50 protein-coding genes (1 of these 50 cut by a window edge) are annotated in these 56068 nt (G+C 73.7%); 31 read left to right on the top strand and 19 right to left on the bottom strand.

Features of this window, described 5'->3' with window-relative positions; genetic code table 11:
- Window positions 1–1570, bottom strand: partial view of a tetratricopeptide repeat protein gene (locus ACWDVG_RS14425; RefSeq protein ID WP_451699461.1) — the 5' portion only. The gene continues 746 nt to the left of window position 1, outside the view; only the first 1570 of its 2316 coding nucleotides appear in the window; the start codon lies at window positions 1568–1570; its stop codon lies beyond the left edge, outside the window.
- Between the two features lie 331 nt (window positions 1571–1901).
- On the opposite strand from ACWDVG_RS14425, the gene ACWDVG_RS14420 reads away from it, so the two are divergent.
- The 4 genes from ACWDVG_RS14420 (at window position 1902) to ACWDVG_RS14405 (ending at window position 3982) form a co-directional block, all read left to right on the top strand.
- Window positions 1902–2450 (top strand): GNAT family N-acetyltransferase, encoded by a 549-nt coding sequence (locus ACWDVG_RS14420; protein ID WP_451699460.1) that lies wholly within the window; start codon window positions 1902–1904, stop codon window positions 2448–2450.
- 130 nt (window positions 2451–2580) lie between these two features.
- A complete protein-coding gene (locus ACWDVG_RS14415; RefSeq protein WP_451699459.1) occupies window positions 2581–2805 on the top strand; it encodes a DUF6458 family protein in 225 nt (74 codons plus the stop codon).
- An 81-nt stretch (window positions 2806–2886) separates the two neighbouring features.
- The gene (locus ACWDVG_RS14410) at window positions 2887–3267 is read left to right on the top strand and encodes a PRC-barrel domain containing protein (RefSeq protein WP_451699458.1); all 381 of its coding nucleotides are present in this window, start codon (window positions 2887–2889) and stop codon (window positions 3265–3267) included.
- Between the two features lie 160 nt (window positions 3268–3427).
- Window positions 3428–3982, top strand: coding sequence for a DUF6328 family protein (locus tag ACWDVG_RS14405; RefSeq protein ID WP_451699457.1), 555 nt, complete (start codon window positions 3428–3430; stop codon window positions 3980–3982).
- A 195-nt stretch (window positions 3983–4177) separates the two neighbouring features.
- On the opposite strand, the gene ACWDVG_RS14400 is transcribed toward ACWDVG_RS14405, so the two are convergent.
- The gene (locus ACWDVG_RS14400; protein ID WP_451699539.1) at window positions 4178–4747 is read right to left on the bottom strand and encodes a DUF4230 domain-containing protein; all 570 of its coding nucleotides are present in this window, start codon (window positions 4745–4747) and stop codon (window positions 4178–4180) included.
- A 299-nt stretch (window positions 4748–5046) separates the two neighbouring features.
- Here ACWDVG_RS14400 and ACWDVG_RS14395 point away from each other — a divergent pair, with 299 nt between their 5' ends.
- Both ACWDVG_RS14395 and ACWDVG_RS14390 read left to right on the top strand, forming a co-directional pair.
- Window positions 5047–5718 (top strand): VanZ family protein, encoded by a 672-nt coding sequence (locus tag ACWDVG_RS14395; RefSeq protein WP_451699456.1) that lies wholly within the window; start codon window positions 5047–5049, stop codon window positions 5716–5718.
- A 74-nt stretch (window positions 5719–5792) separates the two neighbouring features.
- Window positions 5793–6617: a restriction endonuclease gene (locus ACWDVG_RS14390; RefSeq protein ID WP_451699455.1), complete on the top strand. Its 825-nt coding sequence runs from the start codon at window positions 5793–5795 to the stop codon at window positions 6615–6617.
- Window positions 6618–6839: 222 nt separating this feature from the next.
- Here ACWDVG_RS14390 and ACWDVG_RS14385 read toward each other — a convergent pair whose 3' ends face one another.
- The gene (locus ACWDVG_RS14385) at window positions 6840–9350 is read right to left on the bottom strand and encodes an ATP-dependent Clp protease ATP-binding subunit (RefSeq protein WP_451699454.1); all 2511 of its coding nucleotides are present in this window, start codon (window positions 9348–9350) and stop codon (window positions 6840–6842) included.
- Between the two features lie 176 nt (window positions 9351–9526).
- Between ACWDVG_RS14385 and ACWDVG_RS14380 the strand changes: the two genes are divergently transcribed.
- From ACWDVG_RS14380 to ACWDVG_RS14370, 3 genes are all read left to right on the top strand, one after another.
- The gene (locus ACWDVG_RS14380) at window positions 9527–10900 is read left to right on the top strand and encodes a YhgE/Pip domain-containing protein (protein ID WP_451699452.1); all 1374 of its coding nucleotides are present in this window, start codon (window positions 9527–9529) and stop codon (window positions 10898–10900) included.
- A 134-nt stretch (window positions 10901–11034) separates the two neighbouring features.
- Window positions 11035–12264 (top strand): hypothetical protein, encoded by a 1230-nt coding sequence (locus tag ACWDVG_RS14375; RefSeq protein ID WP_451699451.1) that lies wholly within the window; start codon window positions 11035–11037, stop codon window positions 12262–12264.
- Window positions 12248–13033 carry a hypothetical protein gene (locus ACWDVG_RS14370; protein WP_451699450.1) on the top strand — a complete coding sequence of 262 codons (786 nt, stop codon included), beginning with the start codon at window positions 12248–12250 and terminating at the stop codon, window positions 13031–13033. Before ACWDVG_RS14375 ends, ACWDVG_RS14370 begins: the two co-directional genes overlap by 17 nt.
- A gap of 82 nt (window positions 13034–13115) precedes the next feature.
- Here ACWDVG_RS14370 and ACWDVG_RS14365 read toward each other — a convergent pair whose 3' ends face one another.
- Window positions 13116–13319, bottom strand: a complete 204-nt coding sequence (locus ACWDVG_RS14365; RefSeq protein WP_451699449.1) for a hypothetical protein — start codon at window positions 13317–13319, stop codon at window positions 13116–13118.
- A 199-nt stretch (window positions 13320–13518) separates the two neighbouring features.
- Here ACWDVG_RS14365 and ACWDVG_RS14360 point away from each other — a divergent pair, with 199 nt between their 5' ends.
- A complete protein-coding gene (locus tag ACWDVG_RS14360; protein WP_451699448.1) occupies window positions 13519–15606 on the top strand; it encodes a SpoIIE family protein phosphatase in 2088 nt (695 codons plus the stop codon).
- Window positions 15607–15616: 10 nt separating this feature from the next.
- Window positions 15617–16648, top strand: a complete 1032-nt coding sequence (locus ACWDVG_RS14355; protein ID WP_451699447.1) for a PHP domain-containing protein — start codon at window positions 15617–15619, stop codon at window positions 16646–16648.
- 45 nt (window positions 16649–16693) lie between these two features.
- On the opposite strand, the gene ACWDVG_RS14350 is transcribed toward ACWDVG_RS14355, so the two are convergent.
- From ACWDVG_RS14350 to ACWDVG_RS14340, 3 genes are all read right to left on the bottom strand, one after another.
- On the bottom strand, window positions 16694–18091 hold the full coding sequence (locus tag ACWDVG_RS14350; RefSeq protein ID WP_451699446.1) for an NADP-dependent succinic semialdehyde dehydrogenase: 1398 nt from the start codon (window positions 18089–18091) through the stop codon (window positions 16694–16696).
- 141 nt (window positions 18092–18232) lie between these two features.
- Complete coding sequence (locus ACWDVG_RS14345; protein WP_451699445.1) at window positions 18233–18919, bottom strand: ThuA domain-containing protein; 687 nt, start codon at window positions 18917–18919, stop codon at window positions 18233–18235.
- A gap of 163 nt (window positions 18920–19082) precedes the next feature.
- Complete coding sequence (locus tag ACWDVG_RS14340; RefSeq protein WP_451699444.1) at window positions 19083–19739, bottom strand: TetR/AcrR family transcriptional regulator; 657 nt, start codon at window positions 19737–19739, stop codon at window positions 19083–19085.
- A 136-nt stretch (window positions 19740–19875) separates the two neighbouring features.
- Between ACWDVG_RS14340 and ACWDVG_RS14335 the strand changes: the two genes are divergently transcribed.
- The 4 genes from ACWDVG_RS14335 to ACWDVG_RS14320 are packed head-to-tail and all read left to right on the top strand — an operon-like array spanning window position 19876 to window position 25101.
- On the top strand, window positions 19876–22488 hold the full coding sequence (locus tag ACWDVG_RS14335; protein ID WP_451699443.1) for an FHA domain-containing protein: 2613 nt from the start codon (window positions 19876–19878) through the stop codon (window positions 22486–22488).
- A 25-nt stretch (window positions 22489–22513) separates the two neighbouring features.
- The gene (locus ACWDVG_RS14330; RefSeq protein WP_451699442.1) at window positions 22514–23293 is read left to right on the top strand and encodes a hypothetical protein; all 780 of its coding nucleotides are present in this window, start codon (window positions 22514–22516) and stop codon (window positions 23291–23293) included.
- Window positions 23293–24276, top strand: a complete 984-nt coding sequence (locus tag ACWDVG_RS14325; protein ID WP_451699441.1) for a serine/threonine-protein kinase — start codon at window positions 23293–23295, stop codon at window positions 24274–24276. The genes ACWDVG_RS14330 and ACWDVG_RS14325 overlap by 1 nt, the downstream gene beginning before the upstream one ends.
- A 60-nt stretch (window positions 24277–24336) precedes the next feature.
- Window positions 24337–25101, top strand: a complete 765-nt coding sequence (locus ACWDVG_RS14320; protein ID WP_451699440.1) for a class I SAM-dependent methyltransferase — start codon at window positions 24337–24339, stop codon at window positions 25099–25101.
- A gap of 97 nt (window positions 25102–25198) precedes the next feature.
- Here the strand turns inward: ACWDVG_RS14320 and ACWDVG_RS14315 are convergent, their stop codons facing one another.
- The gene (locus ACWDVG_RS14315) at window positions 25199–26560 is read right to left on the bottom strand and encodes a streptophobe family protein (protein ID WP_451699439.1); all 1362 of its coding nucleotides are present in this window, start codon (window positions 26558–26560) and stop codon (window positions 25199–25201) included.
- A 162-nt stretch (window positions 26561–26722) separates the two neighbouring features.
- Between ACWDVG_RS14315 and ACWDVG_RS14310 the strand changes: the two genes are divergently transcribed.
- Complete coding sequence (locus ACWDVG_RS14310; RefSeq protein ID WP_451699438.1) at window positions 26723–28123, top strand: DUF6777 domain-containing protein; 1401 nt, start codon at window positions 26723–26725, stop codon at window positions 28121–28123.
- A gap of 171 nt (window positions 28124–28294) precedes the next feature.
- On the opposite strand, the gene ACWDVG_RS14305 is transcribed toward ACWDVG_RS14310, so the two are convergent.
- Window positions 28295–28438 (bottom strand): hypothetical protein, encoded by a 144-nt coding sequence (locus ACWDVG_RS14305; RefSeq protein WP_451699437.1) that lies wholly within the window; start codon window positions 28436–28438, stop codon window positions 28295–28297.
- Between the two features lie 136 nt (window positions 28439–28574).
- Here ACWDVG_RS14305 and yczR point away from each other — a divergent pair, with 136 nt between their 5' ends.
- Together yczR and ACWDVG_RS14295 are read left to right on the top strand one after the other, a co-directional pair.
- Window positions 28575–30044 (top strand): MocR-like transcription factor YczR, encoded by a 1470-nt coding sequence (yczR, locus tag ACWDVG_RS14300; RefSeq protein WP_451699436.1) that lies wholly within the window; start codon window positions 28575–28577, stop codon window positions 30042–30044.
- 59 nt (window positions 30045–30103) lie between these two features.
- Complete coding sequence (locus ACWDVG_RS14295; RefSeq protein ID WP_451699435.1) at window positions 30104–30607, top strand: FBP domain-containing protein; 504 nt, start codon at window positions 30104–30106, stop codon at window positions 30605–30607.
- Between the two features lie 65 nt (window positions 30608–30672).
- On the opposite strand, the gene ACWDVG_RS14290 is transcribed toward ACWDVG_RS14295, so the two are convergent.
- On the bottom strand, window positions 30673–31818 hold the full coding sequence (locus tag ACWDVG_RS14290; protein WP_451699538.1) for an acyl-CoA dehydrogenase family protein: 1146 nt from the start codon (window positions 31816–31818) through the stop codon (window positions 30673–30675).
- Window positions 31819–31997: 179 nt separating this feature from the next.
- Between ACWDVG_RS14290 and ACWDVG_RS14285 the strand changes: the two genes are divergently transcribed.
- The 5 genes from ACWDVG_RS14285 to ACWDVG_RS14265 all read left to right on the top strand — a co-directional run bounded on the left by ACWDVG_RS14285 (window position 31998) and on the right by ACWDVG_RS14265 (window position 37355).
- A complete protein-coding gene (locus ACWDVG_RS14285; RefSeq protein WP_451699434.1) occupies window positions 31998–33212 on the top strand; it encodes a CaiB/BaiF CoA transferase family protein in 1215 nt (404 codons plus the stop codon).
- 46 nt (window positions 33213–33258) lie between these two features.
- The gene (locus ACWDVG_RS14280; protein WP_451699433.1) at window positions 33259–33930 is read left to right on the top strand and encodes a GntR family transcriptional regulator; all 672 of its coding nucleotides are present in this window, start codon (window positions 33259–33261) and stop codon (window positions 33928–33930) included.
- 54 nt (window positions 33931–33984) lie between these two features.
- Window positions 33985–34551, top strand: coding sequence for an exonuclease domain-containing protein (locus tag ACWDVG_RS14275; protein ID WP_451699432.1), 567 nt, complete (start codon window positions 33985–33987; stop codon window positions 34549–34551).
- A 33-nt stretch (window positions 34552–34584) separates the two neighbouring features.
- Window positions 34585–35178, top strand: coding sequence for a TetR/AcrR family transcriptional regulator (locus ACWDVG_RS14270; RefSeq protein WP_451699431.1), 594 nt, complete (start codon window positions 34585–34587; stop codon window positions 35176–35178).
- A gap of 113 nt (window positions 35179–35291) precedes the next feature.
- Window positions 35292–37355: a galactose-binding domain-containing protein gene (locus tag ACWDVG_RS14265; RefSeq protein ID WP_451699430.1), complete on the top strand. Its 2064-nt coding sequence runs from the start codon at window positions 35292–35294 to the stop codon at window positions 37353–37355.
- Between the two features lie 74 nt (window positions 37356–37429).
- On the opposite strand, the gene ACWDVG_RS14260 is transcribed toward ACWDVG_RS14265, so the two are convergent.
- Window positions 37430–38785: a YncE family protein gene (locus tag ACWDVG_RS14260; protein ID WP_451699429.1), complete on the bottom strand. Its 1356-nt coding sequence runs from the start codon at window positions 38783–38785 to the stop codon at window positions 37430–37432.
- Between the two features lie 163 nt (window positions 38786–38948).
- Between ACWDVG_RS14260 and ACWDVG_RS14255 the strand changes: the two genes are divergently transcribed.
- Entirely contained in the window at window positions 38949–39551 is a 603-nt protein-coding gene (locus ACWDVG_RS14255; RefSeq protein ID WP_451699428.1) for a CBS domain-containing protein, read from the top strand.
- 196 nt (window positions 39552–39747) lie between these two features.
- Here ACWDVG_RS14255 and ACWDVG_RS14250 read toward each other — a convergent pair whose 3' ends face one another.
- The gene (locus ACWDVG_RS14250; protein WP_451699427.1) at window positions 39748–40047 is read right to left on the bottom strand and encodes a DUF1876 domain-containing protein; all 300 of its coding nucleotides are present in this window, start codon (window positions 40045–40047) and stop codon (window positions 39748–39750) included.
- A gap of 292 nt (window positions 40048–40339) precedes the next feature.
- On the opposite strand from ACWDVG_RS14250, the gene rpmF reads away from it, so the two are divergent.
- Both rpmF and ACWDVG_RS14240 read left to right on the top strand, forming a co-directional pair.
- Complete coding sequence (gene rpmF / locus ACWDVG_RS14245; RefSeq protein WP_451699426.1) at window positions 40340–40510, top strand: 50S ribosomal protein L32; 171 nt, start codon at window positions 40340–40342, stop codon at window positions 40508–40510.
- A gap of 4 nt (window positions 40511–40514) precedes the next feature.
- Complete coding sequence (locus ACWDVG_RS14240; protein ID WP_451699425.1) at window positions 40515–41696, top strand: GTP-binding protein; 1182 nt, start codon at window positions 40515–40517, stop codon at window positions 41694–41696.
- Between the two features lie 118 nt (window positions 41697–41814).
- Here ACWDVG_RS14240 and ACWDVG_RS14235 read toward each other — a convergent pair whose 3' ends face one another.
- Together ACWDVG_RS14235 and ACWDVG_RS14230 are read right to left on the bottom strand one after the other, a co-directional pair.
- Window positions 41815–42471, bottom strand: coding sequence for an alpha/beta hydrolase (locus ACWDVG_RS14235; RefSeq protein WP_451699424.1), 657 nt, complete (start codon window positions 42469–42471; stop codon window positions 41815–41817).
- 172 nt (window positions 42472–42643) lie between these two features.
- On the bottom strand, window positions 42644–43390 hold the full coding sequence (locus ACWDVG_RS14230) for an SDR family oxidoreductase (RefSeq protein ID WP_451699422.1): 747 nt from the start codon (window positions 43388–43390) through the stop codon (window positions 42644–42646).
- A 98-nt stretch (window positions 43391–43488) separates the two neighbouring features.
- On the opposite strand from ACWDVG_RS14230, the gene ACWDVG_RS14225 reads away from it, so the two are divergent.
- Entirely contained in the window at window positions 43489–44007 is a 519-nt protein-coding gene (locus ACWDVG_RS14225; RefSeq protein ID WP_451699537.1) for an RrF2 family transcriptional regulator, read from the top strand.
- Here ACWDVG_RS14225 and ACWDVG_RS14220 read toward each other — a convergent pair.
- On the bottom strand, window positions 44004–47702 hold the full coding sequence (locus tag ACWDVG_RS14220; RefSeq protein WP_451699421.1) for a protein kinase domain-containing protein: 3699 nt from the start codon (window positions 47700–47702) through the stop codon (window positions 44004–44006). The genes ACWDVG_RS14225 and ACWDVG_RS14220 overlap by 4 nt on opposite strands.
- A gap of 236 nt (window positions 47703–47938) precedes the next feature.
- Complete coding sequence (locus ACWDVG_RS14215) at window positions 47939–48694, bottom strand: class I SAM-dependent methyltransferase (RefSeq protein WP_451699420.1); 756 nt, start codon at window positions 48692–48694, stop codon at window positions 47939–47941.
- Window positions 48695–48797: 103 nt separating this feature from the next.
- Between ACWDVG_RS14215 and ACWDVG_RS14210 the strand changes: the two genes are divergently transcribed.
- The gene (locus ACWDVG_RS14210; RefSeq protein WP_451699419.1) at window positions 48798–49196 is read left to right on the top strand and encodes an NTP pyrophosphohydrolase; all 399 of its coding nucleotides are present in this window, start codon (window positions 48798–48800) and stop codon (window positions 49194–49196) included.
- Between the two features lie 71 nt (window positions 49197–49267).
- Here the strand turns inward: ACWDVG_RS14210 and ACWDVG_RS14205 are convergent, their stop codons facing one another.
- Window positions 49268–49645, bottom strand: a complete 378-nt coding sequence (locus tag ACWDVG_RS14205) for an STAS domain-containing protein (protein ID WP_451699418.1) — start codon at window positions 49643–49645, stop codon at window positions 49268–49270.
- Between the two features lie 160 nt (window positions 49646–49805).
- Between ACWDVG_RS14205 and ACWDVG_RS14200 the strand changes: the two genes are divergently transcribed.
- The 3 genes from ACWDVG_RS14200 to ACWDVG_RS14190 all read left to right on the top strand — a co-directional run bounded on the left by ACWDVG_RS14200 (window position 49806) and on the right by ACWDVG_RS14190 (window position 51957).
- The gene (locus ACWDVG_RS14200; RefSeq protein ID WP_451699417.1) at window positions 49806–50267 is read left to right on the top strand and encodes an ATP-binding protein; all 462 of its coding nucleotides are present in this window, start codon (window positions 49806–49808) and stop codon (window positions 50265–50267) included.
- A gap of 62 nt (window positions 50268–50329) precedes the next feature.
- Window positions 50330–50737, top strand: coding sequence for an STAS domain-containing protein (locus ACWDVG_RS14195; RefSeq protein ID WP_451699416.1), 408 nt, complete (start codon window positions 50330–50332; stop codon window positions 50735–50737).
- The gene (locus tag ACWDVG_RS14190) at window positions 50737–51957 is read left to right on the top strand and encodes a phospholipase D-like domain-containing protein (protein ID WP_451699415.1); all 1221 of its coding nucleotides are present in this window, start codon (window positions 50737–50739) and stop codon (window positions 51955–51957) included. The genes ACWDVG_RS14195 and ACWDVG_RS14190 overlap by 1 nt, the downstream gene beginning before the upstream one ends.
- A gap of 30 nt (window positions 51958–51987) precedes the next feature.
- On the opposite strand, the gene ACWDVG_RS14185 is transcribed toward ACWDVG_RS14190, so the two are convergent.
- A complete protein-coding gene (locus ACWDVG_RS14185; RefSeq protein ID WP_451699414.1) occupies window positions 51988–54483 on the bottom strand; it encodes a SpoIIE family protein phosphatase in 2496 nt (831 codons plus the stop codon).
- On the bottom strand, window positions 54480–56068 hold a 1589-nt coding region (locus tag ACWDVG_RS14180; protein ID WP_451699413.1), incomplete at its 5' end, for an ATP-binding protein. The genes ACWDVG_RS14180 and ACWDVG_RS14185, both read right to left, overlap by 4 nt.

The following is a 56068-nucleotide window of genomic DNA, read 5'->3' as shown; positions in this document are numbered from 1 at the left end:
GGTCGGCGCCGACGGTCCGCTCGCGGGCGGCGAGTACGGCCACGTACCGCTCGTACGCCTCGGAGTGCCGGCCGAGGCGCCCGAGCGCGTACGCCCGCTCCTGGTGGGCGGCGAGGGTGTCGGGGTGGTCGGGGCCGAGGGCGCGGTCCCGGGCCTCGGCGACCCGGTCGAAGGCGCGGAGCGCGTCTGCGGGCCGGTCGAGCCGGGCGAGGGCGAAGCCCACTTCGTAGAGGCTGGCGAGGGTGTCGGGGTGCTCGTCGCCGAGGACCCGGGCGCGGTGGTCGGCGACCGAGCGGTGGACCTCCTCGGCCTCCTCCCAGCGGCCGAGGCGGCCGAGCCCGATCCCGGCCCGGTGGCGGCCGGCGAGCACGGCGAGCAGCTCCTGGTGGGACGGGGCCGGCGGCGCGACGGCCGGGGCGCCGGGCGCGCGGGCGGCGGTGGTCCACTCGGTGGTGAGGACGGCCGCGGCCGGGTCGTGGGCGACGGCGCGCCGCCCGGCGGCGTCCGCCGGCCGGTGACCGCCGCTCAGGTCCCGCGCCCACCCGGGGAGGGGTACGTGGAGGGGTACGGGAACGGGCCCGGGAGCGGGTTCCGGTACGGGCACGGGTTCCGGTACGGGCACGGGCGCGGGGCCCGGTACCGGCATCGGGGCGGTGGGCGCCACGACGGCCGCGGTGGCGGCCGGGGCCGAGGCCGCCGGAGCCGTCGGCCGGGCCGGGACCGCGCGGCCCGAGACGATGCGGCGCCGCAGGTCGCCCGCGTCCGACGGCCGCTGCTCCGGGGCCTTGGCGAGCAGGTCGACGACGATCCGGTCGAAGTAGTCGGGCAGTTCGGCGCGGTGGGTGCGCGGCGGGCGCGGCACCGTGTCGCGGTGGCCGATGAGGATCGCCCAGGAGTCGCCGAGATCGAACGGCGGTGCTCCGGTGGCCAGTTCGTACAGGACGCAGCCCAGCGAGTACAGGTCGCTCCGGTGGTCGATCTCGCCGCCGCCGATCTGCTCGGGCGACATGTAGTGGGGCGTGCCCATGGCGATGCCGGTTCCGGTGAGACGGGAGGTGAAGCCCATGTCGGCGCCGAGGCGCGCTATCCCGAAGTCGCAGATCTTCACCGTGCCGTCCCGCAGTCGCATGATGTTGGCGGGCTTGAGGTCGCGGTGCACGATGCCGTGCCGGTGCGTGTACGCGAGGGCGTCGGCGACCTGGTCGGCGATGTCGACGACGTCCTGGACGGGCAGCGGGTGCTGGGCGTTGGCGGCGAGCAACTGGCTGAGGTTGCGCCCCTCCAGGAGCTCCATGACGAGGAAGAGCACCCCGTCGTCCTCGCCGAAGTCGTGCACGACCGTGATGCCCCGGTGCTGGAGGGCCGCCGCGACCCGGGCCTCGCGCCGGAAGCGCTCGCGGATCACCGTGTGGACCTGGGGGTCCTGGTGGGGCGCGAGCGGTTTGAGGCACTTGACGGCGACCCCCCGTCCCAGCGCCTCGTCGGTGGCGCGCCACACCTCGCCCATGCCGCCGCGCCCGATGACCTCGTGCAGGCGGTACCTGCCACGGATCAGTCCGTTCTCCCCCATCGCGTGCCGTCGCCCCCGTCGATTCCGTGCACCTCCCCGGCCCGTCCAGTATGGACGCCGGTTCGGACAGTGTGTACGGGCCGGGTGTCGGCCGTACGGGTCGGGTCCCCGCCGGGTCCTCGTCGGGTCGGCCGTACAGGGTGAGGTGCCCGTCCCGGGCCGGGCGTACGCGCCGGGGCGGGTCTCGGGTCCGCCACGATTCGCGGCCCGCGGGCCGCGGCGGGGCGCGGCCGCCGGAGCGGACGGCCGGTCGTGGGACGACAGTGCCTTCTCGGACCAACCCACCGATGAGCGGCGGGAGTTCCGGCAGGAGTGCGCTACGTTGCCCGTCATGACCGAACTGGGACCTGACACCTGGCCACCTGCTCCCCTCACGACCGAGCGCCTCGTCCTGCGCGCCTCCGAGGGCCGCGACCGCGCGGCCTTCGTCGAGCTGTTCGCGTCGCCCGAGGTGGGGACGTACGTCGGTGGCTCCCGACCGCGTGACGAGCTGGAGCGCGCGGTGCCCGAGGTGCCCGGGCAGCGTCCCGGCCTCTTCGTGGCCGAGCTCGACGGGGCGATGATCGGCATGATCACGCTCGACCGGCGCGCCGCGGAGCGTCCGGGCCACGTCCGTCCGGAGGCGGGAGAGGCCGAACTCGGCTACCTGTTCCTGCCGGGGGCGTGGGGACACGGGTACGCCGCCGAGGCGTGCGCGGCGGCGCTCGACTGGTTCGCGGGCGCGCTGCCCGGCGAGCCGGTGGTGCTCTCCACCCGGACCGCCAACGAGCGCGCGATGCGCCTCGCGGCGAAGCTGGGGTTCACCGAGGTGGAGCGGTTCGAGGAGTACGGCGCCGAGCAGTGGTTCGGCGTGTGGTCCCCCACCGCGCCCGCCGGCTGAGGCGCGCCCCGGCGGGGCCCGCCCGACGGCCGGAGCGCCGGTCGGCCCGGGCCCGTGTCCAGGGGAGCGGAATGATGCGGTCGGTCGCGGGTACGCGGACGCTGTCCAACCCTTTTGGGAGGGAGCAACCATGGGTCTGGGACTGTGCATCATCATGATCGCCGTCGGCGCCATCCTCACCTTCGCGTCCGACTGGGAGGTCGAGGCGGTCAACCTCGATCTGGTCGGCCTGATCCTGATGGCGGTCGGCTTCCTCGGCACCGCCGTCTACACGAGCGTTCTTCGCCGCCGCCGGATGGTGGTCCCGCCCGTGGCGCCCACGGTCACCGAGGAGGAGCGGCGTGACCTGCTCTGAGCGAGCAGCACGCGCGCCCGGTGCCGACCGGCGTACCCGCAACACAGCGACAAAGGACACAGCGACAGAGGAGTGACAGCCATGACGACCGACGACCGTTTCTGGTCCTACCGCACGGAGACCGGCCACCTGCCGGGCACCGACCTCACCGGCTGGCGGGTCGAGGCGTGCGACGGGCACATCGGCAAGGTGGACAAGCACTCCGACGAGGTGGACGACTCCTACCTGGTGGTGGACACCGGGGTGTGGATCTTCGGCAAGGAGGTGCTGATCCCGGCGAGCACGGTGACCCGTGTCGACCTGGAGGAGCAGGCCATCCACCTCTCCTTGTCCAAGGAGCAGGTGAAGGAGGCGCCCGAGTTCGTCTCCGACAAGCACCTCGCCGACATGCAGTACCGCGAGGAGATCACCCAGTACTACCGCACCGGAGGGCCGTTCTCGGGCGGCATGGGCGCGATCTGACGCGCGGGCGCGCACACGACGACGGCGTGGGCCGGACGGGGAACCGTCCGGCCCACGCCGTCGTCCGTGGCAGGCCCTCGGGGGGCATGGGCTCGCGTCCCAGGGGCACACGGGTGCTGAACGTGGGGACCTACTCACTGCACTCCTGAGGAGGATGTTGATGGACAGACGAGACGGCGGTGCCATACCGGCGGACGAGCAGGCCGGGGCACGGCCCGGGGGGAACGCCGGGGAGCCGGGCACCGGCGGGTACGGGGGCGGTGAGACCGAGAAGGAGCGCGCGGACCGGCGCTGGCAGGAGCTCCTCCAGGAGATCCGGGTCGCCCAGACGGGCGTTCAGATCCTTCTCGGCTTCCTCCTCACCGTGGTGTTCACTCCGCTGTTCCACGAGCTGGAGCAGACCGACAAGACGATCTACCTGGTCACTGTCGTCCTCGGCTCGCTGGCGACGGGCGCGCTGATCGGCCCCGTGTCCCTCCACCGGATCGTGTCCGGCCGGAGGATCAAGCCCCAGACCGTCGTCTGGGCGTCCCGGCTCACGTTCACCGGCATCGTGCTCCTTCTCGCGACGCTGACGTCCGCGCTGTTCCTCATCCTGAGGGTGGCGACGCACGACCCGTACGTGCCGTGGCTGGTCTCCGGCGTCCTGGCCTGGTACCTGGTCTGCTGGTTCGCGCTGCCCCTGTGGGTCCGCGCGCGTCACACGAGCGGCTGACGGCGGGCCTGCGCGCCCCGTCGGCTGTACGACCGTACGCCCCGGGCCGGGCCCGCACCACCGCACACGTCAAGGCCGGCCTCCCGCACGCGACAGGGGAGGCCGGCTTCACGCGTGCGTCAAGGCGGGCCTCCCCTGGCCGGCTTCACGCGCGCGTGCCCACACCGGGGGCGGCGATGCCCGCGCGGATCCCGCTCATGCGTAGGTGACCGTCACCCGTTCGAAACCGAGGCCGCGCAGCAGCCTCTCCAGCATCTCGGTCGTGTTCCGCTCCGCGCGGTCCGTCAGGCCGGACTCCTTGGCGGCCTCGCCGATCCGCCGCGTGGCGAGGACGTTGACCGCCTGCTCGCTCGCGGGGTTGTCCGAGAAGAGGTCGCCCAGCCGGTCGAGGAGCCCGCGCTGCTTGGAGACGGCGTACGAGCGCTCGGGGTCGAGGGCGGGAGCGGCCAGCCTGGCGTGCGGCAGGCGCAGCGTGGCCTCGGTCCGGTCCTCGTCGACGGTCACCGCGTCGCCGCCGAGGCGGCCCAGGTCGACGTAGGCGACGACGCTGCCGCTCGCCACGTACAGGGTGCGGGTGCCGCGGATCGCGTCCGGCAGGAAGCGCGCGTCGTGCTCCAGGTCGACCACCACCTGGTAGGTCCCGGCCGCGCCCTCGTACCGGCTCAGGTCCTGGACGGACTTCAGGACGGCGGGACCGGAGCGGTCCTTCACCCGCGTCCCGAAGAGGTCGAGCCCGGGGACCCTGAGGAACTGGCCGATCAGCATGAGGGCGACGGCGAGCGCGAGCAGGGCGCCGATGACGAGGCGCCACCTCCCTCCGGAGCGCCTGGATGTCCGGTTCCGGTGGGACGGCGAAGGGCTGTTCTCGGTGTCTTCTCCCATGGTCGCCTGGTGCCCGCGTCCACGCCCCCCATGCCCAACTCCCCCGAGACTGTGGCTGGTTGGGTCTCCTGGGGAGGGTGGGCCGGGCGGGCGCCCTCCGAGGGGCCGCACTGCATGCGATCACCTGGTCGCGGGTACGCGGGGTCCGTCCGCACGCGGTCGTCCGGAGGAGGAAGAGGCGCATGATCGGTTGGCGAGCGTCGAGGAGACGGGCCGCGGGGGCGGCAGACAAGACGGCGGCGCCCGTCGGGACGGAGCCGGACCGGGCCGCACCGGAGGCAGGCGCGGGGGCGGCGGACCCGCGGCCGGCGACACGAGCCCCGGAGGCGGAGACGGAGGCGACGGCGGAGGCGAACGCCCGCCGGGGCCCGGGGCGGTTCGTACGGGCGCTGGTCACCCTCGTGGCCTTCGTCTGCATGGTGGGGTTCGCCGTCGTCCTGGCCAGGCTCACCCTGAACGAGTCCCCCGCCTCCGTACCCCTCACCCACAGCAACCTGACACCGGGCCGGTCGATCGAGAACTACCTCAGCCAGCCCGGGTTCGTGGACACCGTCAAGCAGCTCGGGGGGAACATCGCGCTCGGCGTCCCCTTCGGGATCCTGCTCCCGCTGCTGTCCCGCAAGGCCCGCGGCTTCGTCAAGGTCGCACTCGTCACCGCCGCGACGATGCTGCTCGTGGAACTGGTGCAGGGCGCGCTCGTCACGGGACGCGCCTTCGACATCGACGACGTCCTCCTCAACACGGCGGGGGCGCTGATCGGTTACCTGCTCATCGGCCGGCGGCTGGGGCGTGCCGTCCGCCCCCGCACCCGCCCCCACTGGTGGCAGCGGCGTCCGGACCGCTCGTCCGTCTGACACCGCGGTGGGAGGTGTTTCGGCAGCGCGTTCGGGGTGAGGTGGGGCGGATGGGGACGAGGGAGGGGGTCCGTATGACGACGGTCGCCGACAGGGGCCGAGGCAGGCGCGGGGGCAGGAGTGCGGTGCGGCGGGAGGGGCCGACGAGGTTCCTGCGGGACCTGGTGCTCGTGGTGGGGCTCGCCGGCGTGGTGATCGGCGGCGTGCTCCTGATGTTCCGGACGACCCGCTCGACCGGCTCGCACCTGCCGGTGGTCCTCGCCGTGCTCGTCGTGCTGCTGGGCGCCGGGACGGCGCTGGTCCGGTGGACGAGGGGCCCCGCGCGCCGACGGCCCGGGGCCCTCGACACCGTCGCCGCCCCGCCGTCCCCCGATCCGGCCGTCGCGGAGCCGCCGGGCACCGCCCCGCTCGTCACCGAACCCGCTGCGCCGCCCGCCGTCGACTCCGGGGCACTGGACCACCTTGCCGTCGATCCGGAGGGGTTCGAGCACACGGTGGCCGCGCTGTGCGTCCGGGACGGCTGCTCGTCCGTGGAGGTGGTCGGCGGCGCGGGCGACCTCGGCGCGGACGTGATCGCGACGACCGCCGACGGGAGGCGTGTGGTCCTCCAGTGCAAGCAGTACGCGGAGGACCACCGGGTCGGCTCTCCCGACCTCCAACGGTTCGGCGGCACCTGCTACACCGTCCACGAGGCCGACGTCGCCGTCCTCGTCACCACCAGCTCCTTCACGGAGCCCGCCCTGGAGTACGCCGCCTCCTGCGGAATCCTCTGCGTCGACGGCACGGACCTGGCGTCCTGGACCGCCTCGACGGCCCCGGCCCCCTGGACCACCGGATCGGGCGCCTCGGTCCCCGGCCCCCGGGACGGCACGACGCGGGCCCTGACGGACGGCGTCTGAGCGGTTGCTGCCCCGGGCTCCGCACGGAGCCCGGGGCGGAGCGCGCCGGCCCGCGGGCACGCGGAAGGCGGCCCGCACCCACCACCGGTGCGGGCCGCCTTCGACCCCTTCGGGCCGAACGGACGGGGGAAGACCCGTCGGCCCTTGGTTGAGCGGTCCCATGCGCTCTCCACCCGTGTGCCCCCGAACCCGTCCCCCATGCCTCCTTTTTTCAGACGAGATCTACGCCACCGGTTCCGGGGCGGCCCTGCGGATCGTGCAGTGGAGGGAGTCCTCGCTGACGTCGGCGACGATCGTGTCGCCGGGGTCCGCCTCACCGCCGAGGAGGAGGGTGGCGATCCGGTTGTCGAGCTCCGTCTGGATCGTGCGCCGCAGCGGGCGGGCGCCGAACTCCGGCTGGTGGCCGTGGGCGACGAGGAGCTTCTTCGCCGCCTCCGTGACCTCGAGGGTGAGGCCCTGGGCGTGGACCCGGTGCTTGCTGCGGTCCAGGAGGTGGTCGACGATCTCCGACAGGTCCTTCTCCGTGAGGCTGTGGAAGACGATGATGTCGTCGATCCGGTTGAGGAACTCGGGCAGGAACCGGCCCCGCAGGTCCTCCATCAGCTCGTCCTTCAGCTCGGCCGCGTCGCCCTCGTGGGAGAGGATGCGGTGGGCGCCGATGTTGGACGTCATGATGACGACGCAGTGGCGGAAGTCGACGGTGCGGCCCTGCCCGTCCGTGAGGCGGCCGTCGTCGAGGATCTGCAGCAGCGTGTTGAAGACGTCGGGGTGCGCCTTCTCGACCTCGTCGAACAGGACCACGCTGTACGGGTTGCGGCGGACCTTCTCGGTGAGCTGACCGGCCTCCTCGTACCCGACGTATCCAGGAGGCGCCCCGACGAGCCGGGCCACGGTGTGCTTCTCCTGGAACTCGCTCATGTCGAAGCGGATCATGCGGCTCTCCTCTCCGAAGAGCAGCTCGGCGAGGGTCTTGGCGAGTTCGGTCTTGCCGACGCCCGTGGGGCCGAGGAAGAGGAAGGAACCGACGGGCCGGTTCGGGTCGCCCATGCCCGCGCGGTTGCGCCGCACCGCCTGGGAGACGGCGGTGACCGCCTCGTCCTGGCCGACGATCCGGGCGTGCATCTCCTCCTCCAGCCTGAGGAGCTTCTCCTTCTCGCCGGCGGTGAGCTGGGCGACCGGGATGCCGGTGCGACGGGAGACGACGTCGGCGATGTCGGAGGCCGTGACGGAGACGACGCCCTCGCGGCGCTCCTCGATCCCGGCGAGTTCGCCCTCGAGCTCGGCGATCTGCCGCTTGAGGTCGGAGGCCTGCTCGAAGTCCTCGGCGGCCACGGCCTGGTCCTTCTCGCGCCGCAGCTTCGCGAGCCGGTCCTCGCGGCTGACGACCTCGGTGGAGCGGCCGGCGCTGCGCAACCGGACCCGGGCGCCGGCCTGGTCCATCAGGTCGATGGCCTTGTCGGGCAGGAAGCGGTCGCCGATGTAGCGGTCGGAGAGTTCGGCGGCCGCCGCGAGGGCGCCGTCGGCGAAGCGGACCTGGTGGTGGGCCTCGTACGCGTCGCGGAGTCCTTCGAGGATCTGGACGGTCTCCTCGACGGTGGGCTCGGGGACGAGGACGGGCTGGAAGCGGCGTTCGAGGGCGGCGTCCTTCTCGACGTGCTTGCGGTACTCGTCGATCGTCGTGGCGCCGACGACGTGGAGTTCCCCGCGCGCGAGGGCGGGCTTGAGCATGTTGCCCGCGTCCATGGAGCTCTCGCCGCTCGCACCGGCCCCGACGACCGTGTGCAGCTCGTCGATGAAGAGGATGACCCGGCCCTCGGACTCCTGCACGTCCTCGATGACCTTCTTCAGCCGTTCCTCGAACTGGCCTCGGTACTGCGCGCCGGCGACCATGCCCGACAGGTCGAGGGAGACCACCCGCTTGTCCTTGAGCGTGTCCGGCACCTCGCCCGCGACGATCCGCTGGGCCAGGCCCTCGACGATCGCGGTCTTGCCGACGCCGGGCTCGCCGATGAGGACGGGGTTGTTCTTGGAGCGCCGGGAGAGGATCTCGACGGTCTGCTCGATCTCGTCGGCGCGGCCGACGACCGGGTCGAGCCTGCCCGCCCTCGCCTCCTCGGTGAGATCGCGGCCGTACTCGTCGAGGGTCGTCGCCTGCTCCTTCGGGACGGCGCCGCCGGGCGCGGTGCCGCCGTCGCCGCGCCCGGCCCGGTCGGTGGCGCCACGCAGCTTCCGCGCGTCGACGTCCTGCGCGTCCAGGAGCCGGCCGGCCCCGGAGTCGGCGTCGCCGAGGAGCGCGCCGAGGATGTGCTCGGGACCGATGTACGACACGCCGGCCGCCTGCGACGTGGCGTGGGCCAGGGCGAGGGTGCGCTTGGCCGCGGGGGTCAGGCCCGGCTCGGCGGAGGGCTCGGCCGCCTCGCGGGGCAGCACCTTGGCGATCTGCGCGGCGAGCGTGTCCGGGTCGACGCCCGCCCGGGCGAGCGTCCCGCGGGTGGGTTCCACCTGGGTGGCCGCCCACAGGAGGTGCTCGGTGTCCAGGTCGGTGGTGCCGTCGTCGACGGCCTTGCGCGCGGCCGCGTTCAGGAGCTCCCGCGCGGACTCGGTCAGGAGGCGTCCGATGGGCACCCGCTGTACGGCGGGGGGCGACGAGGCGGGTGACATACCGAAGAACCGGTTCAGCATGTCGCTGAACGGGTCGGAGGAACCGAACGGGGAACCGAACGCCATCGACATGAGACAGCTCCTGGAACGCGAGGGGGGTCCTGCACACTCAAACCCGGGGCCCTGCGCTCCGCAAACGGAGCCGGGGGCGCTCCGTGCGGGGGCCGCCCGCGTTGTCGGCGCCGCCCGATCGTGCGGAAATCGGAGGACGAGCCTCACCGGCGTCCTTCCGAGAACCCCGGAGCACGATGAACTCCCCGAACCCGCCGGACCCCCCGACGCCTCCTCACCCGTCGGACCCCCCGGACACCCCGCACCCGCCGGACTCCCCGCACGCCCCGGGCTCCTCCGGCACCCCCGGCTCCCCGCACGCCCCGAGCGTCCCCGCCCTCGCCCTGGCGCGCCACGCCAAGCTGTGGGTGTTTCCCGCCGTCCTCTGCTCCCTGATCGCGCTGCTCCTCTCCCTCCTCTACATGGGGGGCATCCTCAACCCGAGCGACAGCCTGCACCGCATGCCGATCGCGCTCGTCGACGAGGACCGCGGCGCACCGCCGCCGGGGCAGCGCGAGAACCTGGGCAAGCAGCTCACCGACACCATCGCCTCCGGCCGGGCCACCGGGGACAGCGTCGACTGGCGCCGGCTCGACCGCGCCGCCGCCCAGGACGCCCTGGCCTCGGGGAAGGTCTACGGGGCGCTCGTCGTTCCCGCCGGCTTCACCGCCTCCGTGACCGCCCTCGCCACCGGCCGGGCGACCGTCCGGCCGACGCTCACCGTGCTCACCAACCCCGGCGTCGGCAGCCTCGGCTCGTCCATGGCGGCCCAGATCAACCAGGCGGCCGCCCACCAGGCCTCGCTGCGCATCGGAAAGGAGCTGACGGCGTCCGCCGCCGCCACCCCGACGACGCGGCTGTTCCTGACCGACCCGGTCGCCGTCTCGACCGAGGTCGGCCACCCGATCGGCCGCCACAGCGGCCTCGGACTCAGCGCCTTCTACTACACGCTGCTCCTGGTCCTCGGCGGCTTCATCGGCGGGAACCTCATCCACAGCGGCGTCGACACCGCCCTCGGCTACGCGGACAGCGAGCTGGGCCCCTGGCACACCCGGCGGCCCACCGTGCCCGTCAGCCGTACCCAGACCCTCGTCCTGAAGATGCTCATGACGGCGGGCATCTCGGTTCTGACCACCAGCCTCGTCATGGTGGCGACGGTGGCGATCCTGGGCATGGACGCCACGCACCTGCCGATGCTCTGGCTCTTCTCGTACTGCGCCACGGTCGCCGTCGGCCTCGGCGTGCAGGCCATCAACGCGGCCTTCGGCGGCATCGGGCAGCTCGTGTCCATGTTCGTCTTCATCGCCCTGGCGCTCCCGTCCTCGGGCGCGACGATCCCGCTGGAGGCCACGCCGGGCTTCTACCGCTTCCTCGCCGTCTTCGAGCCGATGCACCAACTCAGCGAGGGCGTCCGCTCGCTGCTGTACTTCGACGCCCGCGCGGACGCGGGGCTCGCCCGCGCCTGGGTCATGATCGCGATCGGCGTGGCCGCGGCCCTGGTCTTCGGCTTCGCCATGACCCTCTACTACGATCGCAGGGGACTGCGCCGCCTCACGCCCCAGCCCGAGTGACCGCCGGGCCCGGGGGGCCGGGCCCGGGACCCGTGCCCGGCCCCCTCCCCGAAGCACGTTGCCCGCCGTCCCGGCCCCGTGCCAGAGTGCGGGGCCTGATGGACACAACAGAGCTGACGGACACAACAGAGCCGATGGACACGACACAGCACGCGGAAGCCCGTGTCGAGGACGCGAACTCCCTTCTGGTGGTCGCTTCGACGGTGCACGACGCCGCCCTGACGAGGGACTTCTTCGGCTCCGTCGTCACCCCGCGGGACCTCGCCTCCGGTGCGTACGACCTCGCCCGGAAGACCGTCTACGTGTACGGCGACCCGTCCGCGATCAGCGACGCCCACCTGCGTACGGCCGCGCGGGTGTTCGTCGTCCGGGAGGAGGCGGACGCCGGCCGCGCGGACGGCGACGCGCCGTGGCCGGTCGTCGGTGCCGGCCGCGTGCCCCTCCGCGTCCACGGCGCCGGCGTGTACTACCGGCGCTTCTTCGACCCCGGCGACGATCACTTCGGGCGGATCCGCGCGGAGCACGCGTTCCAGTCCCTGACGGAGTCCACCAAGCCCGGGACGGCCCGTCGCAGCGGCATCTATCTGACGCCCGTCACGCGCAGCGGCGACGACCTGCGTTTCCGCCTGCTCCGGTGCTCCACGAACCTGTCGGGGCCGACCGAGAACTTCGGCCCGACCGACACGCGGATCGTCGACGCCCTGAACCGCGAGGCCGCCGCCGTCTTCCGTGACCAGGCCCCGCTCAACCACGTCCTCGCGCAGATCTACCACAACACGCGCGCCACGGCCGAGCGCAGGCAGTCCAAGGCGAGGATCTCGGCCCACGCCGACAAGACCAAGGACATGCCGGTCAACGGCATCATGGCCTTCTGCACCTTCTACGACGGGCTCGACGGGCTCCCTCCCCTGGCCGAGGACGCCTTCGACCACGGCCTGAAGGGCGTCAGCGGGCTGACCCGGCTCCACTTCCGCCTCAAGGAGCCGGCCGCGGACCTCGACGGGGCCGCGTTCCCCCCGCACTTCACCCTGACGCTCCATCCCGGCTCGGTGTTCTTCGTGCCGCTGTCCACCAACCGCCTCTACACGCACGAGATCCGGCCCTCTGCCCTGGACGCCGAGTCGCTCCCGACCCGACTGGGATACGTGGTGCGCTGCTCGAACGCCGAGGCCCTGCACCGGGACGGCCGTACGTTCCTCCTGGGAGCCGGAGAACCGGTGGAGCTGGCCCCGCCGACGCCGGAGGGGATGGACGAGCTGCGCAGGCTGTACGCCGAGGAGAACAGATCCGCGTCCTTCGTCGACTACGGCGACGCCTTCACCTTCAGCATGAACGCGGGAGACTACCGTGCCCCCCGCGTCTGAGCTCTCCGCGGGGATCCTCCGCCACGCCCTGCCGACGGACGAGGACCTCTTCGCGGAGCTGTCCGCGGCGACGCGCTGGGAAGACGTGGGCAAGGGCCGGCGGGGCGCCGTGCTCACCAGGGTCGACGAGACGGGCGGAGTGCCCCTCGTCCGCACCACCAGCCGGTACGGCGGCCCTGCGCAGCGGTTCCGGCCGGTGCACGAGCGCCTGGCGCGCCGCGTCCAGCAAGCCGCGGGACTCCCGGTCGGCTTCAACAACGCGCTCGTCGAGACGTACACGTACGCCTACCGCACCATGGGCGCCCACTCCGACCAGGCGCTCGACCTGGCCGACGGGTCGTTCGTCGCCGTCTTCTCCTGCTACCGGGATCCCGAGACGGACCCGCCGAGGAAACTGGTCTTCGAGACGAAGGAGCCCGACGGCGGCGGCAGCGGCGGCGAGAGGGTCGAGATCCCCCTCGTCCACCACGGGGTCGTCGCGTTCTCCCTCGACACGAACCGGCGGCTGAGGCACCGGATCGTGTGGGACGCGCCCGGCCGGGCGGCGGACAACCCGTGGCTTGGCGTGACGCTGCGCACCTCGAAGACCCTCCTCCGGTTCCGCGACGGAGAGCCGTACCTCCCGCAGGGTGCCCCGCTCACGGCGGCCGACGAGGACCAGCGGCGTGCGTTCTACCGGCTGCGGCGCCGCGAGAACGACGAGACGGACTTCGTCTACCCCCCGCTCACGTACACCGTCAGCGAGAGCGACCTGATGCCTCCGGTCTGACCTTCCCCGGCCGAGCCGGGAGCGACCGGCGCCCCGGTCCGGAGGATCTCCGGGCCGGGGCGGGCGGGGCGTACGGGTACGGCTAGGGCAGCAGCTCGTCCATGGAGGCGCGGCGCCCCTTCTGCTCCATGCGGCGTTCGGCCCAGGCGAGGCTCTTCGGATTCACGTCACGGCCTGAGGCGAGGACCAGATCCTCCGCCGTGAAGTCGCCCTCCGACCCGGCGTGCAGCAGCCGGTCGGGCGTGGGGCCCTCCCCCGGAACGGTCTTGTCGGGCTCAGCGTTCATGCCGCCTCCTACGTGTGCGTCCGGCACTCGCCATTCTCGTGTCCGTGCCGTCTGCCCGCATCCGGGAGCCGTATGCGGCTCACCGCCGGGCGTCCCGTACGAGGGCGACGGCGGGAGACGGGCACGGAACGGAGTCGAACCGCGCCACGCCGTGTCGTCGCCATGGCGTCGGCGGGGTCCGGGTTCGACAATGGGGGGGATGACCGACGACGACCGGCAGACGCGCAGTGGCGAACTCGGACCCGCCGAGTGGCTCGCCATGAACCGGACCGGCAGCTTCGACTGGGACCTCGACACGAACACCATCGATGTCGACGAGTCGGGCCTGCTGATCTTCGGGCTGCCCGCGGACACCTTCGACGGGCGGCCGACCGCGCTGATGGCGCGCCTCTCCCCGGAGGAGCGGGACCGGCTGGAGACGGTCGTCCGTACGGCCCTGAAGGGCGGCCTCGCCTCGTACACCGCGCACTTCCCCATCCCGCAGGACGACGGGACACCCCACTGGACGCACGTCCAGGCGCGGATCCTGCGGCGGCCCGACGGGCGGGCGCAGCGGATCGTCGGGGTCGTGCGGGACACGACGGCGGAGGTCACGCACTCGGCGTTCGTGGAGGAGCTGGAGAAGCGGCGGGAGCTGCAGACCAGCATCGTCGAGCGGACGACGCACGCCCTGTCGCGGGCCGTGACGGTGGACGACGTGACGGCCGCGCTGACGGGCCCCGGGGGCCTCGCGCGGCTGGGGGCGGACGGCCTCGCGCTCGGGCTCGTCGAGAACGGTTCGCTCAACATCATCGCGCTCAGCGGGGAGTCCCTGGACGCCCTCAACGACTTCCGCACCCGGCGCCTCGACCGGGGCCTGCCGCTCGCCGAGACCGTGCTGAGCGGGCGGCCGCGCTTCGTCGCCTCCTTCGCCTCCCTCGGACGGGACTTCCCCGAACTCGCCCCGTACCTGGACCGCCTGCGGTTCCGGGCGGCCTGCTACCTGCCCCTGGTGGCACAGGCCCGGTCGCTGGGCGGGATGGCGCTGTTCTACCGGGGCCGGACGTCCTTCAACGCCGACGAGCGGAACCTCGCGCTCGGTCTGGCGGCGATCGTCGCCCAGTCGCTCCAGCGGGCCATCCTCTTCGACGAGGAGCGCGAGCTGGCCACCGGACTCCAGGCGACGATGCTGCCGCGCCGCATCCCCGAGATCACCGGCGGCGAGATCGCCGTGCGCTACCACGCAGCCTGGAGCGGACGGCAGGTCGGCGGCGACTGGTACGACGTGATCGCACTCCCCCGGGGCCGCGTCGGGATCGTCGTCGGCGACGTCCAGGGGCACGACACGCACGCCGCCGCCATCATGGGCCAGCTGCGGATCGCCCTGCGCGCGTACGCCGGCGAGGGTCACGCCCCGTCGACGGTCCTGGCGCGTGCCTCCCGCTTCCTCGCCGAGCTGGACACCCAGCGCTTCGCGACCTGCACGTACGCGCAGGTGGACCTGGCGAGCGGCGCCGTGCGTGCCGTACGGGCCGGGCACCTCGGGCCGCTGATCCGGCACACCGACGGCCGTGTGGGGCGGCCGAACCTGCGGGGCGGGCTGCCGCTCGGCCTCGCGACGGTGTTCGGGGACGAGGAGTTCCCGGAGACCCGGCTCGACCTCGTCCCCGGCGAGACGCTGGTGCTGTGCACGGACGGGCTCGTCGAGCAGCCGGGCACGGACATCGAGTCCGGTTTCGCGGCGCTCTCCGAGGCGGTGAGCAGCGGCCCGCCGCAGGCGGAGGCGCTCGCCGACCACCTCTCGGAGCGGTTGTGGGAGCGGTGGGGTTCGGGCGACGACGTGGCGCTGCTCGTGCTGCGGCGCAGCCCGGACCCGGGCACGCCGCGGGCGCCGCGCATCCACCAGTACATCCACCAGGCCGATCCGGCGGGTCTCTCGGACGCGCGGGCGGCCGTGGGCCGGGCGCTGCGGGACTGGGGCATGCCGGAACTGGCGGACGACGCGGAGCTGTTGACGGGCGAGCTGCTGGTGAACGTGCTCCTGCACACGGAGGGCGGCGCGGTGCTCACGCTGGAGGTGCTGCCCGAGCCGGTGCGGCGGGTCCGACTGTCGGTGCAGGACCGGTCGAGCGCGTGGCCCCGGCGGCGTACCCCCGGCGAGGCGGCGACCTCGGGGCGCGGACTGATGCTGCTCGACGCGCTGGCCTCCCGGTGGGGGGTGGAACCGCGCGGCGAGGGCAAGGCGGTGTGGTGCGAGATCGGACCGGCGTCCCCGGTGGGGGCCGGGTCCCCCGCGAGGAGAGGGTGAGGGCGGAGCCGTGGACCCTGTGGCCGCGTTGAACCGGATCGCGTTCCTCCTGGAGCGGGGCGGAGCACCGGGATACCGCGCGCGGGCGTTCCGCACGGCGGCGACGGCGCTGGCCGCCCTGCCGGAGGGCGAGGTGGCGCGGCGGGCGGCGGCGGGCACGCTGGAGTCGGTGAAGGGCATCGGGCCGAAGACGGCGGCGGTGGCGCGGGAGGCGCTGGAAGGGCGCGTGCCGGAGTATCTGGCCCGGCTCGAGGAGGAGTTGGCGGAGTCCCTCGGGGGCGGGGGCGGGGCGGGCGGCGGGGACGCGCTGCGGGCGGCGCTGCGCGGGGACTGCCACCTCCACTCGGACTGGTCCGACGGGGGCGCCACGATCGAGGACATGGGGCGCACGGCCGCCGGGCTCGGGCACGAGTGGGCGGTGCTCACGGACCATTCGCCGCGGCTCACGGTGGCGCGCGGGCTTTCGCCGGAGCGGCTGCGGGAGCAGCTGGACGTGGTGGCGGAACTGAACGAGCGGTGGGCACCGTTCCGGCTGCTCACGGGGATCGAGGTCGACATCCTCGACGACGGGTCGCTCGACCAGGAGCCGGAGCTGCTCGACCGCCTCGACGTGGTGGTCGGCTCGGTCCACTCCAAGCTGCGGATGGACGCGCGGTCGATGACCCGCCGCATGGAGCGCGCCGTCCGCGACCCGCACCTCGACGTGCTCGGGCACTGCACGGGGCGGCTCGTGGCGGGCGGGCGCCTGCGGCCGCCGTCGGAGTTCGACGCGGAGCGGGTCTTCGCGGCCTGCGCGGAGGCCGGCACGGCCGTGGAGATCAACAGCCGCCCGGAACGCCTCGACCCGCCGCGCGAGCTGCTCCGCCTCGCCGTCGACGCGGGCGTCCACTTCGCGGTGGACACGGACGCGCACGCCCCCGGACAGCTGGAGTGGCAGATCCTGGGCTGTGCCCGCGCGGAGGAGTGCGGGGTGCCCGAGGACCACGTGATCAACACGTGGCCGGTGGAGCGGCTCCTCGCGTGGACGCGGGAGACGCCGTAGGGTCACGGCGCCGCTGGCGGGGGGTGGTCGCCTGCCGCGCGGGAGTCAGGCGCGCTGCCAGACCGTGGTCACGTTGCAGAAGGCGCGGATGCCCTGGCCGGCGAGTTCGCGGCCGTAGCCCGAGCGTTTCACGCCGCCGAAGGGCAGGGCCGGGTGCGAGGCGGTCATGCCGTTGACGAAGACGCCGCCCGCCTCCAGGTCGCGTACGCAGAAGGCGATGTCCTCCTCGTCGCGCGACCAGACGTTCGAACTGAGCCCGAAGGGCGAGTCGTTGGCGACGGCCACCGCCTCCTCGACGTCGCCGACCGGGTAGACGGTGGCGACCGGGCCGAAGGCCTCCTCGTGGTGGATCCGCATCTCGGGGGTGATGTCGGTGAGCACGGTCGGCCGGTAGTACCAGCCGCGCGCGAGGGCCTCCTCCTCGGGGCGGTGCCCGCCGCACAGGACGGTGGCCCCGCGGCGTACGGCGTCGTCGACGAGCGACTCCAGGTCGGTGCGGCCCTGTTCGGTGGCGAGCGGGCCGACGTCGGTGGCCTCGTCGAGGGGGTCGCCGACGGTGAGGGCGTTCATGGCGGCCGTGAAGCGTTCGACGAAGTCGTCGAAGACGTCACGGTGGACGATGAACCTCTTGGCGGCGATGCAGGACTGGCCGTTGTTCTGCACGCGCGCGGTGACGGCGGTCTTCACCGCCCGGACGATGTCGGCGGACGGCATCACGATGTAGGGGTCGCTGCCGCCGAGTTCCAGGACGGTCTTCTTGACCTCGTCCCCGGCGACGGACGCGACGGCCCGGCCCGCGGGCTCGCTGCCGGTGAGGGTGGCGGCCACCACGCGGGGGTCGCGCAGCACCGCCTCGACCTCGCGGGAGCCGATGAGGAGGGTCTGAAAGCAGCCGTCGGGGTAGCCGGCCCGGCGGAAGAGGTCGCCGAGGTAGAGCGCGGTCCTGGGCACGTTGGAGGCGTGCTTGAGGAGCCCGGTGTTGCCGGCCATGAGGGCGGGCGCGGCGAAGCGGACGACCTGCCAGAGCGGGAAGTTCCACGGCATGACGGCGAGGATCGGGCCCAGGGGCCGGTAGTGGACGCGGGCGCGGTCGGCCCCGGAGTCCTGGACGTCGCTCTCGGCGGGGTGCTCGTCGGCGAGCAGCTCCTCGGCGTGCTTGGCGTACCAGCGCATGGCCTTGGCGCACTTGGCGGCCTCCGCGCGGGCGGCGACGATCGGCTTGCCCATCTCGACGGTCATCGTCCGCGCGATGTCCTCGGTGTCCTCGTCGAGGAGGCCGGCGGCGGCGCGCAGGAGCCGGGCGCGCTCGGCGAAGGAGGTCGTGCGGTACTGACGGTACGCCTCGTGCGCGGCGGCGATGCGCCGCTCGACCTCGTCGGGCCCGTGGGCCTCGTAGGTCCGCAGCGTCTCACCGGTCGCGGGGTTCACGGTGGCGATGCCCATGACGAGCCTCCTCCTGACATCGGCCCCCAACGGCAACCTCCCGCGTGGGGCGCGCCGCCGCAACAGGGGAGGTGCGGTGGGGTGACCCGGGCGGGGAGCCGGGGCGGGGGCGACGGGCCGGGGGGCGGGTCAGGGGGTGGGTCAGGGGGCCGGTGCGGTGAGCCAGGTCAGCGCGCCGGCGAGGTGGGCGCGGAAGACGGGGTGGCGGTACGCCTCCGGGGCGTGTCCGAGGGCGGTGAACAGCATCCGGCCCCGGTCAACGGTCCGGGACCACACGAGCGGGTGGTCGTCGCCGAGCGTGCCGCCCCGGTACGTGGACTCGTCGGCGCGGGCGAGCACGTGGACGTCGCCGAGGCCGCCGCTGCCGCCGCCGCGCGGGTTCGACGTGAAGTTGTACCACTCGTCGGTCCACTCCCAGCGGGCCGGAAGGGGAACGGTCACCGGATGGCCGGGGGCGTCGACGACGACCGTGCCGGGCTGGAGCGCGGGGTGCCCGTCGAAGCGGGTGCCGAGGAGTGCGCCGTAGAAGGGCCAGTCGGGCTCGGCGTTGGCCGCTGCGTGGACGGCGAGCAGGGCACCGCCGCTCCTCAGGTACGCCTCGAAGGCGGCGCGGCCGGAGTCGGTGAGGACGGTGCCGGTGGTGGAGAGCAGGACGACGACGGCGCAGCGGGCGAGCCGCTCGGGCGTGAACGCCTCCGGGTCCTCCGTCACCTCGGCCTCCCGGCCCTGCTCCGCGGCGAGTTCGACGAGTGCGGCGGCCCCGGCGGGGATCGAGTCGTGCCGGTATCCGGCGGTGCGGGTGTAGACCAGGACGTCGGGGGTGGGCACGCGGCGGACTCCGGGGGTGGGGGACGAGCTACGGCAGCGGGCGGAAGGGGGAGTAAGCGCTTTCCCTCTGCTGCACCCCGACCGTAACCAGGGAAAACCCGGGGCCGCAAGCCCCGCCCCTCCGGGGATACTCAGGACCACGCGGGGCAGCGGGCGGCAAGGGTCAGCGGGCGGGTCCGCCGGACGGGTCTTCGGACGCCTCTCCACCCTCGCGGAGTGTGCGGGTCGACGCCTCCAGGAGCGGGGTCAGGAACTCGCGCTCCAGGCTGCCCGGCGGCAGTTCGGCCGGTTCCACGTAGCTCTGGGCCAGACCGCCTTCGCGCAGGGCGATGAGGAGCCGGGCGAACCGGTCGGGGTCCACGGTGAGTTCACGGCCGGCCCTGCGCAGCACGAGCGCGAGGCCGCGGGCGATCTCGGCGCGCAGCCGCCCGTCGTGCCGGGCGAGCACCCAGGCCGCCTGGGGGTCGCGGATGGCGTGCAGGGTGAACTCGGTGGTGACGAGGTACCAGTCGCGCTCGTCGGGCTCGATGCGGGCGGCCAGCTCCGCGATCCGGGGCAGGGTGCACTCCTCGGCGGAGAGCGCGTCGATCGACTCGGAGAGCCGCCGCACGGTCCGCTCGCTGTGCTCGTCGAAGAGCGCGAGGAACAGCTCCTCCTTGCTGGCGAAGTTCGAGTAGTACGCGCCCCGCGTGAAGCCCGCCCTCTCGCAGACCTGCTCGATCGTCGTCGCGTGGAACCCGTACTCGGCGAAGGCTTCGAGCGCGGCCTTCAGGAGTGCCGCGCGCGTGTGCGGCCGCCGGCGTGTGACACCTTTCGCCACGGTGCTTCCTTCCCTCGGACGGCGCCGCGCGCGGGCGCGGCCCCCCGGCGCCTCCCCGCGCCACGACCGCCCACCCTACCGGCGGGCGCCGACCTCACCCCGGGCACGGATCGGCGGCGGCGGATAGGATTCACGCATGGGAGAGCGGCCCGTCGCACCCGTCGCACCCGACCTCGTCGTCGAGATCGACGGGGACGCGACCCTCGTGAAGGGGGGCCGTGCCTATCGCATCGGGCGCGACCCCACCGGTGATGTCGTCCTCGCGGACGCACGGGCGTCCTGGCACCACGCGGTGCTGCGCGCCGTCGGCGGCCAGTGGGTCCTGTTCGACGAGGGCAGTACGAACGGCACCTTCGCCGACGGAGTACGCGTGACGGGGTCCCGCGCCGTCGGTCCCGGCACGGTCGTACGCTTCGGGCACCCGGTCGACGGTCCCCGCGCCGTCCTCGCGGCGGGCGCCGCGGACCGTGCGCCGGGGCGCGCGCCGGTTCCACCGGAGCCGCCGCGGGAGCCGCCACCGGAGGCGCCCCCGCCTCCTCCACCCCCGCCGGAACCGCCGCCCGCGCTCGTGGAACCCGTACGGGAAGCCGAGCCCGTGGTACGGGAACCGGTCGTACGGGAGCCCGTCGTGCGGGAGCCCACGCCGGAGCCGTACCGGCCGGCGTCCGTGTCGCATCCGGCGGCCACCGGAACGTTCCGGCAGCCGACGTCCGTGCGGCCGCTGCCCGCCCGCACCGTCCGCATCGGGCGGGCGCCCGACAACGACATCGTCGTCGCGGACCTCGTGGTCTCCCGCCACCACGCGGAACTGCGCGCCCGCCCCGACGGCACCTACGCGATCCACGACCTCGGCAGCCACAACGGCACGTTCCTCAACGGACGGCCGGTCGCCGAGGCCCGCGTCACGCCGGAGGACATCGTCGGCATCGGCCGCTCCGCGTTCTGCCTGATCGGCGGGAAGCTCGTCGAGTTCACCGACACCGGCGAGGTCTCCCTCGACGTGCAGGCGCTCTCCGTCACCGTCGACCGCGGCCGCAAGACGCTCCTCGACGACGTGTCGTTCCCGGTGGGCGAGAAGTGCCTGCTGGCGGTGGTCGGGCCGTCCGGGGCCGGGAAGTCCACGCTGCTCGGTGCCCTCACCGGGCAACGGCCCGCCGACCGCGGCACGGTCCTGTACGACGGCCGCGACCTCTACCGCGACTACGCCGAGCTGCGCCAGCGGATCGGGCTCGTCCCGCAGGACGACATCCTGCACCTCCAGCTGACCGTGCGCAGGGCCCTCTCGTACGCCGCGGAGCTGCGCTTCCCCGAGGACACCGCGCGCGCCGAGCGGCGGGCGCGCGTGGACGAGGTGATCCGCGAGCTGGGCCTCGTGGAGCGCGCGGACCAGCCGATCCACAGCCTCTCCGGCGGCCAGCGCAAGCGCGTGAGCGTCGCCCTCGAACTGCTCACGAAGCCGTCCCTGCTCTTCCTCGACGAGCCCACCTCCGGGCTCGACCCCGGGATGGACCGCTCCGTGATGCACATGCTGCGCGGCCTCGCCGACGACGGGCGCACGGTCGTGGTCGTCACCCACAGCGTGCTGAGCCTCGACGTCTGCGACCGGCTCCTCGTCCTCGCGCCCGGCGGCAAGGTCGCCTACTACGGGCCGCCCAAGGACACCCTCGGGTTCTTCGGGTTCGCGCAGTGGCCGGAGGCGTTCGAGGCGTTCGAGAACGAGCGGGGCCGCGACTGGGCCGGGCAGTACCGCTCCTCCCGCTTCCACCGCCGGTACATCGAGGAGGCGACCGCGGCCGCCGGCGCGGGACCGGCCGCTGCAGGAGTGGGACCGGCCGCTGCCGGAGCGGCCGGCGCGGGATCGTCCCGTGCGGGATCGGGCGGTGCCGGCGCGGTCATGGCCGGCGGTCCGGCCGGCCGCGTGCCCGCCCCGCCGCCGAAGGCCCAGAGCTGGGGGTCCCAGCTGCGGACGCTCGTACGCCGCTACACGGCCGCGCTCGCCGCCGACCGCACGTTCCTCGCGATCATGATCGCCCTGCCGTTCGTGATGGGCGCGATGGCCCGCGCCCTGTCGGAGGGGCGGCTCAACCCCGAGTCCACCATGAACGTGCTGCTCATCCTCTGCGTCGGCGGCGTCCTGACCGGCGCGGCGAACGCGGTGCGCGAACTGGTGAAGGAACGCACGATCTACCGGCGCGAGAGAGCCGTCGGCCTCTCGCGCTCCGCGTACCTCGCCTCCAAGGTGGTCGTCCTCGGCACCATCACCGTGGTGCAGGCGGTGGTGCTCACGCTCGTCGCGCTGATCGGCGTCCCCCTGGGCGTGCCGGACGGCGTCCTGCTGCCGCCGCTGGTCGAGATCACCCTCGCCGTCGCGCTGCTCGCGTTCACCGCGATGATGCTCGGACTGTTCGTCTCGGCGCTGGTCCGCAAGGAGGAGGTGACGATGCCGCTGCTCGTCCTCCTCGCCATCGTGCAGGTCGTCTTCTGCGGCGCGCTCCTCACCGTGCGCGGCACCCCCGTCCTGGAGCAGCTGGCCTGGCTCGTGCCCTCGCGCTGGGCGTTCGCGGCGATGGGCGCGACCATCGACATAGGGAAGGTCGCGCCGAGCGAGAAGACCTCCGATCCGCTGATGCGGCACACGCCGGAGGCCTGGCTGTTCGACATGGGCGTGCTGGTGGTGCTCTGTGTCGTCCTCGGTCTCGTCGTGGCCCGGCTGCTGCGCCGCCACGAGCCCGTCGTGATGCGGCGGTAGGCGGACGGTGGGAGGAGGTGGACGCGTGAACGTCTTCGTACCCGAGTACGCGCCGGACTTCCGGCCGAGCCACGTCGTGCCGAGGGACGGCCTCCCGGCCTGGGAGAGCCCGGACCCCGGCCGGCCGACGGTGTCGCTCGACGCCTTCCTGCCGGTGCAGCTCATGGAGCGCGCCGGTGACTGGGGGCGGGTGCTGTGCTCCAACGGCTGGTCGGCGTGGGTGGACGCGCGGCTGCTCGTCGCCGTGCCCGCCGACCCTCCGGCGGCGGGTCGCCCGCTCGCCAGGACCGCCGATCCGCGGCCGCTGATCGCCCGCGCGGAGGACGCGCTCGGGCGCTACCGACGGGCGGCCGAGGAACTCGCCGCCGGCCGCGCGAACGGCGAGGGCTTCCGGCAGCGGACCCGCGGACTGCGGGTCGGGATGGTCGTCGACGGGGAGTCCGTGTGGCTCTACGACGCCGAGCACGAGCGCTGGGTGTACTGCGACGGCGTCGGCCTCGGTACGTACGCGGCCTCCTCGCCGCCGGCCTCGATGGCCGCGCCGTCCGATCCGGGCTCCCGGACCGCGGCCAGGGCGGACGGGTGGGACGGGGCGGACGGGTGGGACGAGACGGACGAGAGGGATGGGCCGGACGAGAGGGAGGGGCCGGACTCACGGCGGGACGAACCGTCCGGCCCGCCCGCCGTGTACGAGCCCACGCAGGTGGTCCCCCAGGTCGACCCGGCGGGGGCGGCCGGGCCGCCCCCGACCCAGGTGGTGGAACGGCCGCCGGGTGACCGACCGGACCGGGCGGGTGAGCGCTGATGGCCGGCGGCGGACGGGACACCGCCCTCCCGGCGGGCCGCCCCTCGGGGCTCGTCGGCCAGGAGATCGCGGGCTACCGGGTGGAGCGCGAGGTCGGACGCGGCGGCATGGCGGTCGTGTACCGGGCACGGGACCTGAGGCTCGGCAGGACCGTGGCCCTGAAGCTGCTCGCGCCCGAACTGGCCCGCAACGACACCTTCCGCAAGCGGTTCGCGCACGAGTCACGGGTCGCGGCCTCGATCGACCACCCGCACATCGTGCCGGTCTTCGAGGCGGGCGAGACCGAGGGCGTGCTGTACATCGCCATGCGGTACGTGGCCGGGCAGGACCTGGTCGCGCTCCTCGCCCGGGAGGGACCGCTGCCGCCCGCGACGGTGGGCCGGATCGCGGTGCAGATCGCCTCGGCGCTCGACGCGGCGCACGCGCACGACCTGGTCCACCGGGACGTGAAGCCGGGGAACATCCTGGTGGCGGAGGGCACCGACGGCGACCATCCGGAGCACGTCTACCTCACCGACTTCGGGCTGACGAAGAAGTCGCTGTCGCTGACCGGGTTCACGACGGTGGGCGAGTTCGTGGGCACCCTGGACTACGTGGCGCCCGAGCAGATCTCCGGCAAGCCGGTGGACGGCCGCTGCGACGTCTACAGCCTGGCCTGCGTGGTGTACGAGATGCTCGTGGGCGCCCCGCCGTTCCGCCGGGACACCGACTGGGCGGTCCTCTGGGCGCAGCAGTACGACCCTCCGCCGCCGCTCTCCGAAGTGCGGCCGGGTCTGCCGGTGGCGGCGGACACGGTGTTCGCGCGGGCCCTGGCGAAGACGCCGGAGGAGCGGTACGACACGTGTCTGCAGTTCGTCGCCGCGCTGCGCACCGCCCTCGCCTCCGGCACCACCGGCCCGGCCCCCGCCCCGTCCGCGCCCACTCCCCTGGGCCCGCCGCCGGAGCCGCCGACGTGGGCGCGGCCGGTGTTCCGCGAGCTGTAGGGGGCGTCGCGTCGCGGTGGTGCGGCCGCTGCCGTGCGGCGTTGCCGTAAGAATGTGGCTATGGCACGCACTTTTGAAGAGCTCGTCGCGGAAGCCGCGGCGGCCTCCGTGGACGGATGGGATTTCTCCTGGCTGGACGGCCGGGCGAGGGAGGAACGCCCGTCGTGGGGCTACCAACGGGCGATGAGTCGGCGGCTCGCGGCGGTGTCGGCGGCGCTCGACGTCCAGACCGGCGGCGGCGAGGTCCTGGCCGGGGTGGAGAAACTGCCGCCCACGACGGCCGCGACGGAGTCGTGGCCGCCGAACGTGGCCAGGGCGACCCGGCTGCTGCACCCGCGCGGGGTGGTGGTGGTCGCCGACCCGGACGAGCCGCCGCTGCCGTTCGGCGACGAGGCGTTCGACCTGGTGACCAGTCGGCATCCCGCGACGGTGTGGTGGTCCGAGATCGCGCGCGTGCTGCGACCGGGCGGGACGTACTTCGCCCAGCACGTCGGGCCCGCCAGTGTGTGGGAGCTGGTGGAGTACTTCCTGGGGCCGCAGCCCGAGGCGCGGCGGAAGCGCCACCCCGACGACGAGACCGCGGCGGCGCGGGCCGCCGGCCTGGAGATCGTCGACGTGCGCACGGAACGGCTGCGGATGGAGTTCTTCGACATCGGCGCCGTGATCTACTTCCTGCGCAAGGTGATCTGGACGGTGCCCGGTTTCACCGTCGAGCGGTACGGCGGCCGCCTGCGCGAGCTGCACGAGCGGATCGAGGCCGAGGGGCCCTTCGTCGCCCATTCCACCAGGACCCTCGTCGAGGCACGCAAGCCCGAGCGTGCGTAGAGCCCGCCCAGCCGCGCCGGTCCTCTGGGACAGGCGGTTCGGCCGAACGTCCCGGTGGGGGGTGGACTGGGGGGGCCGTCCGTGCCGGCGGATCGCGCTACGGACGTGATGATCCGTCCGACGGGACCTCGCCCTTGCGGTGGACGCGACGGGCGAGCAGGCCGCCGAGGAGGCCCGCGGCCAGGCCCCAGAGCAGGGCGAAGCCGACGGTCTTCCAGACATGGGGGCGCAGGACGACCTCGCCGCCGAGGGAGTCGAGGTCGCCGATGCCGAGGACGGAGAGGCCGAACCGGGCCTCGACCAGGGTGAGGGGGGCGACGACCAGCATGGTCAGGGCGAAGGCGACGCCCAGGTGGAGGGCGTGCTGCCAGACCTTCACGCGGGCGGGCGAGCGGACGGCGGCCACGAAGGCGACGGCGAGGAGCAGGACGGCGGCGACCGGCAACAGCCACCAGGCCCGCCCGTCCTGCGCGGCGAGCGAGGAGAGGTCGACGGTGGACAGGTCCGTTCCTTCGCGGCCCGGGGCGCCGTCCCCGCCGCCCTGGCGCAGGACCGCGTCGAGCACCTGGGGCATGGGCAGGCCGAAGGGGCCGTCCACGCGCCCCTCCCAGGAGCCTCCGATGCCGACGCCGAGGGCGAGCCAGGCCACGTTGGGCAGGCCGAGGAGGAGGACCGCGAGGGTCTCGGCCGGGTGCCCCTTCACGGCGAGGACGACGATCCCGACGACGAGGCCGACGACGACGTACGCGAGGACGAGCAGGAGCATCGCGTGGGCGGCGGGCCGGACCGGCTCCTGGTAGCGCAGGAGCCGGGAGGGGAGGGGGGTCCTGCGGGAGACGAGCAGGGCGACGGCGAGGACGCCGAGGATCCACAGGAGGCCGTAGAACAGCGTGGGACCGACGGCGGTGCGAAAGCCGACGGTGGGGTTCACGGCGTCGAGGAGCTCGCCGAAGAGGTCCGCGAGCGTGCTGCCGTCCTGGGCGTCGCCGCCGCCGATGGTGATGCGGAAGTCGTGCCGGGCGAGGGCCGAGAGGCCGAGGAGGGCCGTCAGCCAGAGGACGACGGTCGCGCCGGAACGGAGCAGGAGTTCGCGGGTGCTGGTGACCGCGTGGTGCCGCATCGGGCGCAGGAAGCAGTAGCCGGTGACCAGGGCGCCCACCAGGGTGACGGTGAGGGGCATGGCGGTGAGTTCGCCCTGGGTTCCGGCGAGGGATCCGGCGTCGCCGGAGAGTTCGATCTGGCCGCCCGCGGCCATCACGACGACCGCGGCGAGGACGGCGGTGAAGCCGCCGGGGAGGTCGGCCGCTCCGGCGGCCCAGAGGCCGAGGGCGGCGGTGACGCCCATCGCCACGAACCCGGCGACCACGGCCGCGAGGGCCTGGGCGGCGACGCGGCCGGGACGCCCCGTCGTGGCCGCGGGGCTGGAGGAGGTGGGGAGCCGGGTGCGCACGCTGCCCACGCTAGTACCGGTGACGGCGGTCCGCTTCCGGGCGTGAGCCGGGGTGGGAGTGGCGGAGTGAGCCGGGGTGGGGGTGGGCGGATGCGCGGGCGTGCTCCTCCGCTTGCGGGGCGGGCCCGTTCCGCGCACACAATGGGCGCGGAACGGAAGAAAGGGAAAAACGTGACTTCCCACCCGCCGTCCGGCCCTCCGTCGGTTCCTCCCTCGGGCCCTCCCTCGGGCCCCCTCTCGGGTCCGAGCACCCAGCCGGGTGCCGGCCCGCCCCCGCCACCCCCCGGCCCGCCGAGCGGCGGCTCGGGCGGTTCGGGTGGCTCCGGCGGCAGCGGCGGGGGCGGGGGCGGCAGTGGGGGCGGGCCGGGTGGCGACGGCCCCGGTGGCGGCGGTTCCACCGCCGTTCCCGGCGGCGGTGGCCGGAACGGCGGCGGCCCGTGGTGGCGCTCCGTACCGAAGGTCGCCTCCGTCACCGCCATCCTGGTGGCGGCCGCCGCCCTGGCCGTGGTCCTCACCAACCGGCCGGGCGACGGGGGCGGCACGGCCGGCTCCGGCGGCGGTGAGGTCTTCCTCCAGAACGCCGCCGCGTCCGGCCCCGATCCCTTCACCGCGTCGACGGCGCGCAGCGCCGGCGGTTCCGCGCCACCCGCATCCCTCCCGCCCCGTCCGGGGGCGACCGAGACGGGCACCCCCCGGGTGTCGGGCTCCGCGCCGGGCCTGTACGGCGGTACGCAGCAGGTGGCGAGCTGCGACGTGGAGCAGCAGGTCCGCTTCCTGTCCGCGGAGCCCGCGAAGAACGCGGCCTTCGCCACCGTCCTCGGCATCCGGGCCAACGACGTGCCGGACTACCTGCGCGCGCTGACCCCGCTCCAACTGCGCGTGGACACGCGGGTCACCAACCACGGCTACAAGGACGGCGCCGCCACCACGTACCAGGCAGTCCTCCAGTCCGGGACCGCGGTGCTGGTGGACGCGCGCGGGGTGCCGAAGGTGCGCTGCGCGTGCGGCAACCCCCTGACGGACCCGGTGGCACAGAAGGAACCGCGCACGACCGGCACGCCCTGGCAGGGATTCAACTCCTCGCAGGTCGTCGTGGTGGCGCCCTCGGTGACCGTGGTGAACGTCTTCGTCGTCTACGACCCCCAGGACGACGGCTGGTTCGCGCGGAAGCCCGGTGACACCGGGCGGCACGACAAGCCGACCCCGCCACCGCCCCGGCCGACGCCGTCGGTGTCGCACCTCCCGTCGACGTCCACGTCGAACTCGCCTTCGACCTCGCCGTCGTCTCCGTCCACGCCGACGCCGCCGTCGGACTCCCCCTCGTCCCCCAGCGACTCCCCCTCGGACACGCCGTCCGACACCCCGTCCGACACGCCGTCGAGCCCGCCCTCGGAGCAGTCGTCCAGTCCGGACGACGGGCCCACGACGGAGCGGTCGGCCGACCTCACGACGAGCAGCGCGCCCGGTGACGGGACGACCAGCCAGTCGGCCTCGACGGCCCCCGCCCCGGGTCCCGGCTCACTGATCGCCGCGGCCGCCGGGGCCGGCGCCTTCACACCGCCCACGCTCTGACAACGACGCCCGCCCAGGTACGGGCGACCCCCCGCACCGGTCCCTTCCGGTACGGGGGTTGCGCGTGTACGGGGCGGGCCCCCCGCAGCATCACGGCGGCGTCCGTCCGGCAGGCCGACCGTCCATCCGGTCAGTCCGACCGGCCCATGCGGTCCGTCCGGCCGTCCGGGCTCAGGCGAGGCGTCCCGCCCCGCGGAACCCCCTCGCCGTACGCAGCCCCCTGAGCCAGGTTCCGATCCGCAGCGGCCGGGCCGCGCGCTCCTCGGTGCGCCGCTGCCACATCCGCTCGTCGCGGTCGGTGAAGTGTCCGCACATCGCTCGTCTCCTCTCCGGCCGGGCTCCCCTGCGGCCCCGGGGCCACTGTCGGCCCCCGGGCCCGTCGACCAGGCCACTGGACAGGAGTCTGTAGCCTTATTGGCCTGGACAGCAGAGCCAATAAGGAGTGATTGGCATGGCAGAGGGCCGAGTGGTCCATACCGCGGACCGAACTCTGACGGGCCGCCAGCTCGCCTCGCTCCTCACCCCGCCGCCCGAGGGCCGGTTCGGCTACCGCGAGCTGGCCCGCGCCGTACGGGAAGCGCTCCTCGACGGCCGGGTCGCGCTGCGCCTGCGCCTGCCCGCCGAGCGGGAACTCGCCGCGGTCCTCGCGGTGAGCAGGACGACGGTGACGGGGGCGTACGACCTCCTGCGCGAGAGCGGTTACGCGCACAGCCGGCGCGGCGCGGGCACCTGGACGGCGCTCCCGGAGGGGCAGGCGCCGACGGCGCTGGGCGCGTTCCACGGCGAGGCCGGTGCCACCATCGACCTGGCCCTGGCCGCGCCGGAGGCACCGCAGGAGGAACTCGCGGCCGCGCTCGCCGCCGCCTCGGCCGAACTCCCTGCCTACGCCGGGGCGCAGGGCTACCACCCGTACGGGCTGCCGGTGCTGCGCGCCGCGATCGCCGCCCGGTACACGGCGCGCGGGCTGCCGACGCGGCCGGAGCAGATCCTCGTCACGACCGGCGCGCAGCAGGCCCTGTCCCTGGTGCTGTCCCTCCTGGGACGGCCGGGCGACCGGGTCCTCGCCGAGAACCCCTCGTACACCAACGCCCTCGACGCGATGCGCCACCGCGGCCTGCGGGTGACGCCCGTACCGGTCACCGACAGCGGGTGGGACACCGGGCTCGTGGAGGCGGCGCTGCGGCAGGCGGCGCCGCGGCTCGCGTACCTGATCCCGGACTTCCACAATCCGACGGGCCGCCTGATGCCGCAGGAGCAGCGCCGCGAGGTGGCGCGGGCCGCGCGGGCCACCCGGACCTGGCTGGTGGTCGACGAGACGCTCACCGACATGGCGCTCGACGTGCCCGCCCCGCTGCCGTTCGCGGCGTCGGTGGGCGGCGGCGACGCCGAGCAGGTGGTCTCGGTCGGCTCGCTGAGCAAGAGCTGCTGGGGCGGGCTGCGGGTCGGCTGGGTGCGGGCCGCCTCGCGGGTCGTCACCGAACTCGCGCGGGTCCGGATCGCCGCGGACCTCGCCGGTTCCGTCCTCGACCAGCTCGTCGCGGTGGCGCTCATCGACCGGCTCGACGTGATCCTGCCGCGCCGGACCGAGCAGCTGCGAGGGCGCCGGGAGGCCCTGACGGCGGCCCTGGCGCGGCACGTGCCGGAGTGGCGCTGGACCGTTCCGGCGGGTGGCATGTGCCTCTGGATCGACCTGGGCCGGCCGGTGGCCTCCCCGCTCGCCTCGCGCGCGCTGCGGAACGGGGTGCGGGTGGAGGGCGGGGCGCGTTTCGGCGTGGACCCGGGCACGCACGAGCACCGGCTGCGCATCCCGTACACCCTGCCGGAGAAGGCCTACGAACCGGCCGCCGAGCGGCTCGCGGCCGCGCTCGACGGGGCACCGGGGCGCTTCGCGGACCCGGCGCTGCCGGACTGGGTGGCCTGAGAGGCCCGGGGCCGTAAATCCGGATGCCGTTCGCCGGAGGTGCGTGTACGGTCCACCGAGTGGAACCACTGACCGACAAACAGATCCGCTCCTCGTTCGTGAACTGTACGAAGGGCGAGGCGGCGCGGCTCAAGCTGCCGCTGGACTTCGCCGAACTCCCCTGGTCCGACCTGGACTTCCTCGGCTGGGTCGATCCGGGCGCGCCGCTGCGGGCCCACCTGGTCGTGCCCCGCGAGGACGGACCGGTCGGCGTGGCGCTGCGCGTGCCGGCGGCGGGGCGGACGAGCGCGGTGAAGTCGAGCCTCTGCCAGATCTGCCTGACGGGGCACGCGTCGTCGGGAGTCACGCTGCTCGCGGCGCCGCTGGCCGGCAGCCGGGGCCGGGACGGCAACACGGTCGGCATCTACATCTGCGCCGACCTGGCGTGTTCCCTGTACATCCGGGGGCGCCGCCAGCCGAAGCTGCGCGGGCTTCGCCAGGAGGAGACGCTGACGCTGGAGGAGAAGGTCGCCCGCACGATGGGCCATCTCGACGCGTTCGTCGACCGGGTCACGGCCGGCTGACGCGGCGGCCCCCGGCGCCCCCGGCGGGGGTGTCGGGGGCCGTCGTCGTCACTGGGGGATGTCCGTCAGCGGAAGGCCTGCTCGCCGGTGAGCGCCTTGCCGATGACGAGGGAGTGGACCTCGCTCGTGCCCTCGTACGTGAGGACCGACTCCAGGTTGTTGGCGTGGCGCAGCACCGGGTACTCCAGGGTGATGCCGTTGGCTCCGAGGACGGTGCGGCACTCGCGGGCGATCGCGATGGCCTCCCGCACGTTGTTGAGCTTGCCGACGCTGACCTGTTCGGGGGTGAGCGTGCCCGCGTCCTTGAGGCGGCCGAGGTGGACGGCGAGCAGCATGCCCTTGCCGAGTTCCAGGGACATGTCGGCGAGCTTCTGCTGGGTGAGCTGGTAGGAGGCGAGGGAGCGGGCGAAGACGACCCGGTCCTGCGCGTAGGAGATGGCCGTCTCCAGGCAGTCGCGGGCCGCGCCCAGCGCGCCGAAGACGATGCCGAAGCGGGCCTCGTTGAGGCAGCCGAGCGGGCCGGAGAGGCCGCGGGCGCCGGGCAGTACGGCGTCGGCGGGGAGGCGGACGTCCTCGAGGACGAGTTCGCTGGTGACGCTGGCGCGCAGAGAGAGCTTCATCGTGATCTCGGGCGCGCTGAAGCCCGGGGTGCCGGCCGGGACGAGGAAGCCGCGCACGCCGTCCTCGGTGCGGGCCCAGACGACGGCGACGTCCGCCACCGAACCGTTGGTGATCCACATCTTGGTGCCGTTGAGCACCCAGTCCGATCCGTCGCGCTTGGCGTTGGTCCGCATGGCGCCCGGGTCGGAGCCGGCGTCGGGCTCGGTGAGGCCGAAGCAGCCGATGTACTCGCCCGCCGCCATCTTCGGCAGCCACTGCTGCTTCTGCTCCTCGGAGCCGTACTTCCAGATCGCGTACATGGCGAGGGAGCCCTGAACGGAGACGAGGGAGCGCAGTCCGGAGTCGACGGCCTCCAGTTCCAGGCAGGCGAGGCCGTACGCGACGGAGTTGGTGCCCGCGCAGCCGTAGCCCTCCAGGTGCATGCCGAGGACGCCGACGCCGCCGAGGGTGCGGGCCAGTTCGCGGGCCGGGATCTCGCCCTTCTCGAACCAGCCGGCGACGTGCGGCCGCAGTTCGCGGTCGGCGACGGCCCGCACGGTCCTGCGGATCTCGCGCTCCTCGTCGGTGAGCAGACCGTCGACGGCGAACAGATCGAAGGGGTGGACGGGGGTGGACGGCGACGACTTCACGGACGGCCTCCTGACGGCTGTGGCAACTCGGCGAGCCGAAGCGTAGCGCCCGATCGAATATTGGATCCAGTATTGAAAATCCGATATCCCGCCCCTACGGTCCGACTGAATCCAATATTCGCCGACGAGGGAGAGCGGACATGCAGCACGCGTACCACGACGAGCCTGCCGGCTCCGTCGACCCCGCCGACCGTCCGGACGCTCCCGCGGCCGGCGCCCTGTCCGGGATCGTCGTCGCGGACTTCGGCCGGGTGCTCGCCGGTCCGTACATGACGATGCTCCTCGCCGATCTCGGGGCGGACGTGATCAAGATCGAGCGCCCGGGGTCGGGCGACGACACGCGCGCGTGGGGACCGCCGTTCGCCGCCGGCGAGGCCACGTACTTCCTTGGGGTGAACCGCAACAAGCGGTCGGTGGCACTCGATCTGACGGATCCCGAGGACCTGGCGACGGCGCGGGCGATCGTCGACCGGGCCGACGTGCTCGTCGAGAACTTCCGCCCCGGGACGATGGAGAAGCTCGGCCTCGGCCACGAGGAGGTCCGCGGGAGGAACCCGGGTCTCGTCTACTGCTCCGTCACCGGCTTCGGCTCCGACGAGGGCGCCCGGCTCCCCGGCTACGACCTGCTCGTGCAGGCGATGGGCGGTCTGATGAGCGTCACCGGCGAACCGGGCGGCTCCGGTACGAAGGCGGGGGTGGCGCTCGTCGACGTCATCACCGGTCTGCACGCCGGGCTCGGCGTGCTCGCCGCGCTGCGGCACCGCGAGCGCACCGGCGAGGGCCAGCGGATCGAGGTCTCGCTGCTGGGTTCGCTGCTCTCGGCGCTCACCAACCAGGCGGCCGCGCACCTGGGCGCCGGGGTCGTCCCGCGCGCGATGGGCAACCGGCACCCGAGCATCGCCCCGTACGAGGTGTTCGAGGCGGCGGACCGGCCGCTGGTCCTCGCCGTCGGCAACGACCGCCAGTTCCGGGCGCTGTGCGAGCGGCTCGGGCTGCCGGAGCTGGCGGAGGACCCGCGCTTCGCGACGAACACCGCCCGGGTCGCCCACCGGGACGCGCTGGTCACCGCCCTGTCCGGCCGCCTCGGGACGCGCCCGGCGGACGACTGGTTCGAGGAGCTGACGGCGGCCGGGGTGCCCTGCGGGCCCATCAACGACCTGGCCGGCGCCTTCGCGCTCGCCGACCGCCTGGGGCTCGGCGCGCACGTCCCGGAGTCCGCGGCCGGACCCGCCCAGGTCGCCCACCCGGTCCGGTTCGGGTCGACGCCCGCCGCGTACCGGGCCGCTCCCCCGCGCCTCGGCGAGCACACGGACGCGCTCCTCGCGGAGCTGGGACGGCCACCACGCACCGACTGATCCATAGGAAGATGGTCCGGACGGAACGGAACGGAAGGTACATCCGATGAGCAGCGCGGTGCAGAGGCGGCGGCCGCAGACCGCCCAGCAGTTCGTCCTGGCCGAGCTGCGGCGCGCGATCACCAGCGGCGAGCTGAAGCCGGGCGCCCCCATCCGCCAGGACGCCCTGGCGGCCCGCCTCGACGTGAGCCGCGTCCCGCTGCGCGAGGCCCTCAAGGCGCTGGAGGCCGAGGGTCTGGTCGTGCACCACATACACCGCGGCTACTTCGTGGCGCAGCTGTCCCTCGCCGACCTGGAGGAGATCTACCGCATCCGCGGGCTCCTGGAGACGGAGGCCGTCCGGCTCGCCGCCGTCTCGATGCCCGACGGCACGATCGCAGCGCTCGAACGGATCCAGCGGGAGGTGGAGCGAGCCGCGGAGGAGGGCGACATCACGACCATGGCCGCCGCCAACCGGCACTTCCACTTCACCCTGATCGAGGCCTGCGGCATGCCGCGCCTGGTGCGCCTGATCACGACGCTGTGGGACGCCACCGACGCGTACCGCTCGCTGTACTACACCGAGCCGACGCACCGGAAGCAGGCCGTCCGCGAGCACCGTGCCGTGATCTCGGCCCTCGCCAACGGCGACGACGACGCGGCCGTCCACTGGCTCGACGAACACCGCGCCCACGCGGTGGCGGCCCTCCGCGAGGTCCTCGACCTGAGCCGCGACTGACCGCCCCAGGAAAACCCGGTGCCCGGCGGCCCGTCGCCGCCCTACCCTCCCGGCATGGACGCACCTCATCTGCTCAACGTCGTGGACGTCGAGGCGACCTGCTGGGAGGGCTCGCCGCCGCCCGGTGCCGTCAGCGAGATCATCGAGATCGGCCTGACCGTCGTCGACCTGACCGCCCGCGAACGGACCGCCCGCCACCGCATCCTGGTCCGCCCGGCCCGCTCCCGGGTCAGCGCCTTCTGCACCACCCTGACCGGCCTCACCCAGGCCGAGGTGGACAGGGGCCTCGACTTCGCCGCCGCCTGCCGCCTCCTCGCCACCGCCCACGCCTCCGGCAGCCGCCCGTGGGCCAGTTGGGGCGACTACGACCGCCACCAGTTCACCCGCCAGTGCGCGGCGACGAACACCCCGTACCCCTTCGGCCGCCACCACACCAACGCCAAGGCGGTCTTCACCGACGCCCACGCCCTCCGCCGCCGCCCCGGCATGGCCCAGGCCCTCACCCACGCCTCCCTCCCCCTGGAGGGCCGCCACCACAGCGGCGAGGACGACGCCTGGAACATCGCGTCCCTCGTCCTCCACCTCGCCGAACGGGACGCCTGGCCGACACCGCACGCGTGAGGGTTAGCCTGGCGCCCGACACGAGGAGGGTTCATGGGGCGGATGGCTGCGGGGGAACGGCGCAGGCAGTTGGTCGAGGCGGCGATCAGGGCGATGACCAGGGACGGGGTCGCTCGGACGACCACCCGGTCGATCTGTGCCGAGGCGGGGGTGTCCCTGAGCGTCTTCCACTACTGCTTCGATTCCAAGCAGGCGCTGCTCGAGGCGGCGATCGAGACGATCACCGAGAGCTACGTGGCGCGGGTGATGTCGGCGGTCGAGCCGCGGGCCACGTTGCGCGAGACGGTGCGGGGAGCGTTGCGGACGTACTGGGGGGACGTCGTGGGGCGGCCCGGGGAGCACATGCTGACCTATGACCTCACCCAGTACGCCCTGCGGGAGCCCGGGTTCGAGCATCTGGCGCGGGCGCAGTACGTGCAGTACGCGGTGTCGGCGAAGGCCCTGGTCGAGCAGGTGACCGGGGTGGTGGGGGTCGAGCCGAAGGTGCCGGTGGAGGTGGTGGCGCGGTATCTGGCGGCGGTGGTGGACGGGCTGACGCTGCAGTACCTGGTGCTGGGGGACGCGGAGGGGGCGGAGGCCCTGCTCGATGTGACGGCCGATCAGTTGGTGCGGCTGATCGAGGGGTGACGGGTGGGGTCCGGGGCTTCAGGTCGTCTGTCCCGGACTATTGACTCACTCTCTCGTGGCCGCGATCCTCGGGGCGCCCGGTACACCCCCACCGACCGGAGGCATCGCAGACCATGAACCCATCGTCAGCACGCAGGACGCGGCGCTTGACGCTCGTGTCCCTCCTTCTCGCCCTGGCCGCCGTCCTGTTCGGCTCCGGTCCCGTCCCCGCCGCCGGCCCCGGCGGCGGGGCGTGGTGGGAGCCCGCCTCCCGGCCCTCCCCCGATTCCGGGATCAACGTGACCGGTGCGCCGTTCCAGGGCACCGACGCGCGGGGCCGGGTGCGCGGCTTCGTCGACGCGCACAACCACCTGATGTCCAACGAGGGCTTCGGCGGCCGGATGATCTGCGGCAAGCCGTTCTCCGACGCGGGGGTGGCGGACGCGCTCAAGGACTGTCCCGAGCACTACCCGGACGGTTCGGGCGCGATCTTCGAGAACCTCACCGGCGGCGCGGACGGGCACCACGACCCGGTCGGCTGGCCGACGTTCAAGGACTGGCCGGCCCACGACTCGCTGAGCCACCAGCAGAACTACTACGCGTGGGTGGAGCGGGCCTGGCGCGGCGGGCAGCGGGTGCTCGTCACCGATCTGGTGACGAACGGCCTGATCTGCTCGCTGCTCCCCCGGGACCGGGGCTGCGACGAGATGGAGTCGATCCGGCTGCAGGCCCGCAAGACGTACGAGATGCAGGAGTACGTCGACCGGATGTACGGAGGCGCGGGCAAGGGCTGGTTCCGGATCGTGACCGGCGCCGCGCAGGCCCGCGCGGTGGTCGAGCAGGGCAAGCTCGCGGTGGTCCTCGGCGTCGAGACGTCGGAGCCGTTCGGCTGCAAGCAGATCCTCGACGTGGCGCAGTGCGACCGGGCGGACATCGACCGCGGCCTCGACGAGCTGTACGGGCTCGGCGTCCGCAGCATGTTCCTGTGTCACAAGTTCGACAACGCGCTGTGCGGCGTCCGCTTCGACAGCGGCACCACGGGCGTGGCGGTCAACATCGGCCAGTTCCTGTCCACCGGGACGTTCTGGGCCACGGAGCGGTGCACCGGGCCGCAGCAGGACAACCCGATCGGGCTCGGCGCCGTGCCCGCGATGGAGGCGAAGCTGCCGGCCGGGGTGAGCGTGCCCTCGTACGCCTCGGACGCGCGGTGCAACACCCGGGGCCTGAGCAGGCTGGGCGAGTACGCGCTGCGCGGCATGATCGACCGCGGCATGATGCTGGAGCTCGACCACATGAGCGTCAAGGCCGCCGGCCGCGCCCTGGACATCCTGGAGGCCGAGGAGTACCCGGGCGTGCTCTCCAGCCACAGCTGGATGGACCTCGACTGGACCGAGCGGCTCTACCGGCTCGGCGGGTTCGTCGCCCAGTACATGCACGGCGCGGAGGGCTTCGTCGGGGAGGCGGGCCAGAAGGCCGCGCTGCGGCAGAAGTACGGGGTCGGGCTCGGCTACGGCACCGACATGAACGGGGTCGGCGGCTGGCCGGGGCCGGTCGGGGCCGGGGCGCCGAACGCCGTCACGTACCCCTTCCGCAGCTTCGACGGGGGCGCGGTCCTCGACCGGCAGGTGACCGGCGAGCGCACCTGGGACCTCAACACGGACGGCGCCGCGCACAACGGCCTGGTCCCCGACTGGATCGAGCAGCTGCGGCTGACCGGCGGGCAGGGCATCGTCGAGGAGCTGGCCGGCGGCGCGGAGTCGTACTTGAGGACCTGGCGGGCGACGGAGGACCACGAGGTCGGCGTCGACCTCGCGGAGGGCAGGCCGACGTCGGCGAGCTCCACGGAGTGGAACCCGTTCACGAGTTACGCGCCCGGCCGCGCCGTCGACGGTGACGTCGGTACGCGCTGGGCCAGCGACTGGTCGGACGCGCAGTGGCTGGCGGTCGACCTGGGGGCGGTGCACCGGATCGGGCGGGTGACGCTCGACTGGGAGCGGGCGTACGCGCGGACGTACCGGATCGAGGTGTCGGAGAACGGCACGGACTGGCGGACGGTCTGGTCGACGGACGCCGGTGACGGCGGTTACGACACGGCGGAGTTCGCCTCGCAGTCCGCGCGTCACGTACGGATCCAGGGCGTGCGGCGCGCGACGGGGTGGGGGTACTCGCTCCACGAGGTCTCCGTGCGGCGGGGGTGAGGCTACGGGGGCGGGCGTCGCGCCCGTCCCCGTACCGCCTTCCTCTGGCGTCTCCCCGCGTCGCCGGGCCGCTGTCAGGGGGCGGTGACGCCCGTCCAGTCGGCGGGGACGCGGGCGAGGCGGACGCGCTGGGGGTGGTCGCCGACCTCGACGGTGGCCACCCGCCGGCCGGTGGCGAAGTCGATCGCGGTGACCCGGTCCGCGCCGCTCTCGGAGACGACGCAGGCCGTGCCGTCGCCGCTCACGGTCGCCCAGTAGGGCTTGGACGCCTCGACGAGCGGGCCCTCCTCGAGGGTGGCGCGGTCGACGATCGTGGCGTAGTCGTCCATCGTGCCGGCGACGCAGAGCTTGGTCCCGTCGGGGCTCATGGAGAGGCCGTGGTGGCGCGAGTCGTTGACCCAGGTGGTGCGGTCGGGGTCGGTCGCCGGGTTGCCGGGGAGCGCCTTGGCGCGGGTGATGCGGTCGGTGGCCAGGTCGTACTCGAGGAAGCCGGTGTAGAAGGAGACCTGGAAGTACAGCTTCTTCTCGTCCGGGGTGAAGGCGACGGGCCGTACGGCGTCCGAGAGGTCGCCGCGGCCGAAGGCGTCGAGGCGGTCGCGCATGTCGATGACGCGGACGGTCTCGAAGGTGCGCGCGTCGACGACGGTGATGCGGCGGTCGCCCTTGGTCCAGTCGAGCCAGGGGGCGTCGAGGGCGGTGGTGACCTCGCCGATGGACATGTTCCAGAGGAGCCCGTCGGAGGTGAAGACGTTCTCGTGCGGCTTGCTGCCCGTCGTGAAGGAGCCGAGTTCGCGTCCGGTGACGACGTCGAGGACGTGGACGGTGTCGGCGGTGGAGGCGGAGACCGCCACCCGGGTGCCGTCGGGCGAGACGGCCATGTGGTCGGAACGGTGACCGGCCACTGGGAAGCGCCAGTTGACGCGTCCGGTGCGCAGGTCGAGCGAGACGACGTCGGCGAAGCTGGGGCGGGAGACGACCATCGAGGAGCCGTCGGGGGTGGCGTACATGTCGTCGACGAACTGGTCGTGGCCCTCGCCGGGACCGTTGCGGACGCCGAGGAAGAAGGCGAGCTTGACGGGGTTGAGGTAGATCTCGCGCAGGCGCTCCTCCTTGTCCGGGATGACGTTGACGCGGCCGATGCGGCGGAAGTCGCCCCGGGCGGCGATCACGTCGGCGGTGCCGTCCCAGTTGTTGCCGACGAACATGACCTCACGGAGGGCGGCGTCACGTGTCAACGGGGCCGGGGCCTGGGGCTGTGTGTGGGCCAGGGGCTTGGGCGCGGACCGGGGCTGGGCGGCCGCTCCCGTCCCGCCGGTCGCGGCGAGGACGGCGAGGGCCGCGGCGAGGAGCCCGCCGAGCCGACGGGCGGGGCGGGTGCGGTGGCGGAGGTGGCGGCCGGGGCGCGCGTCCGGTGTGGGGAGCGTGGGCATGGTGGGGCCTTCTTCCTGCCGGGAGTGGCGACCTACTCGAAAGTAAGCATGTGCATGACAAGCCCACAAGTCCCTTCCGCGGCTCGATTCGCCTCCCTTCACGCCGAGCCGACACCCGGTGGGGGATCATGTGATCCGGAACCCAGAAGGGACGGAACGGACGATGAGGCACCGCAGCGTCGCGGACCTGATGACCCCGACCGCGGTGGCGGTGCAGCGCGGGACGTCGTTCAAGGAGATCGCCCGGCTCCTCGACGAGTACGGCATCACCGCCGTGCCCGTCGTCGACGAGGACAACCGGCCCGTGGGCGTGGTCTCCGAGGCGGATCTGCTGCGCCGGCACACCGCGAAGGACGGGCCGAGCACCGCGGAGGCCATGATGACGAGTCCCGTCGTGACCGCCCGGCCCTCGTGGACGGCGGTCGAGGCGGCCCGGCTGATGGAGCGGCACCGCGTGAAGCGGCTGCCGGTGGTGGACGCGGACGGCCGGCTCATCGGGGTCCTCAGCCGCAGCGACCTCCTGCAGCTCTTCCTGCGGCGGGACCGCTCGATCCAGGAGGAGATCCGGGAGGACGTCGTCGTCCGCATCCTGGGCCTCTCCCCCTCGGCCGTGCACATCGACGTCGACGAGGGCCGGGTGACGCTGAGCGGCGAGCTGAAGCGCCGGGGCCTCGGACCGATCCTCGTCCGGCTGTGCGAGACGGTGGACGGCGTGGTGGAGGTCGTGGACCGGCTGGCGTACGAGGACGCCGCCGGCTCACCCTGAGGACGTCGGCGGGTACGGGGCGGGGGCGGGGGGGCTCTCCGGGCGACGGGGCCCGGGGCGGGGCGCGCGGGGCTCGCCAGGCGGGGCGCGGTGTGCGACGGCGGGCTTCGCGGTACGTGATCGGCTCCCCGTACGCCAGGGCCCCGGGGGCGCCGAGGGGGCGCCCCCGGGGCCCTGGTCAGCGCGGGCGGCTCCGTCAGGAGACCGCCTCCGGCCAGCCGTAACCGGGTCCGGTGTGCTGCGGCACCGTTCCGGCGCCCGCCGCCTCCATCTCCCGGTTGGCCTCACGCATCAGCTTGCCCGCCAGGTCCTTCATCGCCCGGCTCGCGGCGAGGTCGTCGCCGATCGCCGGCACGTCGACGTCCGCCGGGTTGCACCGGGCGGAGCCGTGGCCCGTGAGGGTCGAGGTTCCGGTGTCCAAGCGGGCCTCGGCCTTGGTCCTGCCGCGCTCCTCGACCAGATCAAGGCCGACCTTCCACTCCAGGTGCCGCGTCATGGCCTGCCTCCTCGCGCCGCCGGGCCGCGCGGGGACGGCGCGCGGCCCCTTCCGTTACCACCAGCATCCATCGCCGCGGGCCCGCGCGCACGGGGGCGAACGAGTCGGCCCCGCCACGCGGTCGGGACCGTACGACCACGGCGACGAGGTCGATCACGCCGGCTCCTCGGCGGCCGGGCGCCGGCGCTTTCTGCCGCCCTTCCAGCTCCGAGGAGAATCCCGACTTGATAATGGAAGCCATTTTCATCTAGCGTCTGCATCGCACTGCTCGTCCGCACCACCAGGAGCCCCCATGGCCGTCCCCAAGCGCAAGATGTCCCGCAGCAACACCCGCCACCGGCGCGCCCAGTGGAAGGCGACCACCCCCCAGCTCGTGCCGATCACGGTCGACGGCGTCGTGTACCGGGTCCCGCAGCGCCTGGCCAAGGCGTACGAGCGCGGCCTCATCCAGCCCGAGGGCTGAGCGCGTGACCGCGTACGACGGGCGCCTCCCGGTCACGGTCCTCTCCGGGTTCCTCGGGGCCGGGAAGACCACGCTGCTCAACCACGTCCTCGGCAACCGCGAAGGGATGCGGGTCGCGGTCATCGTGAACGACATGAGCGAGGTCAACATCGACGCCGCGCTCGTGCGCGGCGGCGAGGCGGCGCTCTCGCGCACCGAGGAGCGCCTGGTCGAGATGACCAACGGGTGCATCTGCTGCACCCTGCGCGACGACCTCCTCGAGGAGGTCGACCGGCTCGCCCGCGAGGGGCGCTTCGACCACCTGCTGATCGAGTCGAGCGGCATCTCCGAGCCGATGCCGGTCGCCGCCACCTTCTCCTTCCCGCGCGACGACGGCGCCACCCTGGGGGACCTCGCCCGCCTCGACACCATGGTCACCGTCGTCGACGCCGCGAACTTCCTGACGGAGCTGGACGGCGGCGACGAACTCCTCGCGCGCGGGCTCGCCCCCTACGAGGACGACGAGCGCACGGTCAGCGACCTCGTCATGGACCAGGTCGAGTTCGCGGACGTCATCGTGCTCAACAAGCTCGACCTGGTCGGACCGGACGAGGCGCGCCGGCTCCGCGCCACGCTCTCCCGGCTCAACCCGGAAGCGCGGGTCGTCCCGGCCGTACGCGGGCAGGTCCCGCTGGAACACGTCCTGGGCACCGGCCTGTTCGACGTGGAGAAGGCGCAGCAGGCGCCGGGCTGGGTGAAGGAGCTCAACGGTGACCACGTGCCCGAGACCGAGGAGTACGGCATCTCCTCGCTCGTGTTCCGCTCCCCCGTGCCCTTCCATCCCGGTCGGCTGTGGGCCTTCGTGACCAAGGGTCTGGACAGCGGTACGTTCGGGCGCGTCCTGCGCTCCAAGGGCTTCTTCCGGCTGGCGAGCCGGCCCCGGGTGACCGGGCTGTGGTCCCAGGCCGGCGCCGTCGCCCGGTTCGAACCGTCCGGGGTGCACGGCCCGGAGACCGCGCAGGGGCAGGAACTGGTCTTCATCGGCACCGGGCTGCGGGCCGACGCCCTGCGCGGGGCGCTCAACGCCTGCCTGTTGGCGCCGGGCGAGGCGGTACCCGCCGAGGACGAGTTCCCCGCCTGGGAGACGTACGGCGTCGAGGACGCCTGCGACGTCCACGAGCACGCGGCGGCGGCCGCCGCCCGATGAACTCCGTGCCGGGCGGTGGTCGCAGCCACGGCACCGCCCGGCACGGCCGAGCGACACGGCAGATCCGGGGCCGGACGCACCACGGGCCGGAAGCACCCGAGGCCGGCCCGTCCGGTGGTCAGTCGCGCGGCAGCATGCCTGCGACGAGTTCGGCGGCGCGCCTGTGCCAGAGCCCGGCGCCCCTCAGCATCGCGTGCCCGCCCGTCGGCATCGGGATGCCGACCGCGTCGGCGCCCGCCGTACGGGCCCGGCGGACGAACGACCAGGAGGCGCGGGCCGACGTGACCCGGTCCTGCTCGTCGTGGAGCAGGTAGACGCGACGGCCCGCGAGGTGGTCCACGGGCTCCCCGGGCGGGCACCAGGGGGCGAGCGCCACCACGCCCCGTACCGCCGGATCGGCCGCGGCCCGCAGGGCGGCGCGCCCGCCCATGGAGTGGCCCAGCAGGACGACGGGTACGTCGCCGACGCGTTCGCGCAGCCCGGCGAGGGCGACTTCGGCGTCGCGGGCCGCGTCCGCACGGTCGCCGTTCCAGCCGCGGTGGCCGTAGCGGACCTCGCCCACGAGAACGGATCGGCCGCGCAGCGACCGGACGACGGCGGCGCCGAAGGGCCGCATGCGCAGGGACGGCAGGTTCAGCGGGGGCGGCGCGTCGAGCCCGTGCTCCCGTCCCCCGTGGAGCAGCAGGACGGCCCCGGCCGGGGCGTCGGCCCCGGCCCTGAGGACCAGGTCGCCGCCCGCCGTCCGGCACCGCGCCGGGGCGCTCCACGCGGTCATGGGGACCTCCAGCGGGGCGGGGCGCTCGTGACGCCCGGGAAGAGGGTGAGAACCGCAGTCTGCCAGGTGGCGCGCACCGGGGAAACCGGGCCCCCGTGACGGAACGGCCGGGCTCGCGCCCCGGGACTGCCGGGCTCGCGTCACCGGCGGACCGCGCACCCGCAGCGTCGCCTCAGCGGGAGGGAGCGGCCGCCAGCCAGTCGCGGTAGCGGGTCGGGGCGAGGCGGGCGGCCGGGCCGCCGGTGAGGACGTCGCCGTGGACGGTCGCGAACATGCCCGCCCGGTCGTCGGTGACCACGCGACGGGAGTCGCCCCGGGCGGCCAGGGTGACGCGGCCGATCTCGTCGAGGGCGATGACCTCGGGTCCCGCGACGTCGACGGTGCCGCCGAGGGGCTCCCCCGTGGCCACGTCCGCGAGGGCGGCCACGACGTCCGCGGACGCGATCGGCCGCAGCGGCGTGGCGGGCAGGCGGACGACGCCGTCGACCGCGGTCCAGGACATCACCGCGTCCATGAACTCGAAGAACTGGGTGGCGCGGAGGATCGAGTACGGGGTCGGGCCCTCGCGCAGCAGATCCTCCTGGAGCACCTTCGCGCGGTAGTAGTCCAGCTGCGGGACCCGGTCGACGCCGACGATGGAGAGGGCGACCTGGTGGCGTACCCCCGCCCGCTCCCCCGCCCCGAGGAGGTTTCCGACGGTGGTGCGGAAGAAGTCGGCGGACCGGTCGTCGAAGGTCGGGGAGTTGGTGACGTTCACGACCGTGTGGGCGCCCGCGAGGGCCTCGTCCAGGCCGGCCCCGGTGAGCAGGTCCACCCCCGAGGACAGGGAGGCGGCGACGACGTCGTGTCCGCCGCCGCGGAGGGCGGTGACCAGCTGGGAGCCGATGAGGCCGGTTCCGCCGATGACGGTGATCTTCATGGTGTGCCTTCCTGTGCGGGACGCCAAACTCGGACATCCGATATCCGAGATTCTACTCGGATACTCTGTGTCCGAGTCAAAGGGAGACACGAGTGAAGATGTCCGGTGGCGTGGAGTGGGCGCTCCACTGCTGCGTGGTCCTGACGGCGGCACGGCGCCCCGTGCCGGCGGCCCGCCTCGCGCAGCTGCACGACGTGTCGCCGAGCTATCTGGCCAAGCAGATGCAGGCGCTGTCGCGGGCGGGGCTGGTGCGGTCCGTGCAGGGGAAGACCGGCGGATACGTGCTGACCCGGCAGGCCTCCGACATCACGCTGCTCGATGTCGTGCGGGCCGTCGACGGCCCCGATCCGGCGTTCGTCTGCACCGAGATCCGGCAGCGGGGGCCCCTCGCGACCCCGCCGGAGAAGTGCGCGAAGCCCTGCGCCATCTCCCGCGCCATGGGGGCGGCGGAGGCCGCCTGGCGGGCCTCGCTCGCCGGTACCACGATCGCCGACCTGGTGGCGACGGTGGAGGACGAGAGCGGCCCCGAGGCGCTCCCCGGCATCGGCTCCTGGCTGACCGCGGGCACGGACGCGCCGACGACGCCCGACCGGGCGACGGGCCGGGACTCCGCCTAGACGCCCGGCTCGGCGTCCGCGTCGCGGACGTCGAAGTCCCAGGCCAGCTCCCAGGTCCACCAGACGGAGTCGAGGTCGGCGGTGGCGAGCCGCGAGCCGTCGGCACTGAGCAGGATCCGGGCGATCGTCGCGCGGTGACCCTCCAGGGTGTGCAGGCACCGTCCGGACCGCAGGTCCCAGATCCGTACGAGCCGGTCCCTGCCGCCGCAGACCGCGAAGGTGCCGTCGGCGGAGAGCGCGAAGACCTGCGGCGGGACCGGCATCGGGAGCGTCCGCAGCAGGTGACCGGTGGACGCGTCCCACACCAGCAGGGACCGGTCGTCGCGGGTGGCGGCGAGCCGGCCGGCGCCGTCGAGGGCGATGTCGGTGTGGTCGGCGCCCACCGCACCCTGACCGAGGAAGTGGAAGCGGAGTTCGCCGGTGGCGACGTCCCAGGCGGTCACACCGCCGAACCGGGAGACGAAGAGGGTGCTCCCGTCGCCGGAGAACGTCAGCCGCTCGGGAGCCGGGCGCCCCTCCAACGTCCACAGGGGCCGGTCCTCGCCGAGCCGCCACAGCCGGATCTCGTGGCCGTCGTAGGCGTGCGAGCGGCCGCGGCCTTCCGGGTCCGGCTCGGCCGCGCCGTGCGAGGCGGCGTGGCGCCCGTCCGGGCCGAGCGCCACCGCCCGCACTTCGCCGCGGTGCGCCCGTACCGTGTGCAGGATGTCGCCGCGCGGGAGGTCCCGCAGGCGCAGGGTGCCCGTCCCGTCGCCGATCAGGACGGTGTCGCCGGACGCGGACAGGGCGAAGGACGTGATGAAGCCCAGCTCGTCCGTGAAGATCTGTTTGCGGCCGTCCACGAGGCTGAGCCGTCGTACCGTCCCGGCGTTCGTGCGGACCAGCAGCAGTCGGCCGTCCAGCGCGAACCGCATCTCCTCGGCATGCCCCTCTTCGCCGCGGTCGAAGGTGTACTCCCGCTCCCCCGCCCTGAAGTCCCAGAGGTCCACCTCGCCGGTCCAGCGCGCGGTGGCGATCAGCGCGTCCTCCTGACCGAGGGCCAGCAGGGGCGGCCTGGTGAACACGCCGTCGCCGTTGAGGTGGTAGTGGGCCCAGGCTCCGAGCAGCCCGGCCCTGCGTCCGTGCGCGCCCACCTCGGCCCACACCTCCCGCACCTCCGGGTGGCGGGCGAAGCCGGGCACCGCGCCGGCCTCCCGGAGCGTGCGGGCCGCGTCGGCGTGGCGGCCTTCGGCGACGCGTGCGCGCGCCCGGCCCATCAGCGCGCGGAACCGGGCGTCCGCGGTGGCGAGTTCGCGCACGGGGAGGGGCCTGACGTAGCACCACGGCGCCCGGTACGTCGTCGTGGGCAGCGGTCTCACCGCGACCTGGCCGGACAGGCCCGCGAACGCGGCCGTGGAGCCGTCGGGGCTGACCGCCCCGTGGCCGTGGAAGACGACCTCGTCCGCGTCCCGGTCGAGGGCGCGCAGCCGCTGTCCCGTCCGGGCGTCCCAGGCCTGTGCGCCGTCGGCCCCGAGGGTCACCAGGGTCGGCGGGTCGCCGCCCGCGGCCATGGTCTCCACGTGCCGCAGCCGGTTGGGCGCCTCGCTGACCGTGACGCCCCGCTCCGCGTCCCACACGGTGAGGGGTCCGCGCGCCCAGGCGACCACGACCCATCGGGCGTCGGTGGAGACGGCGGCCCTGTCGCCGAGGTAGAAGGGGATCCGGCGGGGAGTGACGCCCTCTCTGTCGGGGGCCGCGAGGGTCCCGGTGCAGCGGCCCAGGGTGAGGTCCCAGGCCCGCACGGTGCCGTCGCCCTGGGCGAGGGAGGCAGAGACGGCCCTGCTGCCGTCCTCGCTGAGCGCCAGCGAGGTGACGGGCGCGCGGTGGCCCTCGACGACGGTGGTCCTGCGCAGACCGTCCGTGCGGTGGACGTCGAACGTGCCGTGCGGCGAACCGATGGCGACGTACGCGCCGTCGCCGCTCATCGCCAGGGCGACGCCCCGCGGCTCCTTCCGCTCCGTGCGGAGGGCGCGCCGGCGGCGGCGGCCACGGATCAGGTCCCAGACGTGGACGGTGCCGTCCTCGCGCAGGCAGACGCCGAGCCTGCCCGTCGCGTCCAGGGCGACGGCGGTGACCCGCGGCCCCTTCCGCGTGAGGAGGCGTCGCCCCTCGCCCGTCCGGTCGCGGTCCGGCGACCACACCATGAGGCCGCCCCGGGCGTCGCCGGAGAGCACGGTGCCGTCCGCGCCCACCGCGACCGCGCTGACCAGCCCCTGGTGCCCCTCCAGGTCGTGCCTCGGGCGCGGCGGACGGGTGCGCCAGACCGCCAACGCCGCCTCGGCTTCGGCCAAGTGCGCGGCCGCCGCGGCGGCGTCGGGCGATCCGGATGTCCCCGACTCCGACCCGGACGGCTCCGGCCCCGCCGCCCCGGCCGCCGACGCCGCCGTCCTCGCCGCCGCCCGCGCGGCCGCCCGGCGCAACAGCTCGCCCGCCGACTCGTCCTCGTGCCGCTCCAGGTGGACGCGGCCGAGGAGCAGCGGATCCGCTTCCGCCGCGCCCGCGGCCTCCAGGACCGCGACCAGCTCCTCTCCCGTACGCCTGCCCGACCGCCACTCGTGCAGTCCGTGGTTGTAGAGCGAGGGCAGGTGGTGGGGGTCGGCGGTGACGGCGGCGCGCCACAGTTCCTCGGCCTCCGCCTCCCGCCCGAGGTCCAGGAGCGAGAGCGCCTGGTTGGAGAGCCCGTCCGACAGCAGCCGCGCGGCCTGCGGCTCCGCCCGGGTGTGCGGCTCGCCGAGGGCGTCCTCGTACGCCGCTCCCACCGCGGCCGCCACCTCCGCGAACCCGGCGGGGCGGTCCCGGGGGTCGAGGGCGAGGCAGCGGCGGAGCAGCTCGGCCACGGCCGGCGGGACGGCGGGGACGCGGTCGTCGTGGGTGGCCCCGATCCCGCCCGCCAGGTGGAGTTCGAGCACCTCGGCGGCGGCCTGGCCGTACCGGGTCGGCATCCGCCCGACGAACATCTCCAGGACGGTCACGGCCCACGACCACACGTCCGTCGCCGCGGTGAGCCGTACGTCCGGGGCTCCGGCGGCGGCCGCCGCCTGCTCCGGGGAGCAGTAGGCGGGCGTCATACCGCCGAAGCCGGCGGTGAGCTCCCCGCCGACGGGCCGCTCGACGGCGGTCTCCCCGCTCGCCGCCCGCGCCCCGGCCAGGCCGAAGTCGGTGACCTTCGCGGTGCCGTCGGGCTCCAGCATCACGTTGGCCGGTTTGACGTCCTGGTGGACGAGGCCGCTGTCGTGGGCGTGGGCGAGCCCCCAGGCGGTCTGCCGGGCGACGTCGAGGACGCGGCCGAGGGCGGCCCGGGGCCCGCCCCGGTAGAGGGAGCCGTCGTGCACGGCCCGCGCGAGGCTGCCGCCGTCGACCCACTCCGCGAAGACCCGCGGCATGCCGTCGAGCGTGCGGACGTAGACGCAGCCGACGGTGTGCGGGTGGAGGCCGAGCCGTACCCACGTACCGGCCTCCGCCTCGAAGGCGCTGCGGCCGTGGGCCGTCCGGACCAGTTCCGGCCGGGGCGTCTTGACCGCCAGGTCCATGCTCCAGCCGCGGTGGCGCACGCGGTGGACCAGCCCCATCCCGCCGCTGTGCACCACGTCGAGCACCTCGTACAGACCGTGCACCACCTCGCCCGGCCGCCAGACGCGGGCCTCCCCCGTCTCCGTCATGGCTTCGGTCGGCCAGGGCGACGAGGGGGGAGCTGCCGACCTGACCCGCGGCGGGGGCCGCCTCGGGGGTCGGCCCGCGGCAGCATCGTGTCGACCTCGGCGTCACCGATGTACAGGTAGTAGCGCAGCGCCACGTTGCCCCCTCCCCCGACGGCCTGCCCCTTCCTGAACGGCCGGAAACGTTCCCGCGGTGCCGCCCCCGCGCCTGGCGCCGGACGTTCCGGGCGGTGGGCGCATCAGGAAACCGGCACCTCGACCACGAAGAACAGGAAGCAGGGCTTGGTCGACAGCTCGCGGAAGCCCTCGGGGAACAGCTCGCGGGCGGCCGGGTCGGGCTGCGGCTCGCAGAGCGTGGTGAGGCGGAAGCCCGCGGCGGTGAAGGCCTGCGTCATCGCGTGCAGCGACGTGCGCCACAACCGCATGGGCACGGTCTGTCCGCCGAAGGCCCAGGCGAAGGAGTAGTCGGTGGTCGCGAAGTAGTCGGGCCGCGGGTCCTCGAAGGTGTACGCCACGAAGGGGTGGTCCACCGACGCGATCAGCCGGCCGCCCGGCCTGAGGACGCGCCGCAGCTCGGCCAGGGTCGGCCCCCAGTCCTCCAGATAGTGCAGCACCAGCGACGCGACCACGTCGTCGAAGGCCCCGTCGGCGAACGGCAGCGGGTCTCGCAGGTCGGCCACGTGCAGGTCGGCGTCGTCACCGAGTCGCCGGCTGGCCAGCGCCAGCATCCCGGCGCTGGCGTCGATGCCGGTGACGACCGCGCCGCGGTCGCGCAGCGCGGCGGAGAGGGGGCCCGCACCGCACCCGGCGTCCAGGATCCGCCGACCGGCCACGTCCCCGGCGAGGGCCACCATCGCGGGCCGCGCGTAGTGGGCGTTGACCAGGCTGGTCTCGTTCTCCGCCGCGTAGGCCTCGGCGAAGCGGTCGTAGTCGTTCTCTCCGGGGGTGCCGTCGGCAGGGGTGACGGTCCCGGCCGCGTCGGTCACATGATCCATGACCGCAGCCTAGGGCGACTCCCGGTGCACGGGTGGGGAGTTGGCCGGGTCCGCCCGTGCGCCGGTGGGCGGTGGGGCGGGCGGCCGGTGGCATCCTGGGGCCGTGAGCGAGGAGAACCAGCCCCTCCGCACGCTGCTCGTGGTGGACGGGGCCAATGTCGTCGGATCGGTGCCGGACGGATGGTGGCGGGACCGGCGGGGCGCCGCCGAGCGCCTGCGGGACCGGCTCGCGGCGACCGGAGGTCCGGACGAGGGCCCGTACCCGGGTCCGTACGAGATCGTCCTCGTCGTCGAGGGCCGCGCCCGGGGCGTCGCCTCCGTGCCCGGCGTGCGGGTCGAGGAGGCCCCGGGCAGCGGCGACGACCTGATCGCCGCACTGGCCGCGGAGGCGGCGGGTCGGCCCTGCCTGGTCGTGACCGCCGACCGCGAACTGCGCCGCCGGGTGGAGGCGGCGGGCGCCCGCTGCACCGGCCCCCGCAGCGTCCTGGAACCGCGCGCCTGACCCAGGAGTACGGCCGCGGGGCCCCTGGAGCGCCCCGAAAGGCGCACCCGCACGGCCGGCGGTTCGCGCGGTCAGTCGGCGAGGGCCTCGGAGAGGCTGTCGCGGCAGGCGATGACGGCGTCGACGCCTACCAGGCTCAACGTGCGCATCACGGCCCTGGTCGGGGCGGCGAGGCGCAGCCAGCCGTCGGCCTGGCTGAGGGCGTGGTGCGCGGCGATGAAGATGTTGATGCCGCTGGAGTCCATGAAGGTCACCTGCCGCATGTCGATCACGACGCGGGGCCGGGGAACGTCGGCGGTGTCCAGGGCCTGGCGGAGGGTGTCGCCCGTGTGGTGGTCGACCTCTCCGGCCAGGGTCACTATGCGAATGCCGTCGGCCTCGGTGACCACGGCCGACAGCTGACCCAGCTGTCCGGCCTGTTCGGTGCCCGTCGTCTGTTCCTCTGCCATGCCGGTGATCCTGGCACACCGGAGCCTCGCTCCGAAATCGCTGCCTCACCTGGTCCCAGCTGATGCCCTGTGTGACCAAGACCACTCACGAGGGTCAGGTGTCGTCTGCGGTCGCGGGGGTACACGGGCAGGGTTGACGGGGGTGTGAAAGGCGGTCGTGATGGGATCAGTGCCGGTGAACAAGAACAGCGCCGTGCTGTACGAGCGTGTCCTGGAGGCCGCGGTCGCACTGGACGGGGACGGCGCGGACATCGCCCAGGCCCGCCATCTGGCCGCCGGTTTCCTCACCCGCGTACAGGCCGAGCACGGCGTGCCGATCTCGCAGCGAGCCCTGGACCTCACCCAGCTGGTGGTCAGCGAGCTGGTCACCAACGCCCGCAAGTACGCCCCGGGACCGGTTCTGCTGGACCTGCGCATCATCGGAGACCTGGTGGAGGTGGTGGTGTGGGACTCCGACCCGGTGCTGCCCGTCGCCCGGGCCGCCGACGCCGGGCGGGTCGGCCAGCACGGCCTGGAGATCGTGATGGCGGTGGCCCAGGGGTTCGAGGCCCAGCGTGAACCGGTCGGCAAACGCATCACCGCCCGTATCGCCCTCGTCGACGAGGACCGGGCCGCCGCCTGACCTCACGGCGGGCGAACCCTCGCCCGGCCCGAAGTGACCACGTGTGCAGAAAGCAGGAGACCATGCCCGCTCATGAGGAGAACCTGGATATCGATGTCGAGGTCCGGGACGCCGTCACGGCGCTGTTGACCGTCGGCGGCGAGATGGACGCCGAAACCGCCACGTTCCTGCACCACCACGTCGCCAACCAGTTCCTGCACGGGCGCCGTCACCTCGTGCTGGATCTCTCGGCGCTGAGCTTCATGGACTCCTCCGGCCTCAACGTGGTGATCAAGGCGGCGCGAGAAGCGCGGGAGAGGGGCGGCGACGTCCACCTGGTGGCCCCGACGCCCGCCGTCCGCCGACTTCTGGAGATCACAGGACTCACCGTGACGACCCCCGTCCACGAGGACATCGAGGAAGCGCTCGCCACCGTGGGACGGGGGGATTCCGTCGCCGAGACCCCGCGGGGCCGGGAAGTGGACGCGTGATGACGAGCACACAGGACTCACTGCCTCCGATATCCCAGAGGGAAGAGGCCCGGGGCGCGGTGGCCTCCGGCTCCGGTGCCCGGCTGCGACGACGCCTGGAACGGCTGATCGGCATCGCGGCGACGGAGGGCAACGCGCTGACGCCCCTGCGCAACGGTGACGAGATCTTCTCGGCCATGCTCGGCAGCATCCGCTCCGCCCGTCACACGGTCGACATGATGACGTTCGTGTACTGGAGGGGCGACATCGCGGGTCAGTTCGCGGAAGCCCTGGCCGAGCGTGCCCGGCAGGGGATACGCGTGCGGCTGCTGCTGGACGGCTTCGGCAGCCGGCTCATCGAGAAGGAGCAGCTCCGGGTGATGGAGGCCGCCGGGGTGAAGGTGTCCTGGTTCCGAAGACCCATGCGTCTCTCGCCGTTCAAGCAGAACCACCGCTGCCACCGGAAGGTCCTCGTCGTCGACGAGGAGGTCGCGTTCACCGGCGGTGTCGGCATAGCCGAGGAGTGGTGCGGCAACGCCCGGAACGCGAACGAGTGGCGCGACACCCACGTCAAGGTCCAGGGGCCCGCGGTGGACGGCATCGCCGCCGCCTTCGCGCAGAACTGGGCGGAGTGCCACCGGGAACTCTTCGACGAGCGCGACCGGTTCGTCCACCACCGCCCGCACGGCGAGGCCGTCGTCCAGGTCGTGCGCGGCTCGGCCAGTTTCGGCTGGCAGGACATGCAGACCCTGATGAGGGTCGTACTGGAGAGCGCGCAGGAGCGCTTCCGGCTGGCCACCGCCTACTTCGCCCCCGACGCCTTCTTCGTCGAGCTGCTCTGCGCCACGGCGCGCCGCGGCGTCGAGGTGGAGATCCTGCTGCCCGGCCCGCACACCGACAAGAGGGTCTGTCAGCTGGCCGGACAGCGCCATTACGACGATCTCCTCGCGTGCGGCGTGAGGATCTTCGAGTACCAGCCGACCATGATGCACGCGAAGGTCATCACCGTTGACGGGACCGCCGCCCTCATCGGGTCGACGAACTTCAACCGGCGTTCCCTCGACCACGACGAGGAAGTCATGCTCGCCGTCCTCGACACGGCGTTCACCGCCACGCTCGACGACCACTTCGACGACGACCTCTCGGTGAGCGTCGAGATCGTGCCCGGCCGCTGGAAGGGCCGTCCGTTCCTCCAGCGCACCGGAGAGACGGCCGTCCTTCCCCTTCGCCACTTCCTGTGACACCGAGCCCGCCGCGGTCTGCTCCTCGCCTCACGACACCTTGATGCCGATGAGACAGGTGTCGTCGTCGGTGTCCGACTTGCTGTGCAGCAGCAGCCGGTCGAGCCGGCGCTCCAGCGAGGAGGCCGGGTCCTGTGCCGCGGCGAGCAGCTGGGACAGGGACACCTGAACGGACGTGTCCCTGCGCTCCACCAGGCCGTCGGTGTACATCAGCAGCGTGTCGTCCAGTTCGAGCTGCACCTCCCCCTCCTCGTACTCCGCCTCGGGAAGAGCGCCCAGAAGCAGCCCGCCGAGGAGCGGGAGGGTGCCCGCTTCCGACCCGCGGATCAGGACCGGCGGCAGGTGGCCGGCCCTGGCCCAGCGCAGGACGCGGGTCTCGGGGTCGTACACGCCGCACACGGCGGTGGCCGTGACGTGGGCGGTCAGGTGGTGCGCGACGCTGTTGAGCCAGGACAGCAGCTGGCCGGGGCCGGCGCCGGTGACGGCGAGGCCGCGCATGGCGTTGCGCAGGACGACCATGCCGGTCGCCGCCTCTATGCCGTGACCGGCGACGTCGCCGACGCACAGCAGGATCCGCTTGGACGGGAGGACGACGGCGTCGTACCAGTCGCCGCCGACGAGGGACTCCGCCTCGGCGGGCCGGTAGCGCACGGCGACGTCCAGGCCCGGCGCGTCGAGGGGGGCGCGGGTCGGGGGCATGATGGCGTGCTGGAGTTGCAGGGCCAGCCGGTTGCGCTCCGCCGACTCCTGTTCGGTCTGCGCGAGTTGGTCCCGGGTGGCCGCGAGGGCGACCTCGGTCCAGTGCTGGGAGGAGATGTCCTGGTAGGCGCCGCGGACGGCGAGGAGCCTGTCGTCGGCGTCGAGGACCGGCTCGGCGATGACCCGGATGTGGCGGGTGACTCCGTTGGGCCGCTGGAGACGGAAGGACGTCGACGTGGCGCGGCGGTGGTGCAGCACCGACTGGAGGAAACGGCCGATCACCACGGCGTCGTCGGGGTGCGCGAAGGCGGCCAGGTCCTTGAGGGAGACCGGTTTGTCGGTGACCGCCCGGTCGTAGAGGGCGAAGAGCTGTCCGTTCCAGGTGATGTCCCCGGTGACGACGTTCTCCTCGAAGCCGCCGATGCGCCCCAGGCGCTGCGCGTGCTGGAGGAGGCTGGCCAGGCGTACCGTCTCGTCCTCGATGCGCCAGATGAGCAGGACGCTGTCGGCGTGCCGGCTGATGCTGAGGTCGGCGACGGTGGACAGCGGGACCTGGTCCACCAGGGCGGTGATCGTCGCGCGCCGGGCGCGGAAGGGTTCTCCGGTGGCGTAGACGCGTTCGATCTTCTCGAAGAGTTCGCTGTCGCCTGCGGCCGAGGGGTAGGCCTCCAGGAGCAGAGCGCCGTGGACGGCGCTGCGGGGGCGCCCTGCGGGGTCGAGGAAGTGGCTGTTGGCGTGGCGGATGCGGAAGTCCGCGAGATGACCGTCGACGTCGAGTTGGGGCGTGAGGACGAGAGCGGGGTCGTACAGGGCTTCGGAGAGGTCGACGAGTTCCGACACGTCGCCCGACTCCCGGGTGCCGGTCGAGCCGCTCGTGGAGAGCGGCAGGTTCTCCAGCGTGTGGGCGCTCAGTTCGGCGAGGGCCTCGATCTGCCGGATGACGGCCGGTGGGTGGGGTGGGAGGGCCTCGGGCCAGCAGATCTCCAGGACGCCGTGGATACGGCCTCCGGTTCCGGCGGGCACTGCCAGGCGGCCGCCGCCCAGGGACTGGGCGCGGCCGATGGTGGGCAGGCCGGTGGGCGAGAGGGACTCGATGCGTACGATGCGCCGCTCGTCGAGGGCCCGCCGGGCCACGGTCGCGACGCCCGGCGGGACGTAGCGCCAGCGATTCGCCTCGTCCGTGCTGAATCCGGCGTGGCCGCAGAGGGTGAGGGACGCTTCGAGGCCGGCTGCCCATACGGCCACGGCGGTCGCTCCCAGGGGGGCGAGGGCGTGTTCCAGGAGGGATTCGGCGACGGCCTGGGTGTCGCTCGCGGCGAGCGCGGCGCTCTCGGCGGTGCGCAGCCGGACGGCGACGGACGGTGCGGAGTCGCCCTCCTCTCCGTTGGCGTGCCGGACGAACTCCTCCGCCGCGGCGGCGAACTGGTCGCGCGCGGCCTGGTTGACGATGTCGGCGGCCAGTTCGAGCGGGGAAAGACCGGCCTGCTGTGCCAGTTCGGTCAGCTGGCGCGCCGCGTGCGCCGGGCCGCAGCCGAGCCGTTCGATCATCACGCCCTTGGCGAGCTCGATCAGTACGCGGCCCTCAGCGGCGGCGTGCGCCGCGCGTACCTCCGCGCGCAGGCGTTCCACGGTGGCCGCCAGACGGCCGACCGTGGCCGCGTGCTGCCCTGCGAGGGCGTCGGCGGCCGGGACGTCGAAGGGCGAGGCGGCGGCCGCGTCGAACCGGATCGTGGTGTGGTCCCTTCCGTGCGCGGGTTCGGCTTCGCCGAGGTCCGCTTCCGTGCCGTCGGCGGTCTCCGGGCGTTCGAAGTTCTCCACGTCGGTCACGCCGTCACCCGCGGGTCCTGCTGCGGGTTGAGCCAGCGACGGACACAGGCGATGAGGTCGTCGGCGTCGAGGGGCTTGGTCACGTAGTCGCTCGCGCCCGAGGCGAGGCTCTTCTCGCGGTCACCGGGCATGGCCTTGGCGGTGACGGTGATGATGGGCAGGTCGGCGTGGTCGGGCATCCGCCGGATCTCGGCCGTGGCGGTGTAGCCGTCCATCTCCGGCATCATCACGTCCATGAGGATCAGGTCGGTGCCCGGGTGGGCGGCGAGTGCCTCGATGGCCTTGCGTCCGTTCTCCGCGTGGATGACCTGGATGCCGTGCAGCTCCAGGATGCCGGTGAGGGCGTAGAGGTTGCGGGCGTCGTCGTCGACGACGAGGACGGTCCGGCCGCGCAGGGAGCCGTCCACGGTCTGGGAGGCCTGGGGAAGCGCTTCGTCCATGCGGAGCAGGGGCACGACGTCGCCCGGCTGCTCGGCGGAGAGGTGCAGGGCGATCCGCTCGCGCAGTTCGTCGAGGCTGGAGAGCAGTTCCAGAGGACGCTTGCGGGCGCGCTCCTGGAGGGTCGACTCGAACGCGGCGTCGAGGCGCCGGTTGTTGTGCGCGAGGACGGGGACGGTGCGCAGCGCGGCGTCGCCGTACATCGCGTCGAGGAAGTGCATGGCGTCGCTGTCGGCGCTGTCGAGTTCGAGCACCACGCAGTGGACGGGTGCGGTCGCCAGGGCGCCGGCGGCTTCCTCGGGGCCGACGACGGCCACGAGTTCGATGGGGTCGCGGTCGTGGCTGTCGGCGAGCTCGGCGACGGCGCTTTCGGCGACGAGGGAGAGCAGCCCGCGCGGGCGCTCCTCGATCACGAGCAGCCGGCGGGGCTTGCGCGGCTCGATCTCGGCCCGTACGGACCGGCGGGCGTCGGACGGCTCGTCCGCCGTCGGGGAGTGTGCCGTGCCGGTGTCCTCGGGGGTGGACCGCTCGGTCTCGGGCTGGAAGCCGGGGCGGGCGCACGGGAGGTAGAGGGTGAAGGTGCTGCCCTGACCGGGGGTGCTCTCGGCGGTCAGCGCACCGCCGAGCAGGTGCGCGATCTCCCGGCTGATGGAGAGGCCGAGGCCGGTGCCGCCGTACTTGCGGCTGGTGGTCCCGTCCGCCTGCTGGAAGGCTCCGAAGATGGCCTCCAGGTGCTGCTCGGCGATGCCGATGCCGGTGTCCTTGACGCGGAACGCCAGGACGGGGCCGTCGCGGTGGACCGGGGCCGGCAGGGCCGCTTCGGCGGCTCGCTCGATGCGCAGCTCCACGCTGCCCTCTTCGGTGAACTTGACGGCGTTGGAGATCAGGTTGCGCAGCACCTGCCGGAGCCGGGAGTCGTCGGTGACCAGATCCGCCGGGACGCCGGGGGCGGTGGAGACGGTGAAGGCGAGGCTCTTCTGCGAGGTGAGGGGCCGGAAGGTGGCCTCGACGTAGTCAAGGAGCTGCCGCAGCGCCACGCGTTCCGGGTTGATGTCCATCTTCCCGGCCTCCACCTTGGACAGGTCGAGGATGTCGTTGATCAGCTGCAGCAGGTCGGATCCGGCCGAGTGGATGATGCCGGCGTACT

This window comes from Streptomyces sp. NPDC003327, assembly GCF_053589515.1.
This window is presented reverse-complemented; position numbering and strand designations above follow the sequence as displayed.

Bases quoted from the DNA above. Each gene is read 5' to 3' on its own strand.
- ACWDVG_RS14420 (WP_451699460.1), top strand. From the start codon at position 1,902: ATGACCGAACTGGGACCTGACACCTGGCCACCTGCTCCCCTCACGACC.
- ACWDVG_RS14415 (WP_451699459.1), top strand. From the start codon at position 2,581: ATGGGTCTGGGACTGTGCATCATCATGATCGCCGTCGGCGCCATCCTC.
- ACWDVG_RS14410 (WP_451699458.1), top strand. From the start codon at position 2,887: ATGACGACCGACGACCGTTTCTGGTCCTACCGCACGGAGACCGGCCAC.
- ACWDVG_RS14405 (WP_451699457.1), top strand. From the start codon at position 3,428: ATGGACAGACGAGACGGCGGTGCCATACCGGCGGACGAGCAGGCCGGG.
- ACWDVG_RS14400 (WP_451699539.1), bottom strand. From the start codon at position 4,747: ATGCTGATCGGCCAGTTCCTCAGGGTCCCCGGGCTCGACCTCTTCGGG.
- ACWDVG_RS14395 (WP_451699456.1), top strand. From the start codon at position 5,047: ATGATCGGTTGGCGAGCGTCGAGGAGACGGGCCGCGGGGGCGGCAGAC.
- ACWDVG_RS14390 (WP_451699455.1), top strand. From the start codon at position 5,793: ATGACGACGGTCGCCGACAGGGGCCGAGGCAGGCGCGGGGGCAGGAGT.
- ACWDVG_RS14385 (WP_451699454.1), bottom strand. From the start codon at position 9,350: ATGTCGATGGCGTTCGGTTCCCCGTTCGGTTCCTCCGACCCGTTCAGC.
- ACWDVG_RS14380 (WP_451699452.1), top strand. From the start codon at position 9,527: ATGAACTCCCCGAACCCGCCGGACCCCCCGACGCCTCCTCACCCGTCG.
- ACWDVG_RS14375 (WP_451699451.1), top strand. From the start codon at position 11,035: ATGGACACGACACAGCACGCGGAAGCCCGTGTCGAGGACGCGAACTCC.
- ACWDVG_RS14365 (WP_451699449.1), bottom strand. From the start codon at position 13,319: ATGAACGCTGAGCCCGACAAGACCGTTCCGGGGGAGGGCCCCACGCCC.
- ACWDVG_RS14360 (WP_451699448.1), top strand. From the start codon at position 13,519: ATGACCGACGACGACCGGCAGACGCGCAGTGGCGAACTCGGACCCGCC.
- ACWDVG_RS14350 (WP_451699446.1), bottom strand. From the start codon at position 18,091: ATGGGCATCGCCACCGTGAACCCCGCGACCGGTGAGACGCTGCGGACC.
- ACWDVG_RS14335 (WP_451699443.1), top strand. From the start codon at position 19,876: ATGGGAGAGCGGCCCGTCGCACCCGTCGCACCCGACCTCGTCGTCGAG.
- ACWDVG_RS14325 (WP_451699441.1), top strand. From the start codon at position 23,293: ATGGCCGGCGGCGGACGGGACACCGCCCTCCCGGCGGGCCGCCCCTCG.
- ACWDVG_RS14320 (WP_451699440.1), top strand. From the start codon at position 24,337: ATGGCACGCACTTTTGAAGAGCTCGTCGCGGAAGCCGCGGCGGCCTCC.
- ACWDVG_RS14305 (WP_451699437.1), bottom strand. From the start codon at position 28,438: ATGTGCGGACACTTCACCGACCGCGACGAGCGGATGTGGCAGCGGCGC.
- yczR (WP_451699436.1), top strand. From the start codon at position 28,575: ATGGCAGAGGGCCGAGTGGTCCATACCGCGGACCGAACTCTGACGGGC.
- ACWDVG_RS14285 (WP_451699434.1), top strand. From the start codon at position 31,998: ATGCAGCACGCGTACCACGACGAGCCTGCCGGCTCCGTCGACCCCGCC.
- ACWDVG_RS14280 (WP_451699433.1), top strand. From the start codon at position 33,259: ATGAGCAGCGCGGTGCAGAGGCGGCGGCCGCAGACCGCCCAGCAGTTC.
- ACWDVG_RS14275 (WP_451699432.1), top strand. From the start codon at position 33,985: ATGGACGCACCTCATCTGCTCAACGTCGTGGACGTCGAGGCGACCTGC.
- ACWDVG_RS14270 (WP_451699431.1), top strand. From the start codon at position 34,585: ATGGGGCGGATGGCTGCGGGGGAACGGCGCAGGCAGTTGGTCGAGGCG.
- ACWDVG_RS14265 (WP_451699430.1), top strand. From the start codon at position 35,292: ATGAACCCATCGTCAGCACGCAGGACGCGGCGCTTGACGCTCGTGTCC.
- ACWDVG_RS14260 (WP_451699429.1), bottom strand. From the start codon at position 38,785: ATGCCCACGCTCCCCACACCGGACGCGCGCCCCGGCCGCCACCTCCGC.
- ACWDVG_RS14255 (WP_451699428.1), top strand. From the start codon at position 38,949: ATGAGGCACCGCAGCGTCGCGGACCTGATGACCCCGACCGCGGTGGCG.
- ACWDVG_RS14250 (WP_451699427.1), bottom strand. From the start codon at position 40,047: ATGACGCGGCACCTGGAGTGGAAGGTCGGCCTTGATCTGGTCGAGGAG.
- rpmF (WP_451699426.1), top strand. From the start codon at position 40,340: ATGGCCGTCCCCAAGCGCAAGATGTCCCGCAGCAACACCCGCCACCGG.
- ACWDVG_RS14235 (WP_451699424.1), bottom strand. From the start codon at position 42,471: ATGACCGCGTGGAGCGCCCCGGCGCGGTGCCGGACGGCGGGCGGCGAC.
- ACWDVG_RS14230 (WP_451699422.1), bottom strand. From the start codon at position 43,390: ATGAAGATCACCGTCATCGGCGGAACCGGCCTCATCGGCTCCCAGCTG.
- ACWDVG_RS14225 (WP_451699537.1), top strand. From the start codon at position 43,489: ATGTCCGGTGGCGTGGAGTGGGCGCTCCACTGCTGCGTGGTCCTGACG.
- ACWDVG_RS14220 (WP_451699421.1), bottom strand. From the start codon at position 47,702: ATGACGGAGACGGGGGAGGCCCGCGTCTGGCGGCCGGGCGAGGTGGTG.
- ACWDVG_RS14215 (WP_451699420.1), bottom strand. From the start codon at position 48,694: ATGGATCATGTGACCGACGCGGCCGGGACCGTCACCCCTGCCGACGGC.
- ACWDVG_RS14205 (WP_451699418.1), bottom strand. From the start codon at position 49,645: ATGGCAGAGGAACAGACGACGGGCACCGAACAGGCCGGACAGCTGGGT.
- ACWDVG_RS14200 (WP_451699417.1), top strand. From the start codon at position 49,806: ATGGGATCAGTGCCGGTGAACAAGAACAGCGCCGTGCTGTACGAGCGT.
- ACWDVG_RS14195 (WP_451699416.1), top strand. From the start codon at position 50,330: ATGCCCGCTCATGAGGAGAACCTGGATATCGATGTCGAGGTCCGGGAC.
- ACWDVG_RS14190 (WP_451699415.1), top strand. From the start codon at position 50,737: ATGACGAGCACACAGGACTCACTGCCTCCGATATCCCAGAGGGAAGAG.